Genomic DNA, 57289 nt, shown 5'->3' with positions numbered 1-57289 from the left:
GGTCGATATGCGCCAGCACCCGGCGCAACCGCGCGGTATATCGTTCGACCGGGTCCGTCATCGCCGCCGCTCCTCCGCCATGCCGGAACAGCCTATGCGTCACCCGTCGGCGCGATGCGCGACCGATCTTGCGCTTGTGCGGCCAAGGCACGCAAAAAAGGGCGGCCCGGCCATGCCGAACCGCCCCTCATCGCCCGCGCATGGCGGGAGTGGGGATTACTTCGAATCCTTCGCCGCGCCGGCAACCGCATCGCCCGCCGACGACACGTCGCGACCGACGCCTTCGACGGTGTTGCAGGCGCTGATGGCCAATGCGCCGGCCACGACGGCCAGGCTGATGATCTTGCGCATAGATGTCTCCGTTGATTGCGGTACTTTTGCTGTGCGCAAGGAATGTCCGGCCTGCGGTTTCGTTCCGGCTGCGTGTCGCATCGCCGCATCAAAAAATCGAGCCCGCCAGTTGGGGGAACTGACGGGCTCGAAAGGATGGAAACCAGAATGCGGGTCCGGTGGCGCTACCGGGGGGGGGAGGGGATCACGCCGACCGGACCCTTTGTCTTGGATAGCGAGAGCGGGGGGCTTGAATTCGCTATCCACAGAGCACAACGGCAGGTCGGTCGGATGGTTCCCGGGAAAATCGCATATTTCTTGGAAAACGTGCGACTCGCTATCGCTGGATGCCATTGGGAAACGCGCTTCGGCGCGTTTTCAAACAGCCGTTCAGGACGGGAAGGCACCGCAGCGCTTCACCTGCCACAGGCCCTTGCGCCAGCACTTGGGGTTGCCGAACTCGTACAGCCGCACCGGGCGCATCCAGTTGACGTTGCGGCCGAACTGCTGCTCGCCGTACGCCACCAGCGAATTGCGCAGCTTGCGCATCCGCATCTCGGCAAACTCACCCAGATACCCGCGCGGCACGAAGATCGCTTCCTGGCCGATCTCGCCCGCCGCCTGACAGAAGCCGAGCTGCGCCGATACCGTCGAGAAGCCCGAATAGACCCGCGTCCCGAACTGGTCGAGCGCGGTCTGCCCGGCCTTCGCCGACCCGGCGGTGCGGACGAAATATTTGCCGAGCGTGTCATAGCCCTTCTTCAATTCATCGGCATGGTTGAAGAGCAGCGCGTTGTAATTGCCGAGCGTCAGCAGCGACGGTTCGAACTGACACTGGAGCGCGGCGACGTTCAGCCCGGCGCGCAGGTTCCACATCAGCGCGGCGCGCAATTCCTCGGGCGTGGCGCCGGGCAGGGCCTGGGTCGCGATGCCGGGTTCGGCGCCCGTCACCCGTTCGCCGCTGGTATCATAGGGCTTGAGAAAGAACTGGGCCGACGCCGGGGTCGCCGCGACGGCAACGGCTGTGGCAACGGCCACGGCCAGGGTACGCACTACGCTCATCATGTCCTCTCGTGGGCGCGGGCCGGCGCCTTCATGGCGTTGAGGGGTACGGAATTTTCCGCCGTGGCCCAAGCCGAATTTTACATTGCGGTAACGTTTTGCCGCATGGACCCGAAACGATCGGCGGGGGAGCGGAGCGACATCCCCCAAAAGAAAAAAGGGGCCGCCCGGTCGCCCGGACGGCCCCTTTCCCATCAACCTCGAAAGGTTGATTACATGGCGTTGGTCATGCCCATGTCGTTCGACATCATCATGTCGTTCGACATCATGGTGTCGTTCGACATCATCATGGTGTCGTTGCCCATGGCGCCGTCGACGGCGGTCATGTTGTCGGTCATCGTGCCGTCCATCATGTCGGTCGAGTTCAGGTCGGTGATGGTGGTGTTGTCGGCAGCGGTTTCGGTGGTGCCGCCGCAAGCCGACAGGGCCAGCGCGGCGCCGGCGACGATCGAACCCGTCAGAATCTTCGAGAATGCACGCATGTTAAGCTCCCTAAGCTATGGATAGGCGGCTATCTTCTACCGTTATTACCCAATCCGCGCCGGACATTAGTCGAACGACCGTCCGCCCTCAAGCCTCGTTTTTGGCGACCGTAGACAGCCGGTCGAGGAAGTCCGCAAACCCTTGCGCCAGCGCGGCATCGAACGCCCCGGGCGTGATCGGTTTGCCCAGTGCGGCCGCACTCGTCACCGGAAATTCGGCGATGCCGCAGGGCACGATTCCGCCGAAGTGACTGAGATCGGGCGATAGATTGACCGAGAAGCCGTGCAGCGTGGCCCAGCGCCGCACCCGCACGCCGATCGCGCCGATCTTGGCTTCGGTGCCACCGTCGGCGGTCCAGATGCCGATGCGATCGGGCACGGCATAGGCATGGATGTCGAAGGTCCGAAGCGCACCGATCACCCAGTCCTCGACCGCGTGGACGAAGCGCCGCACGTCGCGCCCGTGCCGGGTCAGGTCGAGCATCAGATAGCCGATGCGTTGCCCCGGCCCGTGATAGGTATAGCGCCCGCCACGCCCGGCGGCATGGACCGGAAACCGCGGATCGAGCAGTTCGGCGGGATCGGCGCTGGTCCCGGCGGTATAGAGTGCGGGATGTTCGAGCAGCCAGATCAGCTCGCCCGCCTGGCCGTCGGCGATCGCCGTGGCGCGCGCCTCCATCGTCGCCAGCGCGTCGGGATATTCGACCGGGCGGGGCGCGACCCGCCACTCGATGGCGGCGGCAGGCGATTGGGGCGGGGGGGAAGGGGGATCGGTAGCCATTTTCATTCGGGTTCGACGCGGGTAGAGCACTCCAATCGGACAAACGGGGAGCGAGCGCAACGATGGTGAATATCGGCACGGTCTGGGACAGGACGGTGGATTTCGTTCGCGACCATCTGGGCTCGGTGACGGCGGTGGTGCTCGCGACGCAATTCGCGCCCTCGGTCGTCAGCGGCAGCCTCGAACGGCTGCGTGGCGAGGCGACCGGCGGTATGGCGGCGGTGTACGGGATCGTCACCTTGGCCGCGACGCTGATCGCGCTGTGGGGTGCGCTCTACCTGATTGGCTATGCCGCGCAGACCACCGGCCGCGAACAGGCGGCGGAGGCGCGGCGGATCGCGACGGGCCGGTTCCTGCCGCTGATCGGCGTGTCGCTGATCCTGCTCGTCGGCTTCTTCATCCTCGCGCTGCCGGGCATCGTGCTGGGCGCGACCAGCGGGTTCGATTTCGTCGCGGCGATGAACGGTACGACGCTCACGCCCGAGCAATATGGCGCGCTGGGTCCGGCGATCCTCTATTTCGCGCTGCTCACGCTGGTCGCGATCTGGGTGTTCGCGCGGTTGCTGACCGTCAATGCGGTGGTCGCGATGGAACGGCGCGGGCTGGGTGCGATCGCACGCGGCTTCGCGATGACGAAGGGCATGGCGCTGAAACTGATCGGCCTGCTGATCCTCTATGGCATCATCACCGGCGTCGCGGTGTCGGCGGCGCGCTTCGTCACCGGCGCGATCTTCGCCATCTTCACCACGCCGGGCAGCGGGATCGGCATCGGCGATGTCGCCGTCGCCGTCGCCACGGCGGCGGTCAGCGCGGTGCTGGCGCTGTATCAGGCGGTGTTCATCGGCAAGCTGTACCGCGCCATCGTCGGTGAGAAGGATGATGCGGACGTCTTTGCATGAAAATTGATATTGGGGCCGCGTGCCGCGAGGCGCTCGGCATCTGGCGGCGGGACCGCGACATGATCGTCGCGGTGTCGGGCGTCTTTTTCTTCCTGCCCAATTTCGCGCTCGCGCTGTTCCTGTCGCGCGGCGACGATCTGGCCGCCGCGCAGCCGGGCGACCAGCAGGCGATGGTTGATGCGTTGCAGGCCTATCTGGTCGGCAACGCCCATTGGCTGGTGTTGCAGGCGGTGGCCGAACTGGTCGGCATCGCGACGCTGCTGGCGCTGGTGCTCGATCCCGCCCGCCCGAGCGTGCGCGAGGCGCTGCTGGCCGCGTTTCGCCGCCTGCCGCTGCTGATCGTCGCGATGCTGCTGATCTACGCGGCCAAGCTCGCCGGGCTGCTGCTGTTCGTCCTGCCGCTGCTCTACGTGATCGGGCGGGTGTTCGTGGTGCTGCCGGTGCTGATCGCCGAGCCGCAGCGCCGCTTCGGCGATGCGATGCAGCATGCGATCACGCTGACGGCGGGACAGGTCGTGCCGCTGCTCGCGCTGTCGGGGCTGTTGTATTTCGGTGCGCAACTGGTCGTGCTGCTGCTCAGCGGCACGGCGGGGGCGATCTCGTCGGGCGGGGGCAATCCGGTGACGCTGGCGATGCTGTCGGCGGCGGTCGCGGCGGTCGGCGCGGCGATGTCGGTCGCCTTCACCCTCGTCCGCGCGACCGTCTACCGGCGCTTGTCCAGCAAGGGGTAATGCGGCGCCGCGTCGGCCGGCAGGATGCCGGTCGCGCGCGGATCGGCGAAGGTCTCGATCGTCCGCTGATAGGCCACAAACCCCGACCGCCGATAGACGCCCAGCGCACGCGGGTGGTCGAGCGTGCAGGTATGTACCCACACCCGCGTCACCCCCGGCCCCCACGCGAGCGCCAGCGCGTGCGCCATCAGCCAGCGGCCATGGCCCTGCCCGGCCAGCTCGGGGATCAGCCCGACATAGGACAGCTCGCACGCGCCCGCGCTGCGATCGTCGAGTTCGAGCATCCCGACCTCGAGTCCCGCCCGGTCGACCACCGCCCAGACGCGCACCCTCGCATCGTTCAGGATCGCCGTCAGCGCGTCATCGGCCATCACCAGCCGCGAGAACCACAGCCACGGCCCGCCCACCCGGCGGAACAACGCGCGGTAGCGATCGACCCCCGGCCGCTCCCACCGCACCAGCCTGAGCGGCGATTCCGGCATCGGCGCGGGGCGCGGCCGCCGCGTCATCTCCAGCGAGGTGACGATCGTCGCCACCTCGCCCGGTTCGACCGGGATCAGGCCCACCGCGTCAACTCCATGTGGCGAGCGGCGGCAGGCTCATCAGGATCGCGTCGATATTGCCGCCGGTCTTGAGCCCGAACAACGTGCCGCGATCATAGACGAGGTTGAACTCGGCATAGCGCCCGCGCCATTCCAGTTGCCGCGCGCGATCGGCATCGTCGAACGCCTGCCCCATCCGCCGCCGCACCAGCGCCGGATAGATGCGCAGGAACGCCTCGCCCACATCGCGGGTGAACGCGAAGTCGCGCGCCCAGTCGTCCGACAGATGATCGTAGAAGATGCCGCCGACGCCGCGATGCACCTGCCGATGCGGAATGTAGAAATAGTCATCGGCCCATTGCTTGAACCGGGGGTAATGCGCCGGGTCATGCGCGTCGCACGCCGCCTGCATCGTGGCATGAAAGTCGGCGGTATCGGCGTCATAGGGAATCGGCGGATTGAGGTCCGCGCCCCCGCCGAACCAGCGCTTGGTGGTACACAGGAACCGCGTGTTCATATGCACGGCGGGCACATGCGGGTTGGCCATGTGCGCGACCAGACTGATGCCGGTCGCGAAGAACCGCGGATCGTCGCCCGCGCCATGGATCGACTTGGCGAACTCGCCCTCGAAGGTGCCGCCGACCGTCGAGACGTTGACCCCGACCTTCTCGAACACCTTGCCCTTCATCACCCCGCGCACGCCGCCACCGCCCGCCTCGCCCGACGGATCGACCCTGTCCCACGGGGTATAGACGAACCCCGCGTCCGATCCCGCCTCGCGCTCGATACCCTCGAACGCGGCACAGATCCGGTCGCGCAAGTGTTCGAACCAGCTACGGGCGGCGGCTTGCTGTTCGTCGAGCGGCTTCATGGCCAGCGCTGTGGCGGCTGGGGGCAGGGGGGTCAATGGGGCGGATCGTCCCGCACCCCCACCGGCACGATCATCGGTCCCTCCGCACTCTCCCCGAACCACGCGCGGATGCCGAACACCCCCGCCAGATTGGCCGGCGTCAGCACCGCGGCGGGCGGTCCGTCCGCCACCAGCCGGCCTTCATCCAGCAACAGCAACCGGTCGCACATCCGCGCCGCCAGCCCCAGATCGTGCAGCACCGCCACCACCAGCGTGCCCGCGTCCGCCTCGGCACGCAGCAGCGCCGCGACCTCGAGCCCGTGGCGCGGATCGAGCGCGGCGAGCGGCTCGTCGACCACCAGCGCCGTGCCCCCTTGCGCCAGCGCCCGCGCCAGCAGCACCCGCGCGCGCTCGCCCCCCGACAATGTCGTCGCATCGCGCTCGCGGAGTGCGGAAACATCGACCCGCGCCATCGCCGCCTCGACCGCCGCCCGATCCGCCGCGCCCATCCGCGACATCGGCGCCAGATGCGGCAACCGCCCCAGCGCCACCACCCGCTCGACCGACAGTGGCCAGTGCAGCACCTGCCCCTGCGGCAGATACGCCACCCGCCGCGCGATCTCCGCCGGGCGGAGGTCCGCCCGCCCGTCGATCGTCACCCGCCCGTCGACACGCACCAGCCCCAGCAGCGCGCGCGCCAGCGTCGATTTGCCCGCCCCGTTCGGCCCCAATACCCCGACGAGGCTGCCCGGCGCGAGTGTCACCGAGACGTCGTGCAACACCCGCCGCCCGCCCAGCGTCACCGACAGCCTGTCGGTCGCGATCGTCACCATTGCCGCCGCTCCCGCAACAGGTGGACGAGGAACACCGGCACCCCCATCAGCGCGGTGACGACGCCGAGCTTCAGTTCGGTCGGCGTCGGGATCAGCCGCACCGCGCTATCCGCCAGCGTCAGCAACACCGCGCCCGCCAGTGCGGAGGGCACCAATGTCGCCGAGGGCGAGCGGTCGGTGAACGGCCGCACGAAATGCGGCACGATCAGCCCGATGAAGCCGATCGCGCCCGACACCGCCACCGCGCCACCCACGCCGATCGCGATGCCGCCCAGCAATCGCAGCCGCACCCGCCCCAGATCGACTCCCAGCGCCCGCGCGCCATCCTCGCCCAGCGTCAACGCATCGAGCGCGCGCGCATCGACCAGCAGCAACCCCGCCCCGATCGCGACACAGGGCAGCGCGATCCACACATGCTGCATCGAGCGATCCTCGATAGACCCCAACAGCCATGTCGCGATCTCCATCGCCGCGAACGGATTGGGCGACAGGTTGAGCGCAAGGCTGATCCCCGCACCCGCCAGCATCGACACCGCGATCCCGCCGAGGATTAGCGTCAGCGCACTCTCGCCGCACCCGGCGAGCAGGAACAACAGCACCAGCGCCGCCAGCGCCCCGACGATCGCCATCCCCGGCAACGCCAGCGGCCAGACCGCCGCCCACCCGAAATACAGCGCGACGACTGCCCCCAGCGCCGCGCCGTTCGACGCGCCCAGCACCGCCGGCTCGGCCAGCGGATTGCGCAGATAGCCCTGCAGCGCCGCCCCGCCGATCCCGAGCATCGCCCCCACCAGCAGCGCGACCAGCGTGCGCGGCAGGCGCAACTGGAACAGGATCGTCGCGGCGGTCGCATCCTGCCCCGCTACCGCCGCCGCGACACGATCGACGCCCAGCGCCACCGGCCCGACGCACAGCGAGAGCAGGGCCGCGGCGATTACCGCCAGCATGAGGACTACCCGCATCACCACATCCGACGGCCCCCGCCCTTGCCGAGGTTCCGTACCCTCAAGCCCTCACCGTATCCCCGCGCAGGCGGGGACCCAGAGCCACAACCACGGGCCGTAGTTTCCTGCGGCCCTGGACCCCCGCCTTCGCGGGGGTACGGCAGGCAGCGACGCACACCCCTCCCTCGCCCCCGGCAGAGGGAGAGGGATGCGCAGACTTGGTCCTTGCATAGCAAGGGCCTAGTCGAAGCTGGGAGAGGGGCCTGCGCTCGTACCAGCGAGCGCGCGAGCCTTCGGCTCGCCCAACCGCAGCTAGCCAGCAAGCTGGCAAGCTGCGGTATCCCTCTCCCCTTGTCAGGAGAGAGGGCAAAGCCGACGCACCTGGACGCCAGCCAACACCTACCGCTTGCCTCGAAGCCGTATTCCCCGCCAATGGCGCGATGCGTCTCGCGATCCTGCCCCTGTTGCTCACCGCCTGCACCGCCGCCCCAGCACCGCCGCGCCACGACCCGCCACGCCGCATCGTCTCGCTCAACCTGTGCGCCGACCAGCAACTCCTGGCACTCGCCGACGACGATCAGATCGCCGGTCTCACACGCCTGTCGCGCGACCCCGCCATGTCCGCCGGCGCGAAGCGCGCCGCGCACCTGCCGGTCATCGACGCCACCGCCGAGGACCTGCTCCAAATCCGCCCCGACCTCGTGCTCAGCGACGCCGGCTTCCCCGCCCCCGCATTGGCAGCATTGCCGGACACGCAATTCCGCACCGTCCCCCTGAACTGGGTATCGCGCTACGACGACATCGTCGCGCAACTGCGGCAGGTCGGCGATGCGGTCGGCCACCGCGACCGCGCCGACCGGCTCGTCGCCCGCATGGACGCCGCCCTCGCCCGGATCGACAAGGCGGCGGGCAGGGGACAGGTCGCCGCCGACTATCAACGACGCGGGTTCCTCACCGGCAGCGGGACGTTGGTCGACGAACTGATGGGCCGCGTCGGCCTCGTCAATCTCGCCACCCGCCTCGGCAAGCCGGCCCTGTCGCAACTCTCGCTCGAGGAAATGGTCGCGGCGCATCCCGACCTTCTCCTGCGCAGCGAATCGCCCAAGGTGATCGATCGCGGGACCGAGCTGCTCGCCCATCCCGCGATTGCCGACCTCGCCCGCGTCGATCTGCCGCAGGCGTGGACCGTGTGCGGCGGTCCCGCCTATGTCCTCGCCGCCGAACGGTTGGCCGATGCGGTGCGTTCGGCGGCGAGCCATCGTCAGAAGCCGGCGCGGATGCCGGCATAGGCCGCGCGGCCCGGCGTGCGATAGGTGAACACGTCCTCGTACTTGGCGGCGAAGAGGTTCTCGACCCGCGCGAAGGCGCGCAGCGCCCCCATGATCCGTGCATCGGCGGCGAAGTTCACCAGCGTATAATCGTCCAGTCGCACGCGCGGCCCCAGCGGCAGGTTGGTGAAGTTCGAATCGAAGCTCTTGCCGTTATAGCGCGCGGTCAGCGTCGCGCCGAACGCATCGCCCGCCGCTGCCCAGGTCAGGTTCGCCGATCCGATATGCGGCGGCCGGCGCACTTCCTCGCGCCCCGCCTCGATCGCGTCGAGATAGGTATAGGCGAGGTCGGCAACGAAGCCGTAGCCCAGCGGCGCATGCGCGAACAGCTCGACCCCGCGCTGGCGCGAGCGCGTCGTCCGGTTGGCGGGCGACACGACGAAGCTCGGCGAAAAGGTCGAATAGATCTCGTCGCGCAGCACCGAACGGAACAGCGTCGCGCCCACGCGCACGCCGGCGGCCGGGGTCAGGTCGACGCCGCCCTCGATGCCTTGCGACGTTTCGGGCTTCAGGTTCGGATTGCCGATGAAGCTGCGCGGATCGAAGCCGAACAGTTCATAATTGGTCGGGTTCTTGATGCCCGATCCAGCGGCGGCGCGGACGCGCACCAGCGGCGACAGCGCATAGCTGCCACGCACCCGCCACGTCGTCGCATCCTCGAACCGGTTGTTCAGGTCGCGGCGGATCGACGCGCCGAAGCCCGCCTTGTCGCCGACGCGCAGGTCATATTCGCCGACGATGCCGGTGTTGTCGGTGCTGCGGCCGAGGTTGGCGGGCGAGGGCGCGAACACCGCGACCGACCGGAACCGCTCACGCTCGAAATCGGCGGCGACGGTAAAGGCGTGGGTCAACGTGCCCGCGACCAGTCGATAGGTCGAATCATACGCCGCCTTGAACCGCTCGCCGCGATTGTCGGAGGTCAGGTTTCCATCGGTGCGGCTGTTGCGATGGGTGTCGTTCAACTGGACGGTCGCCGCCTGCGTCCACGCCTCGTCCATCAGATCGAGTTCGGCGCGGGCCAGCCCCAGGAAGCTGCGCGAGGTCGTGCTGTCGCTGCCGTCGACCACGAAGCCATAGGTGGGCGAGGTGAAGTCGAAATCCTGCGGGTTGGTATCGGCCTGCAACCGCGCATAACGGCCCGTCGCGAACAGGCGCAGATTGGGGGCGAGCTCATAGGCGAGCTTGCCCGCGAGCTGGCGGTTGCCGGCGCTCAGGTCACGGTCGCCGATGCCACGCCGCGCCGATGGCGTGCCGTCGGTGTCGAGGAACGCGCCCGACAGGACATAGTCGAGGCCGCTCGCCACGCCGCCGATCCGCGCCGCGCCGCTGACGGTGCCGAACGACCCGCCCTCGATCCGCCCGCGCACGCCCGGCGCGTCGGCACCATTGGCGGTGATGTAATGGATCACGCCGCCGATCGCGTCCGAGCCATAGGTCGCCGACTGCTGGCCGCGCAGCACCTCGATCCGGGCGACGTCGTCGGCGATCAGTGTCGAGAAATCGAACTCGCCGAGGAACGGGTCGGACGCCTCGATCCCGTCGATCAGGACCAACGTGTGGTTCGCCTCGGTCCCGCGCAGCCGCACCTGGGTGAAGCCGCCGACCCCGCCCGACCGGCTGACCGCCACGCCCGGCACGTCGCGCAGGATGTCGCTGACGACACGGGTCTGGCGGTTCTCCAGATCCTCTGCGCCCAGCAGCGTGTAGCTCGACCCAAGCAGGTCGGCGGGCGTGCCATCCAATGCGCGGGTGCCGGTGACGATGATCGGGTCGGCCTCGTCGACCGGCGTATCGCCCGGCAACGCCTGGGCAAAGGCGGACGCGCTGGCGAGCAGCGCGGTCAGGGTCAGCGTGGTCTTCAACATCTGGTCTTCCCCGGGGATGCGCAGGAGCGACACGGCGGGGCGGGCCGCATCGCTGCGGCCATGGGTGGCGCGGCCGACGGCACCCCCCTGGCGCGCGGACCCACGACCAACCCCGGTGCGGCCCCCGCCGCGCATGGGTTCGTCGCTCCACACGGAGAACCGGCCCCGGCCTCCACTGGGCCAAAGGCAGAAGCGACCACGCGCCGGCAGGTCTCCTGGCTCGCGGGTCGTCGCGCGGGTCTGACGCCTTCCCGGGAAACCCCAGTGGCTGTCGATCCCTGTTCGGGGACCAACGTGCAGTCGCGCTCACCGCTCACAGTTGCAGGGACAGCCGCGGTCTTGGGGACAGGTCCCCGCACCGCATTCCCGTTTTAAGCTCCCGAAGGAACACCGGCGTGCATCGGCCCCGGATTTTGCCGGAACCGGCGCGGCCTCTACGCGGCCGGCCCGGCCATGGCAAGCAACCGGCCGGGGGCAGTTTGGGGAAACCGGTGTCAGAATCGCGAAGTTGAACACGCGCATTTCACCGGTTTTGGAATTTTCTGTTCGCATTGTGGAAGCGGAGTTCATCCATCGGAATTTACGCCGTGGAATGCCACAAATCGCGGATTTCCAACGATCTCCCGAACGACGGCCGGACGCTCCGCAAAAACCGGTCGACGCGGGCGGCAGGCGGCATTAGGACAGGGTTTATCGAGTTCAACGCACAGCGCCGGCAGCGGGGAACACCCCGATTGATACCGGTTTCCCACGTCAGGAGAGAGCCATGTTCGACCGCACCTATTACGCCACCCATCCCGACATGATGGAATGCGTCTCGAACGAGGAATTGCGCGACCGCTATCTGATCGAAGGCCTGTTCCGTGAGGGCGAATGCGTCCTGAACTACACCCACGCCGACCGTTTCGTGATCGGCGGCGTCGCGGTGGGCGATGCTCCGGTCAAGCTCCCGACCCAGACCGAACCGAAGTCGGCGGAGGGGCATCCGTTTCTCGAACGCCGCGAAATGGCGGTGGTCAACGTCGGCGACGCCGAGGGCACGCTGACCGTCGACGGCGAGAGCTTCACGCTCGGCAACAAGGACTGCGTCTACGTCACCATGGGTGCGACCGACGTCGAATTCGGCGGGCAGGGCGCGCGCTTCTACATCGCATCGTGCCCGGCGCACAGAGGCTTCACCACCCGCAAGCTCGGCATCGCCGATGCCAATGCGCTGGAGCGCGGCAGCCTGGAGGAATCGAACGAGCGGACGATCTTCCAGCTCGTCATCCCCGGCGTGTGTGATTCGGCGCAGCTCGTCATGGGCCTGACCGTGCTCAAGCCCGGCAGCGTGTGGAACACCATGCCCCCGCACATCCACGAGCGCCGCAGCGAAATCTATTTCTACTTCGAACTGCCGACCGAGAACGACAAGGTGTTCCACTACATGGGCGAAGGCGAAGCGATGCGCCACATCGTCATGGGCAACGAGGAAGCCGTCATCAGCCCGCCATGGTCGGTCCACATGGGGTCGGGCACCCGCGCCTATGCCTTCATCTGGGCGATGGCCGGCGAGAACCAGGACTATACCGACATGAAGGTCCTCGACATCTGCCAGCTCGCGTAAAGGGTTGAGAACGATGGTAAACCCCTTCGACCTCACCGGCCGCGTCGCGGCGATCACCGGAGCCAACACCGGCATCGGCCAGGCAATCGCGCTGGCGCTCGCCGCCGCCGGGGCCGATGTCGCGCTGATCGGTCGCACGCCCGCGACCGACACGGCGAACAAGGCGCGTGCGCTCGGGCGCAAGGCGGAAATCGTCTCCGCCGACCTGTCGACCATCGCGCCCGTACAGGGTGTCGTCGAGCAGACGCTCGACACGCTCGGCGGGCTCGACATCCTCGTCAACAACGCCGGCATCATCCGCCGCAACGACAGCCTCGACTTCACCGAAGAGGACTGGGACGCGGTCATCGACACCAACCTCAAATCGGTTTTCTTCCTCAGCCAAGCCGCCGGCCGCCATATGGTGGCGCAGGGGCGGGGCAAGGTCATCAACATCGCCTCGATGCTGACCTTTCAGGGCGGGGTGCGCGTGCCGAGCTACACCGCGTCCAAATCGGGCATCGGCGGCCTCACCAAGCTGCTGGCGAACGAATGGGCGGCCAAGGGCGTCAACGTGAACGCCATCGCGCCCGGCTATATCGCCACCAACAACACCGCCGCGTTGCAGGCGGACGAGACGCGCAACCGCCAGATCCTTGAACGCATCCCGGCGGCGCGCTGGGGCGATGCCGGCGATCTGGGCGGGGCGGCGGTATTCCTTGCCTCGGCTGCCTCCGACTATGTAAACGGCCATGTCCTGGCGGTCGATGGGGGGTGGCTCGCGCGATGATCCTGTGTTTCGGGGAACTGTTGCTGCGGCTGACCGCGCCGGGCCGTGAACTGCTGATGCAGAGCGGCCGCTTCGACGTGAACGTCGGTGGGGCGGAGGCGAATGTCGCGGTCGGTCTGGCCAATCTCGGCCATGCCACCGCCTGCGCCAGCGCAGTTCCCGACAGCCCGCTCGGGCGCGGTGCCGTCTCGGCGATGCGTGCGCAGGGGGTCGATTGTTCGCGGGTGCTGACCCGCGACGGCCGGATGGGGCTGTATTTCCTGAGCGTCGGCGCGGGGCTGCGTGCCTCCGACATCGTCTATGACCGCGCCGGATCGAGCTTCGCGACGACCCCGGCCTCGGCATGGGACTGGGACAAGCTGCTCGACGGCTGCACCCGGTTGCACCTGTCGGGGATCACCCCGGCGCTTGGCCATGAAACCGCCAACGCCGCCATCGCCGCCGCCGAGGCCGCGCGCGCCAAGGGGCTGACCGTCTCGTTCGACGGTAACTACCGCGCCCGGCTGTGGGACGCATGGGACAGTGATCCGCGCGCGGTACTGACCCGGCTGGTGGGCCTCGCCGACCTGTTGTTCGGCAACCACCGTGACGTATCGCTACTGCTCGGCGAGCAATTTTCGGGCGATGGCGAGGATCGCCGGCGCGAGGCGGCGCAGGCCGCCTTTGCCGCCTTCCCGAACCTCAAGCACATTGCCTCGACGGCGCGGCACGTCGACGACGCCGACCACCACCGGCTGTCGGCGCGGATCGACACGCCGACCCATGCCGTCCAGACCGCGGAAGTCGCGATTTCGGGCATCGTCGACCGCATCGGCGGCGGCGACGCCTTTGCCAGCGGCGTGCTCCACGCGCTGATCTCAGGGCAGGACGAGGCGACCGCCGCGAGCTGGGGCCTTGCCGTCGCCGCGCTCAAACACTCGCTACCCGGCGACGCCAGCCTGTTCCGGCAGGCGGACATCGATGCCTTCCTCGAAGGCGGCCTCGACGTCCGGCGCTAAACCGGTTTCCGGGTAAAAGCCCATCCCGAACCGACGCTTGTGCCGGGACAGGCGAACCGGCAAGGAACGGGCGGGGGAAACCCGCGTTTCTGGACCGATGCGAGGTGACGTGAGCGATAGCGAGGGCGCGACCGGACCGGCCGCACGCGAGGACCGGCGCATCGCCCGTGAGATCGCCGGACTGGCGGGGGGCACCGACCCGTTCGTCGCGGCAGTGCGCGCCACGCGCATGCCGATGATTATCACCGACCCGCGCCTGCCCGACAATCCGGTGGTGTTCGCCAACGACGCCTTTTGTCGCCTGACGCAATATACCCGCGACGAGATTATCGGCCGCAACTGCCGCTTCCTGCAAGGCCCCGACACCGATCCGACGAGTGTCGCGCGCATCCGCGACGCCGTCGCGAACCGGACCTCGATCGAGATCGACATCCTGAACTATCGCAAGAACCGCGATCCGTTCTGGAACCGCCTGCTGCTGGCCCCGGTCGACGATGCGAACGGCGACCTTGCCTATTTCTTCGCCAGCCAGGTCGACGTGACGATCGAGCGTGAGCGACTGGAAGGACTGGAGACGAGCAACGCCGCGCTGATGGCCGAACTCGCCGGGCGGTTCCGCGAGCAGGAGGAGCGCGAGCGCGAGATGCACTTCGCGCTGGAGGCGGGGCGGTTCGGCACTTGGGCGCTGGAGCGCGGGACCTGCCAGCTCACCATGTCGGACATCTGCCGGGCGAACTGCGGTTTTCCGACGGACTATCCGCCGTCGCATGCCGAGGTGCTGGCGATCGTCCATGACGACGACCGCGCCGCCCTGCTCGCCGCGATCGAGCGCAGCTTTGCCGGCGAAGCGTTCGAGAATGAGGCGCGTATCCGCACGCCCGACGGCGAGCGTCGCTGGATCGCCAGCCGGGGGCAGCCGACGATCGGTGCCGACGGCGGCGTCACCCGCCTGACCGGCGTGTCGATCGACGTCACCGCCTACAAGCGGCTGGAGACGATGCGCGCGGCGATGGCCGAGCTGAACGACACGTTGCGCCCGCTCGACGATCCGGTCGAGATGACCGTTGCCGCAGCGCGTATCATCGCTGGGGCATTGGCGGTCGACCGCGTGGGATATGGCGTGGTCGACCGCCAAGCGGAGACGATCACGATCGAGCGCGACTGGAACGCGCCCGGCGTCACCACTATCGCCGGGACGCTGCACTTTCGCGATTATGGCAGCTATATCGACGATCTGAAGCGCGGCGAGACGGCGGTGGTCGAGGATGCCCGGCTCGATCCGCGCACCGCCGCCACCGCGGCGCAGCTCGAGTCGATCAACGCGCGCGCGTTCATCAACATGCCGCTGACCGAACAGGGCGGGCTGGTGGCGCTGATCTATGCCAATCATGGCGAGGCGCGGGTGTGGCGCGACGACGAGGTCGCCTTTGTCCGCGAGGTGGCCGAGCGGACCCGCGCCGCCAGCGAACGCCGCCGGGCGGAACGCGATCTGGCGGCGCTGGCCGTCTCGCTCGAACAACAGGTCGCCGATCGTACCCACGCGCTGGTCACGGCGCAGGATGCACTGCGCCAGAGCCAGAAGATGGAGGCGATCGGCCAGTTGACCGGCGGCGTCGCGCATGATTTCAACAATCTGCTGACGATCGTGCGCTCCTCGGTCGATCTGCTGCGCCAGCCGACGCTGACCGAGGCGCGGCGCGAACGCTATCTCTCGGCGATCAGCGACACTGTCGATCGCGCCGCCAGCCTGACCGGGCAGTTGCTCGCCTTCGCCCGCCGATCGGCGCTGCAACCCAGCGTGTTCGACGTGAACGCCGCCATCGCCGCGCTCGGCGACATCGTCCGCACGCTGGCCGGATCGCGGATCGAGGTTGTCGTCTGCCCCAGCGGCGATCCGGCGTTCGTCGATGTCGATCCCAACCAGTTCGATACCGCGATTGTCAACATGGCCGCCAACGCGCGCGACGCGATGCAGGGCGAGGGGCGGCTGACGATCCGGGTGACGTGCGTCGATGCGGTCCCCGGCATGTCCGGACCCGCCGGCGCCCATGTCGCCGTCGCGATCGAGGATAGCGGCGGCGGGATCGACGACGAGGTGCTGGCGCGCATCTTCGAGCCGTTCTTCACCACCAAGGGGCTGGGCAAGGGCACCGGGCTGGGGCTGAGCCAGGTGTTCGGTTTCGCCAAACAGTCGGGCGGCGAAATCCGTGCCGACGGCACGCCGGGCGCGACGGTGTTCACCCTGTATCTGCCGCAGGTCGATGCGCCGGCCCCGACCGGGCAAACGGTGCGCGACGATCCGGGCGACACCAGCGGGCAGGGCTTGCGCGTCCTGGTGGTCGAGGACAATCCGGTCGTCGGCACCACCACCGCGCAGGCGCTGGAAGAACATGGCTTCGTCCCGGTCCATGTCCCCGACGGGCAGGCCGCGCTCGACCGGCTGGCGGCGGAGCCGGGGGCGTTCGACATCATCTTTTCCGACGTGGTGATGCCGCGGGTCGACGGACTGGAACTGGCGCGGCGGGTGCGCGAGCGCTGGCCGGCGCTGCCGGTGCTGTTGACCAGTGGGTATAGCGACGTGATCGCGCGGCAGGGCACCAACGGGTTCGAACTGCTCCAGAAACCCTATACCATCGCGCAGGTCGCCGCCGCGCTGCGCCGCGTCGCCGGACGTTGAGCTTCGCCGCGCCGGGCCGGGGCTTCGTCGCGCTCTATACGCTGGCCTATTGCGGGCTGTTCGTTGCGTTCATGCCGTTCGTCACCATCCTGTTGCAGGTGAAGGTGGCGGCGATCGACCCGGCCGGGCGGGTCGCGCTCCTGGGATGGGTGGTGCTGGGCGGGGCGGTGGTCGCCAGTATCGCCAACGTCGCCGCCGGCTGGATCAGCGACATCGGCTGGCGGCGCAGCGGAACCCGTCGTCCGACGATCGCGATCGGGCTGGTAACGATCGTCATCGCCTTTGCCGCGATCCATGGCGCGACCACGGCGGTGACGCTGCTGGCGGCGGTCGCCTTCTGGCAGGTGGCGCTGAACCTGATGTTCGCGCCGATGGTCGCGGTGCTGGCCGACGAAGTGCCCAACCGCGCCAAGGGGCAGGTGAGCGGGCTGCTTGGCATCTCGCACCCGGTCGGCGTGCTGTCGGCATCGGTGGTGACGTTGCCGCTCTTCGCCGATGCCGCCGCGCGCTACACCGCCAATGTCGTGCTGATGGTGGCGATGATCGTGCCGTTCCTATGGGCCGCGCGCGAACGGGGAATGGGGAGCGACGCCGGGCCGGACACGATGATTTCCACCCCGCCGGTCGGCCGGGCCGATCTGATCCGCGCATGGGTCGCCCGCCTGGCAATGCAGGCGGCGGGCAACGGCCTGACCGCCTATGCCTTCTTCCACTTCGCCGATCGCTGGCAGGGCGGCGGCGATGCGGCGGGGCCGGTCGCGCGGGCGATGGCGGTCGTCACCGGGGTCGCGGTGGTCGCGACGATCCTTGCCGGGCGCTGGTCGGACCGCATGGGGCTGCGGCGGCCGTTCCTGGGGCTCGCGACGTTGCTGGTCGCAGGCGGGCTGATCGGCATGGCACTGTCGCAGGGGTTCGTCGGGGTTAGCGTCGCCTATGGCGTCTGCACCATCGGCCTGTCAGTGTTCCTCGCGCTCCACTCCGCGCTGGCAATGCAGTTGCTGCCGTCGCCCGCCACGCGCGGACGCGATCTGGGCGTGCTGAACCTCACCAACACGCTGCCCGCCTGTGTTCCCCCGCTGCTCGCCGCGATCGTCCCGCCGGGAAGCGGGCTGGGGCCGGTGTTCGTCGCGCTGGCCGGGGTCGCGGCGGTCGGCGGTGTGCTGGCATTGTCGATCCGCAGTCGGAATTGAGCGACGGATAAACTTCCCGCCGCCCGGTGCGTTACTGCGCGATCGACCATGGTGGGGGTGCCCGATGATCCGTCTGTTCCACGTCAGCGACGTCCATTTCGGCGCGGAGGACAGCCAGGCGATCGCGTGGTTCGATGAGGCGGTGCGCCGCGAACAGCCCGACGCGATCATCATGACCGGCGACCTGACGATGCGCGCCCGCGCCGCCGAGTTCGAGGCGGCGGCCGAATGGCTGGAAGGGCTGGGCCGTCCGGTGACGGTCGAGGTCGGCAACCATGACCTGCCGCTCTACAATCTGTTCGCCCGCTTCGTCCGGCCGTACAAACGCTACAAGCGGCTGGAGCGGATGATCGAGCGTCCGCTGGAGATCAAGGGCGTGGCGATCGTGCCGCTCAAGACCACGGCGCGGTTCCAGTTCCGCTGGGACTGGTCGAAGGGCTATGTCGGGCCCAAAGCGCTGGCCCGGACGCTGAAGCTGATCGAGCGGGTGCCCAAGGGCGATCTGGTGTTCATCGCCGCGCATCACCCGTTGGTCGATGTCGGCACGCGATCGAGCGGCGAGACGCGCGGTGGGCCGGCGGCGCTGGCGGCGGTGGCGGCAGCCGGCGCGCATGCCGTGCTGTCGGGCCATGTCCATGACCCGTTCGACGTGCCCTATCGCAGCGGCAAGGGGCTGTTGCGCATGGTCGGGGCGGGAACCCTGTCCTGCCGGACGCGCCAAGACCCGCCCTCGTTCAACGAGATCCGTATCGAGGGCAGAAGCTTCGAGACGATCGCGCGCAAGATGGGCGTGCCCGACGAGCCGGTGACGCAGTGATTGCTCCCCTCCCTGACAAGGGAGGGGCTGGGGGTGGGTCGGTTCGTGGCGGGCGCTACATTCCCTCGCGGGCCCACCCACCCCCGACCCCTCCCTTGTCAGGGAGGGGAGGAAATCAGGAAAGCCGCTCGCCGATCAGCGTGCCCTTGGTGCCGCGGTTGACCAGTTCGAAGCGGAAATTGGGCCAGCGACGCCGCCAGCGCTGCGCCACCACGCGCTCGCCGGGGCGGGCGCCGTCGTCGAGCATCACCACGCCGCCGACCGGCAACCGGTCGAACAGCGTTTCGGCGGCACCGCGCACATAGGGGTGGATGGTCCACGGCGGGCCGTCGATCAGCAGCATGTCGACGCGGTCGGGCAGCGCGCCGATGTCGTACCACACGCCCGGCCAGTCGCCGGGTGATTCGACCAAAGGTGCCGCGCGCAGATCGGCGGCGATGCCGTGTTCGGCCAGCCATTCGCGCGTCGCATCGACGAAGCCGGCATGCTGGTCGAAGCTGATGAGCTGTCCGCCGCCATGCTTGGCGAGCGCCGCGCCGGTCACGAGGCTCGACGCACCGGTGCCGAGTTCGACGACGGTGCGCGGGCGATCGGCGGCGATGCGGTCGACGATCAGCGAGAGATAGCCGGTATCCGCCTTCCAGCTCCCCAGATTGGGCAGCGCATCGGGGGCGAGACCCAGATCGGCGATCAGCTTCGCCTTCACCGACCGCTTGCCGCCCGACAGGCTGCGCAACAGCCACGGCCACTGGATCGCGCCGAAGGCGATGGTGAACAGCTTGTCGGAGAGCGAGCGACGCAGCTCCTCGGGCCACAGGTCGCCATCGGCAAGGGGGAGCAGCGAGGTTTTGGCACGCGAGGTCATGGCAGCTCTTTGTTTCGGTACCGCCAGCGTGCGGACGCGACTGTCGCTATACGGTTACGGATCAAACGAAAAGGGCGGCCCGATACCGGACCGCCCCAATTCGTTCGCGACTGGCCGCAAAGGAGGAACTTTTCGTGCTCCCCTGCGTGCGAAAGTCTTCGCCCGAAAGCGGTACCGGCCCGCTCCCCCTCCCGGCCACCCAATCAGGATACGCTGTGGGTGGCCGGGAGGGGGAGCGGGCCGGTACCGCGAAACGCGCCCAATTCGGGCGCGTTTCCAAACAGACGCTTAGCGCTTCGAGAACTGGAAGCTGCGGCGGGCCTTCGCCTTGCCGTACTTCTTGCGCTCGACCGCGCGGCTGTCGCGGGTCAGGAACCCGGCGGCCTTGACCGGCGCACGCAGGACCGGCTCGTAGCGGGTCAGCGCCTGGCTGATGCCGTGCTTGACCGCGCCGGCTTGACCCGACAGGCCGCCGCCCTTGACGGTGCAGATCACGTCATACTGACCATTGCGGTCGGCGACGCCGAACGGCTGGTTGATGACGAGACGCAGCGTCGGGCGCGCGAAATAGACTTCCTGATCGCGACCGTTGATCGTGATCTTGCCCGAACCCGGCTTGATCCACACGCGGGCGACGGCGTCCTTGCGGCGGCCGGTCGCATAGGCGCGGCCATAGGCGTCGATTTCCTGCGGGCGCAGCGGCATCGTCGGGCGCGGCGGCTCGACCGGGGCGGTGGGGGCATCACCCTCGAGCGCGGCGGTCTGCGGCGCCGAACCCTGCGGTGCGTCTGCCGGGGCCGGCTGACCGGTCAGACCGGCGAGGTCGGAAAGGGACTGGCGGTTGTCGGACATTATGCGCCCACCTTGTTCTTGCGGTTCATGCCCGCGATGTCGAGAACCTGCGGGTTCTGCGCTTCGTGCGGATGCTCGGTGCCCTTGAAGATGCGCAGGTTGCGCATCTGGTCACGACCCAGCGGGCCGCGCGGGATCATCCGCTCGACGGCCTTTTCCAGAACGCGCTCGGGGAAACGACCCTCGAGGACCTTCTCGGCGGTGACGGCCTTGATGCCGCCGGCATAGCCGGTGTGCTTGTAATAGGTCTTCGTCTTCGCCTTGTTCGAGGTGAAGCGAATCTTGTCGGCATTGATGACGACGACGTTGTCACCGCAATCGACATGCGGGGTGAACGACGTCTTGTGCTTGCCGCGCAGGACGTTGGCGATGATCGACGCAGCGCGACCGACCACCAGGCCTTCGGCATCGACGATATGCCATTTCTTCTCCACCTCGTGCGGCTTGGCCGACTTGGTGGTCTTCATGAGCGCCTTCATGGGCGTTGGACCTTTCGGATATATCACGCAGCCGCACCGTGATGGCGCGCTGCGAACGTCGGCCAATTGCCCGCGCGGACGCGATAAGTCAAGCAAACCGCGCCTTTGCTGACGGGTATTGGGATACCCTATGCCCTGCGGCGGCCGATCGCGTGCAGGTTCCAGGTGACGACGACGACCAGCAGCGCGCCCACTAACTGGTGCAGCGCCGCGACTTCGATGCGAACGCCGGTCACGACGGTCGCGATGCCGAGCAGGATCTGCGTGCCGAACGCGATGTGGAGCGCGCGGGCGACCTTCGGGTGGCCAGCGCGTTTGGCGGCGCGGGCCAGCAGGACGAGGCACACGACCGCAACCCACGCCCACCAGCGATGGACGAAGTGGACGACATACGGATCGTTGACCAGCGCGTCGAGTGGCGCGCGCAGCGACCATTCCTCCGCCGGAAAGAAGCGCCCGTTCATCAGCGGCCATTGATCGGTGACGAGGCCGGCGTTCAGCCCGGCGACCCATGCGCCATAGAGCAACTGCACGAACAGCGCCGCGCCGGCGAGCACGCCGACCGTCCGCAACCGCGCAGGACGCGCGGTCGGTTCCTGCACCAGTTCGCGCAGGTCGAGCGCGGTCCACACCGTGCCGGCAAGGATGAACAACGCGGTCAGCAGATGCGCGGCGAGCCGCAGGTGCGACACGTCGGTCCGCTCGACCAGCCCCGAGGCGACCATCCACCAGCCGATCGCCCCCTGCAATCCGCCCAGCGCCAGCAGCGCCAGCAACCGGCCCTTGTACCCCGCAGGAATCGCCCGGCGGACCCAGAACCACAGGAGCGGCAGGGCGAAGGCCATGCCGATCACCCGGCCCAGCAGCCGGTGGACATATTCCCAGAAGAAGATGCCCTTGAACTGCGCGAGCGTCATGCCCTGGTTCAGCAACTGATATTCGGGGATGCGGCGATAGGCGGCGAATTCGGCGTCCCATGCGGCGGCGGTGAGCGGGGGCAGGGTGCCGCTGACCGGTTTCCACTCGGTGATCGAAAGCCCCGATTCGGTCAGCCGGGTGATGCCGCCGACGACGACCATCAGGACGATGAGCGCGGCGACGCTCCACAGCCAGCGGACGAGCGCGGCGGGGCGGGCGGAGGGGGCGAGAATGGCCATGGCGTCGCTGTACGCCGGTGCAGGGCGTGGCGGAAGGGCTGGCACTGGACCAAGGCGGGCGAAAGCCGCAAGGTGCGGCGATGCGGATACCCCTGTCTTGACGATCGAAGCGCTGGTCGCGCGCTATGGCCTGATCGCGCTGTTCTTCGGCGCGGGGATCGAGGGGGAGACGGTGGTCGTGCTCGGCGGGATCATGGTCCATCGCGGCGCGCTGCCCTATGCCGGGGCGATCGCGGTGGCGGCGATCGGGTCGTTCGTCGCCGACCAGTTGTTCTTCGCCGCCGGCCGGCGCTTCCGCGATCATCCGCGCGTACGGCGGCTGGCGGCGCGGCCGGCGTTCGCCAAGGCATTGGCCGCGTTCGAGCGGCGGCCGACGCTGTTCGTCTTCGCCTTCCGCTTTCTCTACGGCCTGCGCACCGTCAGCCCGGTCGCGATCGGGACGACGCAACTGCCGACAGGGCGGTTCATGGTGCTGAATGGCGCGGCGGCGGCGGTGTGGGCGACGATCTTCGTGTCGATCGGCTACTGGTTCGGCCATGGCCTGAGCGAACTCGTCGTCCCCTGGCTGCCGTCGTGGCAGGTGCTGGCGGCGGGCGGCGGCGCGATCGTATTGCTGGGCGGGGTCGGCTGGCTGGTTCGTCGGTCGCGTCGGGGTGATCGACAACCGTCCTCCCCTCCTTGACAAGGGAGGGACCGGGGGTGGGGCGGCCGGTTCTGGCGCGCTTACCCTCCCTCGCAGGCCAACCCACCCCCAAACCCCTCCCTTTTCAGGGAGGGGGAGGCGCCCAGCCTTCAGGCGTCGCCTTTGCGGCCCAGCTTCTCGACGCGCGCTGCCACTTCGTCGCGGACGGTGCGGGACACGAAGCGGTCGATCGCCCCGCCGTACATCGCGATTTCCTTCACCAGCCGCGACGCGATCGGTTGCAGCGAGACGTCGGCCATCAGGAAGACCGTTTCGATCCGGTCGTTCAACTGCTGGTTCATGCCCGCCATCTGATATTCATACTCGAAATCGGCGACGGCGCGCAGGCCCCGCACGATCACGCTCGCCCCCTGCCGTTCGGCGAAGGTCATCAACAGCGCGTCGAACGCCACGACCGCGATGTCGCCGCCGACATCCGCTACCTCGCGCTCGACCATCGTCAGGCGTTCGGGCAGGGTGAACATCGGCGATTTGGAAGGATTGGTCGTCACGCCGATCACCAGTCGGTCGACAAGCTTCGCCCCGCGCCGGATGATGTCCATATGCCCGCGGGTGATCGGATCGAAGGTGCCGGGATAGACGCCGATCCTCACCGGTCGCGCTCCAGCACGTAGCGGGCGATGGCGCGCAGCAGATCGGCCTCATGGCCATAGTCGCGCAGATGTTCGATCGATTGTTCGACCAGCCGCCGCGCCTGTTCGCGCGCGCGGGGCAGGCCGAGCAGCGAGAGGAAGGTTTCCTTGCCCGCCTCGCCATCCTTGCGCAGCGCCTTGCCGACCGAATGTTCGTCCCCTTCGACGTCGAGGATATCGTCGGCGATCTGGAAGGCGAGGCCGATGTCGCGGGCATAGCCGCGCAGGCCGGTACGCTGGTCGGCGGGCAGGCGGCCGAGGATCGCACCTGCCTCGACGGAACAGGCGATCAGCGCGCCGGTCTTCATCGCCTGCAACCGGGTAACGGTGTTCAGGTCGAAATTGGTGTCCTCCGCCTTCAGGTCCATCGCCTGACCGCCCGCCATCCCCGACGGGCCGGAGGCGCAGGCGAGGTCGGCGATCAGCTCGACGCGGACGCGCGGATCGGGATGGGTCGCTTCCTCCGCCAGAATCTCGAACGCCAGCGCATGGAGGCAGTCGCCGGCGAGGATCGCGGTCGCCTCGTCGAATGCCTTATGGACCGTCGGCTTGCCGCGCCGCATGTCGTCGTCGTCCATCGCCGGCAGGTCGTCGTGGACGAGGCTGTAGACATGGATGCACTCGATCGCGAGCGCGGCGCGGGCGGCACGCGCCCGTTCGACGCCGAACAGCCGGGCGGTGGCGAACACAAGCAGCGGGCGCAGCCGCTTGCCGCCGCCGATCGCGGCGTGGCGCATCGCGCGGTACAGATCGGCGCGCGGGTCCTGCGGCACGGGGAGCAGCGCGTCGAACTGGCGGTCCATCTCCGCCGACACTTCGCGGAGCGCGGCGGCGAGCGACACCGGTGGGGCGATCGTCGCCATTATTGCGCGTCGAACGGCTGGGTGGTGGCGCGTCCTTCGGCATCGACGCGGATCGCCTCGATCCGGGCCTGCGCCGCATCGAGCCGCGCGGCGCATTGCGCGCGCAGCAGGTCGCCGCGCGCGTAAAGATCGATCGCGGTCTGGAGGTCTTCCTGACCCGTCTCCAGCCGGCTGACGATCCCTTCGAGTTCGCGCAGCGCATCTTCAAAGGACAGGGCGGAGACTTCGGCTTCTTCGGACATGCGCGATGCTATGGGCTAAGCGGCGGGGCGATTGCAACCGGGGAGGTTGGGCAAATCCGCAGCCGGCGCCGACCGACCCTTATGACCCGGTCGGACCACCGCCGCGCCGCTTCCGCTCGGCGGCGGCCTGATGCAGTTGATCGACGATCGCGCGGTTCGTCGCCGCGCCCGCGAGATCCTGCGCCAGCGTGCCATATCCCTCGCGGCGCAGCGCCTGACGGATATGGTTCACCGAGATGAAATCGCCCGACGCGGCGAGTTCGAGCGCGCGCGTCAGCGCCGGGGTGTCGCGGGTCATGGCTGTCGCTCGCGGTCGCGGTTCAGCCGTTTCGGACCCAGGGGGTGCGGACGACCTTGCCGGTCAACAGCTTCTTGCCGAATGCCTTGCGCATCGTGTCCGCGCCCTCGCCGTTCAGCATCACGACATGGGTTCCACCGGTATGCAGCGTTTCGATCGCGCTGATCGCGGCACCATGTTTGCCGCACAGCGCAACCACATCGGCCTGCGCGATGCTGACGTTCATCGCCCGCGACGCCGATGTTCCGGCGGCGGAACCATATCGCCAATTGTCCTGCATGTATTTCCTGACGCATCGTTCGAGGTTGGCGGACCATTCCGGGCCACGCGAAAGGAAAAGACCGGCCGGTGCCGGCAGTAGCACCGCCCTTTAGCAAGGGCGGGATGTAGATCGTATATAGGTACGCCGCCGTTACAAACCAGACGGACGCGAAATTATTGGATGCGTCAGCGGAGGTGGCCGATGATCCGTAATCCTTCCGGTGTTCGCACAATCGGCAATTGCCTGCCCAGTGCCGCCAGCGCGGTATCGACGGCGTCAATATCCTGGGACTGACGCACAGCAGCGACGCCGTCGACACGCGGGAAAATCGCAACAGCCGGGACCTCGATCCATTCGATCGCGATCAGCGGAAACGGACCGAACTCGAAGCTGTCGACGAAGCCATGCGGCGCGTGAAGCCACGGCAGGCCCATCGATCGAATATCGTCGCTATCGGTAAATTTGATCTGGATTTGTTGTAACGCGGGACGAGCCTCATCAAGCACCGTCAAAACTGCGCGCCATTTGCTGTTCGACATCAACGATGCCGCATAATCGCGCCGCGCCAGCAGGCGATCTCGCCGCAGATCGTCGGACAGGTCCGGTGCCATAGGCGGTCGTGCGATATAGGCAGATCGATTGCAATCGAGGATGGAACGTCAACGGTTTATACGGGGCAGTCGCAAATCAAAGATGGGCAGCGATCGCATCCCACGCTGCCTGCTTCGCCGCCACCCCCACGGTATGCAGCGGGCTGCTCGACGGCAGTTGCAGTGTCGCGATGTCACCCACCAGCGCGCGGCCGTGCTTCCACGCGGTTCCGCCGTTGAACGCGACCAGTCGCAGGTCGGGCAGCGTCGCCACCAGCGCCGCGACGTCGTTCGCCGCCGCGTCGCGGATCGCCGCATCGCTGCTGCCGGGGCGGGTGGCGCTGGCGACCACGTCCCAAAGGCCGATGCCCGCGTGAAGCAGCGCCACCAGCCGTGCGTCATAGGGCAAGGTGGTCAGGTCGACGCCGACTACCGGTGACAGCAGTCGCCAGAACTGGTTCTGCGGGTGGGCATAATAGCGTGCCGCCGCGAGTGACGCATCGCCGGGCAGGCTGCCGAGAATCAGCACGCGCGTGGTCGGTGCGACCACCGGCGGGAACGATGCCTTGCGGCTCACACCGCCTGTCCCGCCACCCAGCCGCTCGACCATGCCCATTGGAAATTATAGCCCCCTAACCAGCCGGTCACGTCGACCGCTTCGCCGATCGCGTACAGGCCGGGCAGATGCTTCGCCGCCATCGTCTTCTGGTTCAGCGCGTCGGTGGCGATGCCGCCGACCGTGACTTCGGCCTTGGCGAACCCTTCGGTGCCGTTGGGGAGGAACTGCCACGCCGACAGGCGGCGCTCGATCTCGCTGAGCGTCGCATCGCGCAGGTTGGCCATTTCGGACGGCGCATCGATCCGCGCCGCCAGCGCTTCGGCCAGCCGGTCGGGAAGCGCCGCGCCCAGCACCGAGCGCAGCCCGGCGCGGGGCCGCGCGCGCTTGGCGGCGAGGAGCCAGCCCGGCGACTGATCGGGCACGAAGTCGATCGTCACCGGCTGGCGATGCCGCCAGTAGGACGAGGCTTGCAGGATCGCAGGGCCGGACAGGCCGCGATGGGTAAACAGCGCCGCCTCGCGAAAGCCGGGACCGTCGCCACGCGCCACGACCGTTGCCGCTACCCCGGACAGTTCGCGGAACAGCGCTTCCTCGCCGGGCAGGGTCAGCGGCACCAGTGCCGGGCGCGGCTCGACGATCTTCAGGCCGAAGCGGCGGCCGAGGTCATAGGCGAAGCTGGTCGCGCCGAGCTTGGGGATCGATGGCCCGCCGGTGGCGATCACCAGCGACGGCGCGGTGGCGTGGCGATCGCCGAATACTACGGTGAACTGCCCGTCGGCATGGGTCACGTCGCGGATCGCGCTGCCCAGCGCGATCTCGGCACCCGCCGCTTCGTGCAGCAGCATCGCCACGATCTGTCGCGCCGATCCGTCGCAGAACAACTGGCCGAGCGTCTTTTCATGCCACGCGATGCCATGCGCGTCGACCAGCGCGATGAAATCCTGCGCGGTGTAGCGGCCGAGCGCCGATCGGGCGAAGCGCGGATTGGCCGAGACATAGCGGTCCCAGCTCGTATCGACATTGGTGAAGTTGCAGCGCCCGCCGCCCGAAATGACGATCTTGCGCCCGGGTTCGGGGGCATGGTCGATCACCAGCACGCGCCGTCCGCGCCGTGCCGCGATACCGGCGCAGAACAGCCCCGCGCCGCCTGCGCCGAGGATGATGACATCATGGGTTTGCGCCATCGCGCGCCCATCGCACGATCCGCGCCGAAAAGCGAACGCCGCCGGCAGGGGGGGCCGGCGGCGTCGCAGAATGTTCTACACGGAGGCAGCCTTTAGGCCGGATCGATACTCGGCATTCTCTTGCGTCACCCCGGACCTGTTCCGGGGTCCACCGCTCGGCAATCGGCATAGCTTGAGCTTCGATCGATAGCATTCGCGGCCAAGTGGACCCCGGAACAAGTCCGGGGCGACGACGCGCGACTGAATGCCGATCGGCCTCAGAAGTTCATGCGCGCGACGATCGAATAGCGACGGTCGTTGACGTACCACTGGCGCGGCACGCGGCGGATCGCCTGGTTCTGGTCGACCACCGCCGCTTCGGTGACGGTCATCGAGTTGGTGAGGTTCACCCCCTGGACACCGATGCGGAACTGCGGCGTCACCTGGACGAAGGCCGATGCGTCCATCTGGCCATAGGCGCGCTGGAAGATCGGATCGAACGGGGTGATGACGTCGCGCAGCGTCAGCAGATAATCCGAGCGCCAGTTGTACGACGCACGCAGCGACAGCGGGCCCACGTCGATGAACGGCGTGACGTTGAACTGGTGCTTCGAGAGCCCCTGTAGCGGGAAATTGTTGCCGGTGATCGTCGGCTGCTGCCCCGCCGCGACGGCGGGGTCGGTCGCCGAGAGCGTCGCCTGCGGCACGCCCGAGCTGCTGATGAACGTATAGTTCGCCTGAAGCCCCAGACCCTTCAGGAAGCCCGGCAGGAAGTCATAGGTCTGCTGATAGCCGACCTCGACCCCGCGAATATGACCGACGTCGTCCGAATTGACCGGGGTGGTCACGATCGCCTCGAACGTCTGGCCGTTGTTCGTGAACGACGTGCGCTGGGTATCGTTGGTCAGCACGTTGGTCAGCCGCTTGTAGAAGCCCGACACGGTGATCGATCCGACGCGCGAGAAATACCATTCGCCGGTCAGGTCGAAGCTGTCGGCCTCGGTCGGGAGCAGATACGGGTTGCCGGCGTTGAACTGGCCGAGCACCTGCACCTGATTGGCCGGGATCGACCCGTCGGCGTTGACGACGATCGGGATCTGTTGCCCCGCGCCGTTGACCCGCGCCTGGGTGGTGAGCGCCACGACATAATAGTTGCGCACCAGACCCGGCGAGGGCGGGGCGACCCCCTTGGTATAGGCGCCGCGGAACTGGATGCCGTTACCCACTTCCAGCTTCACGTTCAGGCTGGGCAGCCAATAGTCATAGGTGATGTCGACGTTGTTGGCGACGGTCGCGCCGTTCAGGAAGCTGCGATAGCTCGTCTGTTGCGCGCCGGTGAGCGCGCAGAACGGCGACAGCGATGCCCCGGCCACGCCGGTCACGACCTGCTGGACCTGCGTCGCGCACTGGGCGGTCGTCGGCAGCGAGGTCACGGTCGGGAACGACTGGAACCCCTGGCTGATGCGCTGGGTGTTGGTGTAGCGGACGCCGACGTTGCCGTTCAGCTTCCACCCGTTGCCGAATTCGGTGTCGAAGCGCGCCATGACATAGCCGGCCCGGTTGCGTTCGGTCTGCGGGTTGATTTCGCCGGGCAGATAGGTCGATCCCGGGATCACGTCGCAGCGTTCGGACAGCGGGTTCCAGCCGCCGTTGACGGTGCGGCCGTTGCCGTTGGCGCAGGTGATCCGTGCCTGCCATTCCTGGTTGATGCGCGACGCATAGGCGCGATACTCGGCCACATTGGCGGCGGTCATGCCCGAATAGAACAGCCGGCCCGGCCCGAACGGGCTGGCGGTGCGGCCCTGCAGGAAATTGTCGAACAACACGGGCTGATAGCCCTGCGGCGGGGTGCCGCCGTTGGTCGTCGGGCTGCCGTCGACATTGTCGCTCAGCCATACCGGACCGCCGTTGCCCCATTGTTCGGACAACACGCCCCAGTTGTAGGCCGAGAAGCGCGCCTCGGTTTCGCGCTGCGCGAAGCGGCCGCCGGCGCGGATCGCGCGCAGGAACCCGGTTTCGGGGAAGCTGTATTCAAGGTCGAGGCGGACCGCATCCGAATTGCCGGTCGATTCCTCGCGGTGGTCCATCGCCGAGCGATAGAAGCTGTTGTACGGATCGAGATAGCTCTGCCGGCCGGGACCGAAATAGCCCGAATAGGTGCTGGCGGCGCCCGGCGTACCGGTGCAGATGCCGTTGCAGTTCTGCGGCGACAGGAACTGCACGTCGGGGATCTTGCTCCCGTTCATGCGGATCTGCGCGTCCTGATAGGTCGAGGTCCACAGGCCGTTGTCATCGATCTTGCTCGATGAATCGACGTGCTGATAATCGAGGTTCAGGCCCAGCCGGCTGGTGACGTCCCACTTGAAGTTGAACGAATAGTCGCTGGTGACGATCTTCGAGACCTGCTGGCGCGAGATGTTGTTCGACTGGAGGCCATATTCGGGGGTGCGGCGGTCGCCCGCCGTGTTCTGGTCGGCGCGCCAGCCGGTCGGGCCGGTGATGATGCCGTTTTCAAACAGGCCGCTGTCGTCGAAGTTCAGCGTGGTGCCGGTGCGTGCGCGCGAATCGCCGTTGGCGGTGACGTTGTCGGTCGCGATCTCGACGGTGCGCTCATCCCATGTCTGGCGCGCGTCGGAGCGCAGGAACTGCGCGGTAGCCTCCATCGATCCGTCGTTCGAGCGCCACTGGGCGGCCGCCGAATAGCCATAGCGTTCGCGGTTGAAGTCCTGGCTGCCGGCGACGGCGCCGCGCGGGAACAGGCCGCTGCCCTGCCGCGTCGCGCCGGTGAAGGGCACCACATCGGTGCGCGTGCCGTTGCTGTAGAGCGGACGCACGCGGAACGACGAGATGCCGAGACGGTCGGCGCGGGTGTAGAGCTGCGAATAGCTGATCGAGCCGAGCAGGCCGAATTCGCCGATCCCGGTTTCCCAGCGGTTGCTGACCAGCGCCGAGAGCGACGGTGCGCCCTTCTTGGCGAACTCGCCATAGTTCATCTCGGCATTGGCCGAGAGGAGCAGACCCTTCTGGTCGAACGGCTTGCGCGTGCGCAGGTTGACCACGCCGGCGATGCCGCCTTCGATGCGGTCGGCCGAGGGCGACTTGAACACGTCGACGCCGCCCAGCAGTTCCGAGGGCACGTCGGAGAAGCTGAGGCCGCCCGAATTGCCCGCCGAAAAGGCGTCGCGGCCGTTGAATTCGGAGCGGACATAGGTGAGACCGCGCACGACCACGCCCGATCCCTCGACCGAGAAGTGATCGGGATCGACGCCGGCGGCGAAACGGTTGATCGACACGCCGGGAATACGCTGGAGCGTTTCGGTGACCGAGCGGTCGGGCAGCGCGCCGATGTCCTCGGCGGTGACCGAATCGACGATCACGTCCGAATTGCGCTTGATCCCCTGCGCGCTCGACAGCGACTGGCGAAAGCCGGTGACGACGATGTCGGGACCGGCCGCCGGGTCGGTTTCTTCCTGAACATTGTCGGTGTTGCTGGGGCCGGGCTTGGTGCCGGGCGTGTTGATGGATTGTTCGACGTCTCCGGCGGCGGTCTGCGCCAGCGCGGGAAGCGCGGTGCCGGCAAGGCACAAGGCGGCGAGCGATGCGCCCGCCTTCAACGAAATGGCAATCGACCGGCCGAACGCGGCCGACGTGGAATTGCGGTAGAGCATCCCCCGAAACCTCCCCTGTTGTTAGCGCTATCATGTCGACGCGCCATCTGGTTGACCGGGATGTACTGTCGATTGCCCCATGAAATCAATGGCGGAATTCGGGGGCTTTGCGACTCAAGCGACTGCCATAGACCAAAGTATGATAGGCCGTGCTTCCGATGAACGGGCAAGATAGGGCCGAAAATGTTGCGAGCGCTAACATCGCACGGTGGAGAGGATATGCAGGTCCCGCTCATTCGGCGGATCGTGATCGTCGGCGGTGGCACCGCCGGCTGGATGACCGCTGCCGCGCTGTCGGCGAAACTGGGAAGCGGTGTCGCGATCACCCTGATCGAATCCGAGGCGATCGGAACGGTCGGGGTGGGCGAGGCGACCGTGCCGCACATCCGCCATTTCAACGCGGCACTCGGCATCGACGAAGCCGATTTTCTCAGCCGCACCAACGCGACCTTCAAACTCGGCATCGAGTTTCGCGACTGGGGCCGGATCGGCGACAGCTATATCCATCCCTTCGGCGCCTATGGCGCGCCGATCGACGGGGTCGATTTCCACCAGCATTGGGTGCGGTTGCACAAGGCGGGGCAGGCGGCCCCGTTCGAGGCGTTCTCGCTGCCGATCCGGGCGGCGCGTGCCGATCGTTTCGCCCATCCCGACCCCGATCCGCATTCGCTGCTATCGACCTATTCCTATGCCTATCAGTTCGATGCCGGGCTGTACGGCCGCTATCTGCGCGCGTTCGCCGAGGCGCGCGGCGTGATGCGTCAGGAAGGGCGGGTGGTCGATGTCGCGTTGCGGAACGACGGTTTCGTCGAATCGGTCCGGCTGGATGACGGCCGGACGGTCGGCGGCGACCTGTTCGTCGACTGTTCGGGATTTCGCGGGCTGCTGATCGAACAGGCGCTGCACGCCGGCTATGACGAATGGACCCGGTGGCTGCCGTGCGACCGGGCGATCGCCATGCCCTGCGCCACGACCGGGCCGATTTCCCCCTATACCCGCGCCACCGCGCTGTCGGCAGGCTGGGCATGGCGCATTCCACTCCAGCACCGCGTCGGCAACGGCCATGTCTATTCGAGCGGGTTCATCGATGATGATGCCGCGCTGGCGGCGTTGCTGGCGGGGCTGGACGGACCGCCGATCGCCGAGCCCAACCGGTTGCGCTTCACCACCGGGCGCAGGCGGCGGCAATGGATCGGCAATACCGTCGCGATCGGGCTGTCCGCCGGCTTCCTCGAACCGCTCGAATCGACCTCGATCCATCTGATCCAGTTGGCGATCGGCCGGCTGCTCGACCTGTTGCCGCAAGGGGACTGGGACCCGCGCGACGCCGCCGAGTTCGACCGGCTGATGGCGCGCGAATATGACCGGGTGCGCGACTTCCTGATCCTGCATTACCACGCGACCGAGCGCGACGATTCGCCCTTCTGGAATCATTGCAGGACGATGGACGTGCCCGACAGTCTGGCGACGCAACTGGCACTTTTCCGGGAACGTGGCGTCGTTGCCCCCTATGCCGACGGCATGTTTCTCGAACCGAGCTGGCTGGCGGTCTATCTCGGGCAGCGGGTGGTGCCGCATCGCGTCGATCCGCGCGTGCTGACGACCGGGGAGGGGGAGGCCGCCGCGCTGCTGGCCGCGATGGCGTCGCGCTATGGCGCAGCGGCCGACGGGTTGCCGGGTCATGCGGCGGCACTGGGGCTGGCGGCATGAGCGGTCCGCGATCGATCGTGATCGTCGGCAACGGTCTGGGCGCGGCGCTCGCGGCGGCGATGCTCGCGCTGCGGACGAAGGACAGCGCGCGCATCATGGTCTTGCCCGGCGGGGACGACGCCCATGGGCTGGGACCGGTCGGCGCGACGATCGCGACGCGGCCGGCGTTCCGCGCGGTGTTGGCCGAACTGGGGCTGGCGGAGGACGCGGTGCTGGCCGCGACCGGCGGCGCCTTCTCGCTGGGGCAGGCGTTCAGCGGGTGGCGCGGTGCCGCCCATGGCTGGATGTTGCCGCACGGTGATATTGGCGCGCCGATCGGATCGGTGGCGTTCCATCATCTACTGCACCGCTGGCGCAGCGAGGGGCACCGCGCCACCCCGGCCGACTTCGCCATCGCCGCCGTTGCCGCCCAGTCCGATCGCTTCGCCCGGCCCGGCGACGACCCCGCGTCGCCGCTGTCGGCGCTCGACCATGGGCTGACGTTCGACAGCGACCGGCTGGCGACGCTGTTCCGGCGACAGGCGATGGCGCTGGGCGTGCGGTTCGATACCGTCCCGGTCGCCCAGGTCGAACGACAGGAGCGGACCCGCCTGCGGCTGAACGACGGACGGATCGTGACCGGCGACCTGTTCGTCGACCTGACCGGCGCGCAGGCGTTGCTTGCCGCCGGCCATGGCTGGCACGACTGGCGGCGCTGGTTCCCCTGCGACCGGGCGCTGGTCGGCGTCGCGCGCGATCCGCAACCGCCGATGCCCTTCACCCATGGCGGGGCCACCGCCACCGGCTGGCGATCGAGCGTCGCGATCGATGGCGCGCGGGGCGACGTGCTGTTCGTGGCGAGCGGATTTGGTCCACGCGATGCCGCCGCGCGCGACCTTGCGCTGCCGGTGCTCGACGAGATGCCGGTGCGCGCCGGGCGGTGCGAGCGTTTCTGGGACGGCAACGTCGTCGCGATGGGTGCGGCGGCGGCGGGGATCGATCCGCTTCACCCGGTCGCGCTCGACCTGCTGGCGGCCGGTGTCGAACGGCTGCTGGCGCTGTTTCCCGAACGGGCGCACGAACCGCTGCTCGCCGCCGAATATGACCGCCGGATGGGAGCGATGGTCGAGCGGACCCGCGATTTCGCGCTGCTGCACTATGCGCTGGCCGATCGCCCCGAACCGATGTGGCGGGCGGTAGCCGATGCGCCGTTGCCCGATGGCGCGGCATGGAAGCTCGACCAGTATCGCAGTCGCGGACGGATCAGCCGGCTCGACGACGAAATGTTCGCCGATGGCGAATGGGCGATGTTGTTCGACGCGAACGGCGTGGTCGCCGAGCGGCGCGACGCGCTGACCGATCATCTGCCGCCCGAACGGCTGGAGCGACATTTCGCGCGACTGCGCGAGGCGATCGTGCATAGCGTCCGTGCCATGCCGACGCATGGCACGGCGCTGCGCGCGATCCATGACCGGAGACAGGCTTCGTGAACGACCAGGCGATCCGCCGCATCGTCATCGTCGGCGGCGGCACCGCCGGCTGGATGGCGGCTTCCACCTTCGCGCGGCTGCTGGGGCCGAACTATTGCGAGATCCACCTCGTCGAATCCGACGCGATCGGCACGGTCGGGGTGGGGGAGGCGACCATCCCGCAGATGGCGACGTTCAACCGGATGCTGGGCATCGACGAGAACGAGTTCCTGCGCGAGACGAAAGGCACCTTCAAGCTCGGCATCGAATTCGTCGACTGGACGCGGATCGGCCACCGCTATTTCCATCCGTTCGGCAGCTACGGCGTCAACATGAACGGCATCTCGTTCCACGCCTATTGGCTGCGGCTCCATGCATTGGGTGAGGCGCCGGCGATCGAGCCATGGTCGTTGCAGGCGGTGGCGAGTGCCGACGCCAAGTTCATGCGCGCGATCGATGCGGGCAATTCGCCGCTCAGCGACATTCCCTATGCCTTCCATTTCGATGCCGGCCTCTATGCGCGCTACCTGCGTCGCTATGCCGAGGCGCGCGGCGTGGTGCGCCACGAAGGGAAGATCGAGCGGGTCGAGCTGCGCCCCGAGAACGGCTTCATCGACGCGGTCGTGCTGGACGACGATCGCCGGATCGAGGGCGACCTGTTCATCGACTGCTCGGGGTTTCGCGGGCTGTTGATCGACCAGACGCTGGGGGCGGGGTTCGTCGACTGGTCGCACTGGCTGCCGTGCGACCGGGCGGTCGCGGTGCCGTGCGCGGGGGGCGAGAGGCTCGATCCGTTCACCCGGTCGACCGCGCGGGCAGCGGGGTGGCAATGGCGCATTCCGCTGCAACACCGCATCGGCAACGGCCATGTGTTCAGCAGCACGCATATGAGCGACGACGAGGCGACGGCGATCCTGCTCGCCAACCTCGACGGCGAACCGCTGGCCGATCCGCGCTTCGTGCCGTTCCGCACCGGCCACCGCGATCGGGTGTGGATCAAAAACTGCGTCGCGATCGGGCTGTCGTCGGGGTTCCTCGAACCGCTCGAATCGACCAGCATCTGGCTGATCCAGTCGGGGCTGTCGCGGCTGATGGCGATGTTCCCCGACCGCCGCTGCGATCCGGCCGAGGTGGCGCGCTACAACCGCATCCTCGCCACCGAATATGCCGAGATCCGCGACTTCCTGATCCTGCATTATCACGCGACCGAGCGCGACGATTCGGCGTTCTGGAACCACTGCCGGACGATGGATATTCCCGAGCGGCTGGCCGAAAAGATGCGCGTGTTCCAGAGCCGCGGCCGCACGTTCCGCGAGAATGAGGAACTGTTCAACGACACAAGCTGGTTCGCGGTAATGCAGGGCCAAGGGCTGCGGACGAACGGCCATGACCCGATCGCCGACACGCTGACGCTCGACGAGACGCGCGAACGGCTGCGCCATATCCGCGAGGCGATCGCGGCATCGGCGGCGTATATGCCGACGCACCGGGAGTTCATTCGCGCGAACTGCCAAGCGGGATAGCTGCTCCCCTCCCTGACAAGGGAGGGGCTGGGGGTGGGTCGGCCTGCGAGGGAATGGATCGCCCGCCACCAACCGACCCACCCCCGACCCCTCCCTTGTCAGGGAGGGGAGTGGCACTCAGCGGACGGTCAGCGTCGTCGCTTTGAGGCTGGTCGAGCTGTTGCCCGCGCTGATGGTGAAGGTGCCGGGTTCGATCACGCGCTGCATCGCGACGTTCCACAGCGACAGGTCGGCCGGCTTGATGTCGAACGTCACCGTCCGCCGTTCGCCGGGTTTCAGCGTCACCCGCTGGAAATGCTTCAACTCCAGCACCGGCCGCGTCACGCTCGCCTCGTCGTCGTGGATATAGAGCTGGACCACCTCGTCGCCCACGCGCGCGCCGGTGTTGGTGACGTCGACCGCCACCTGCACGCTTTCGTTCAACCCGATCGTCGCCTTGGCGAGGCGCGGTGCGCCGACGTCGAACCGGGTGTAGGACAGGCCGTAACCGAACGGGTAGAGCGGGGCGGTGCTGTCGAACAGATAGCCGCGCCGCGACGTCGGCTTGTGGTTGTAGAAGATCGGCAACTGCCCCTCGCTGCGCGGGACCGATACCGGCAGCTTGCCGCCGGGATTGGCGCGGCCGAGCACCACGTCTGCCACGGCGTTGCCGGTCTCCTGCCCCAGATACCAGCCTTCGAGGATCGCCGGCGCGGTCGCGTCGATGTAGGTCGCCGCCAGCGGCCCGCCGTTCAGCAGCACGACCACCACCGGCTTGCCGGTAGCGAACAGCCGCCGGGCGAGTTCGTTCTGCGATCCGATCAGGTCGAGTTTCTGCCGGTCGCCCAGATGCGCGTCGGCCCATGCCTCGCGGCTCAGTTGCTCGTTCTGGCCCAGCACCAGCAGGATCGTGTCGGCCTGCGCCGCCTTGGCCACGGCTTCCTCGATCAGCGGCGCGTTCTCGGCTTCGGGGACCAGTTCGACCTTGTCGGCGGCCCATTGCCGGCTGCGGGTCAGGCGGACCCCCTCGGCATAGTCGACGGCGAAGCGGCCGGCGGCGGCTTTCTGCATGCCCTCCAGCACGCTGACGACATGGCGCGGCACGTCCGAATAGCCGCCGATCGGGGTGTCGCGGGCATGGGTGCCGACGACCAGCATCTTGCCCACCTTCGCCGGATCGAGCGGCAACAGGTTGTTCCGGTTCTTCAGCAGTACCAGCGAGCGTACCGCCGCCTCGCGCGCCAGTGCGATCGCGTCCGGCGTCGCGGTCTTCGCATCGGCGGTGCGCGCGTCGACATAGGGATTTTCGAACAACCCCATCTGGAACTTCATCGTCAGGATACGGCGGACGGCGGTGTCGACCTGCGCCTGCGGGACCTGCCCCGACTTCACCATCGCCGCCAGCGTCGACCAGCCATCGGCATCGGGCAGTTCCATGTCGACCCCGGCGTCGAGCGCGCGGCGGCCGGCGGCGGCCATGTCGGTGCCGTACAGCTTGTGCCGGGTGTTCAGCTCCTTGATCGCGAAATAGTCGCTGACCACCGACCCCTTATAGCCCCATTCGCCGCGCAGCACGTCGCCCAGCAGCCATTTGTTCGCATGGCTGGGGATGCCGTCGATCTCGTTGTACGACGCCATCACCGCCTGCACCGGCAGTTCCTTCACCGCGCGTTCGAACGGCGGGAAGAAATTCTCGCGCAGCGTGCGTTCCGAGATGTTCGCCGGGCCGACGTTGGTGCCGTTCTCGGGCTGGCCGTGGCCGGTCATGTGCTTCAATGTCACCATGACCTTGGTCGGCGCGAGCGGGAGGGTGGTGCCCTGGAATCCCTTGATCGCCGCCAGCCCCATTTCGGACACGAGATGCGGGTCCTCGCCGTACGTTTCCTCGATCCGGCCCCAGCGCGGATCGCGCGCGACATCGACGACCGGGGCGAGCGCGAGATTGGCGCCGCGCGCGCGCATCTCGCGCGCGGCCACGCCGAACACCCGTTCGACCAGCGCCGGGTCCCACGACGAGGCGAGCGCGATCGACTGCGGAAAGCTGGTCGCGTCGCGCGCGACATAGCCGTGCAGCGCCTCTTCGTGCAGGATGAGCGGGATGCCGAGCCGGGTCCGCTCGACTGCCCAGCGCTGCGCGGCGTTGGTGTAGTCGGCGGTTTCGCGCGCCGTGCGGTTCACCTGATTGGCGGCGACACCGGCGGCGTTGTTGCCGGCGGTGACGCCGCGCTTGTCGGAGGGGCGGGTGATCTGGCCGACGCTGTCGGGGAAAACCCGGCTCGCCTTGGCGGGATCGAAATCGCCCGCCGCGTTCTGGATGTCGCCCTTCTTTTCCCAGATGCCGATCATCTGCGCGACCTTTTCCTCCAGCGTCATCCGCGCCAGCAGGTCCTCGACCCGGACGTCGACCGGCTGCGAGGCGTCCTTGTAGCGTGGCCGTTCACCCTGCGTCGCGCGTGGCTGGGCGACGAGTGGTACGGCGGCGGTGGTGGCGAGCAGGCAGGCGAGCGCCAGAGCGACAGGCGCGGTGCGAAGGGGCATCAACTCTCTCCCGGATCATTTCGGCGCGCGGCGTTGGTGCCGCGTCTATTGGTAGCGCTATCAACTATCTGCGCCACAACAGGGCGTCAACCGATGCCGCGATTGCAATCGGCGGCGGCAAGTCATACGCCTGACTGGGAAGGAGCCACAGCCGACCATGGACAAGCCGAGCCGCCGCAGTCGTGGGAGCGTTACCGTACAGGATGTGGCACGGGCGGCGGGCGTGTCGGCGATGACCGTGTCGCGCGTGGTCAACGGCGGCGTGAACGTCCGCGAATCGACCCGCGAGGCGGTCAACGAAGCGATCGAGCGGCTGAACTATTGGCCGAACAGCGCGGCGCGCAGCCTGGCGGCGGGCGATGCGACGCAGATCGGGCTGCTCTATGCCAACCCGTCGCTCGCCTATCTGTCGAACTTCCTGATCGGCGCGCTGGAAGGCGCGCGCAAGGTCGGCTGTCACCTCGTCCTCGAACCCTGCGAGGGCGAGAGCGCCGAGGCGCAGGCGGAGGCGACGCGGCGTTTCGCCTCGACGGCGGTGCAGGGGGTCATCCTGCCGCCGCCGCTGTCCGATTCGGCGCCAGTGCAGGCCGAACTCGACGCGGCGGGCATCCCGTCGGTCGCGGTGGCGATCGGCGTGGCGCAGCCGGGGCGGCTGGCGGTGCGGATCGACGATTTCGCGGCGGCCAAGGCGATGACGCGGCACCTGCTCGATCAGGGGCATCGCCGGATCGGCTTCATTCGCGGCAATCCCAACAACGGCGCCAGCGGCGAACGCTGGCGCGGCTTCGTCGCGGCGATCGAGGCGGCGGGGCTCGACCTTGCCGACATGCCGGTCGAGCAGGGCTATTTCACCTTCCGTTCGGGGATGGTCGCGGGCGAACGGCTGATCGACCGGCCGGATCGTCCGCAGGCGATCTTCGCCAGCAACGACGACATGGCGGCGGCGGTCATCAGCGTCGCGCACCGGCGCGGACTGCACGTTCCCGATGATCTCAGCATCGTCGGGTTCGACGACACCTCGCTCGCGACGACGACATGGCCGGAGATCACGACGGTGCGTCAGCCGATCGCGGCGATGGCCGAGGCGGCGGTCGAACTGCTGCTCGCCCGCATCCGCGACCAGCGCGCCGGCCAGTCGCGCGTCGCCGAGGAACGCATCCTCGACCATGAACTGATCGTGCGCGAGTCCGCCGGCCCCGCGCCGGTCCCGCAGGCCGACGCCGTGCCGCCCAAACGGCGGGTCGTCGCAAAGCGGATCGCCGCTGCGCGCTGACGCTTGCATTTGTCGGAATAATTCGCCACCGTTACCGCTAACACGCTGTCTTGAGCAGCGGTGATGCAGGGAGTGGATGGGGATGGTGCAGGCGAGCGGGGAGCGCGTGAATATCGCGCTCGTCATCGCGATCGTCGCGGTGGCGACGATCGGGGGGCTGTTGTTCGGCTATGACAGCGGTGCGGTCAACGGGACGCAGGAAGGGCTGAAATCGGCGTTCAACCTGACCGAGAACGGCCTTGGCCTGACCGTCGGGTCGCTATTGGTCGGGTGTTTCGTCGGCGCGTTCCTTGCGGGCAAGCTGGCCGACACGATGGGCCGCCGCAAGGTCATGATGCTCTCGGCGATCCTGTTCCTGATCGGCGCGATCATCCAGGGGTTCAGCCACGTCCAGATGGTGTTCATCGTCGCCCGCTTCATGGGCGGCATGGCGGTCGGCGCGGCATCGGTGCTCTCACCCGCCTATATCTCCGAAGTCGCCCCCGCGAACATCCGCGGGCGGATGACGACGATCCAGCAGATCATGATTATCACCGGCCTCACCGCCGCGTTCGTCGTGAACTATTATCTGGCGCAGGCCGCCGGATCGTCGACCGGCATCTGGTGGGGCGGCTATGAAGCATGGCGCTGGATGTACTGGATGCAGGCGATCCCGGCGGCCGTGTTCCTCGTCGCGCTGACCTTCATTCCCGAAAGCCCGCGCTTCCTGGTGCAGAAGGGGCGGCTGGACGAGGCACGGATCGTGCTGACCCGCCTGTTCGGCCCGGCATCGGCGCAGCACAAGCTGGGCGAGATCGCGGCGAGCTTCGACAAGGATCACCGTCCGCGTCTGTCGGACATCAAGGACGCGAAGGGCGGCATCCGCCCGATCGTGTGGGCCGGGCTGTTGCTGGCGGTGTTCCAGCAGTTGGTCGGCATCAACGTGATCTTCTATTACGGCGCGACGCTGTGGCAGCTCGCCGGCTTCACCGAGGACCAGTCGCTCCAGATCAACATCGTGTCGGGCCTCGTCTCGATCGCGGCGTGCTTCGTCACGGTCGGGCTGGTCGACAGGATCGGGCGCAAGCCGCTGCTGCTGATCGGGTCGGCGGGCATGGCGGTGACGCTGTTCGCGCTCGTCTATTGCTTCCACAACGGCACGCTGGACGCGGCGGGCAAGCTGCAATTGTCGGCGGGCCTCGGCACCACCGCGCTGATCGCCGCCAACCTGTATGTCGTGTTCTTCAACGTGAGCTGGGGCCCGATCATGTGGGTGATGCTCGGCGAGATGTTCCCGAACCAGATCCGCGGATCGGCGCTGGCGGTGTGCGGTTTCGCGCAGTGGTTCGCGAACTTCGTCATCACCTGGACCTTCCCGGTCATGGCGGCGGGGCTGGGCCTCACCATCACCTATGGCTTCTACGCCACCTTCGCCGCGATCAGCTTCTTCCTCGTCCTGCGCTTCATTCAGGAGACGAACGGCAAGGAACTGGAGGAAATGCGCGGCTGACGGCTCGGACCCGACCCCGTCGCTAGTGTAAACTTTGTAAACTTTGGCCCCGCTGCGGCGGGGCCACCTTCTGATGCGAGTAGCCCACATGACCCGCACTCCCGCCCGTCCGTTCCGATCGCGCGAATGGTTCGCCGCACCCGGTCGGCTCGACATGGCCGCGCTCTATCTCGAACGGTTCATGAACTATGGCATCACGCCCAAGGAACTGACGAGCGGGCGGCCGATCATCGGCATCGCCCAGTCGGGATCGGACCTGACGCCGTGCAACCGCATCCACCTGGAGACGGTCAAGCGGGTGAAGGCGGGGATCGAGGCGGCGGGCGGCATTCCGATGGAATTCCCGACGCACCCGATCTTCGAGAACTGCCGCCGGCCGACCGCCGCGATCGATCGCAACCTCGCCTATCTGGGGCTGGTTGAAATCCTCAACGGCTATCCGATCGACGCGGTCGTGCTGACCACCGGGTGCGACAAAACCACGCCGTCGGCGATCATGGCCGCCTCGACGGTCGATATTCCGGCGATCGTGCTGTCGGGCGGGCCGATGCTCGATGGGTGGCACGACGGCGAACTGGTCGGATCGGGCACGGTCATCTGGCGGTCGCGGCGCAAGATGGCGGCGGGCGAGATGACCGAGGAGGAATTCCTCGAAGCCGCCACCGCGTCGGCACCGTCAGCGGGGCATTGCAACACCATGGGCACCGCATCGACGATGAACGCCATCGCCGAGGGGCTGGGCATGTCGTTGCCGGGGTGCGCCGCCATCCCCGCGCCGTATCGCGAACGCGGGCAGATCGCCTATGAAACCGGCCGCCGCATCGTCGAGATGGCGTATGACGACCTGCGCCCGTCGAAAATCCTGACGCGCCAGTCGTTCCTGAACGCCATCGCGCTCATCACCGCGATCGGTGGATCGTCGAATGCCCACCCGCACCTGCACGCGATGGCGCGCCATGCCGACATTGAGCTGAACCCGTCCGACTGGATGGACTATGGCTATGATCTGCCGCTGCTGGTCGACGTGCAGCCTGCCGGGCGCTTCCTCGGCGAACGGTTCCACCGTGCCGGCGGCGTGTCGGCGGTGCTGTCCGAACTGATCGCGGCGGGGAAGGTCGACGGCAGCGTCGCGACCGTGACCGGCCGGACGCTGGGAGAGAACGTCGCGCACCGACCCGTCACCGACCGCGAAGTCATCCGCCCCTATGACCAGCCACTCAAGGAACAGGCAGGGTTCCTCGTCCTGTCGGGCAATCTGTTCGACGTGGCGATCATGAAGACGAGCGTGATCGGCCCCGATTTCCGCGAACGCTATCTGTCGCGTCCCGGCCACGAAGGCTGTTTCGAGGGCCGCGCGATCGTGTTCGACGGGTCGGACGATTATCACCACCGGATCGACGATCCGGCGCTCGACATCGACGAGAACTGCATCCTCGTTATTCGCGGCGCGGGCGTGATCGGCTGGCCCGGCTCTGCCGAAGTCACCAACATGCAGCCGCCCGCAGCCCTCCTGCAACGCGGAATCCAGAGCCTGCCGACGATCGGCGACGGGCGGCAATCGGGCACGTCGGACAGTCCGTCGATCCTCAACGCCTCGCCCGAAAGCGCGGTCGGCGGGGGCCTCGCGTGGCTGCGCACCGGGGATACGATCCGCATCGATTTGAACCACGGCCGCTGCGACATGCTGGTCGAGGCGGACGAGATCGAACGCCGCAAGGCCGACGGCATTCCGCCGGTTCCGCCGAGCCAGACGCCGTGGGAGGAAATCTACCGCGAGAAGGTCGGCCAACTGGGCGAAGGCGGCGTGTTCGACCTCGCGCTCAACTATCGCCGGACGTCGGAAACGACACCGCGCCACAACCACTGAGGAAGCACGACCATGAAGACCGAACATGCCGCGCGGATGCTGCCGGCCGATCATGACCAGGCGCTGCTCGTCGGGCGGATGCAACTGGCCGACGGACCGACCCCGGTCGTCGTGAAGCAGGGTAAGGTGATCGACGTGTCGGCGCACGCCGCGACCGTCGCCGACCTGCTGGAGCGCAGCGACGTCGCTGCGCTCGACGGTCCGGTGGTGTGCGACACGGCGGCGCTGGCCGACCCGGCGGGCGAGCATCCGCCGATCCTGTCGCCGATCGACCTGCAGTGCGTGAAGGCGGCGGGCGTCACCTTCGCCGTCTCCGCGCTGGAGCGGGTGATCGAGGAACGCGCGCGCGGCGATGCCGATGCCGCGCAGGGCATCCGTGGCGAGCTGGAAGCGCGCATCGGCGGCGGCATCCGTTCGGTGAAGCCGGGATCGGCCGAGGCGGCCGAACTGAAGGCCGCGCTGATCGAGGCGGGCATGTGGTCGCAATATCTGGAGGTCGCGATCGGCCCCGATGCGGAGGTGTTCACCAAGGCACCGGTGCTCTCGACGATCGGCTGGGGCGGGGACGTCGGCATCCGTTCGGATTCGTCGTGGAACAACCCCGAGCCGGAAATCGTGATCGTCGCCACCAGCGACGGCAGGTCGGTCGGCGCGACGCTGGGCAACGACGTCAACCTGCGCGATTTCGAGGGGCGCTCGGCGCTGCTGCTCGGCAAGGCGAAGGACAACAACGCCTCGACCGGCATCGGTCCGTTCATCCGCCTGTTCGATGGCGACTTCACGATGGACACGGTGCGCGACGCCGTCGTCGACCTGCGCATCGACGGTCCCGAGGGCTATGTGCTGACCGGCACCAGCACGATGCGCGAGATCAGCCGCGATCCCGAGGATCTGGTGCGCCAGGCGCTGTCCGAGCATCAATATCCCGACGGTTTCGTCCTGTTCCTCGGCACGTTGTTCGCGCCAGTGCAGGACCGCGACGAGCCGGGCCGCGGCTTCACCCACAAGCCCGGCGACGTGGTGCGGATTTCCACGCCGTCGCTCGGCGAACTGGTCAACACCGTTACCACGTCGAAGGCGGCCGCGCCGTGGGGCTTCGGCATCCGCGACCTGATGCGCAATCTTGCGCGCCGTGGCCTGATCGCCGCCTGACCCCCTCTTTGCTGGAAACTTCCATGTCGCCTGACGATTTCGCCTACCCGATCGCGCCCGAAGCCCGCGCGTCCTTTCCCTCGCTTGGCGGCAAGCGCGTGCTCATCACCGGCGGCGGATCGGGGATCGGGGCAGGCGTGGTCGAAGGCTTCGTGCGGCAAGGCGCGCATGTCACCTTCTTCGACATCGCCGAGGAGGATTCGCGCGCGCTGATCGCGGAACTGGCCGGGGCCGGGCCGACTCCGGCGTTCAAGCGGGTCGACCTGACCGATCTTGCCGCGCTCAAGACCGCGATCGCCGATGCCATCGCCGAGGGCGGCGAGTTCGACGTGCTGGTCAACAACGCCGCCAGCGACGATCGCCACACGATCGAACAGGTCGACGAGGCCTATTGGGACAACCGGATGGGCGTGAACCTGCGCCACCTGTTCTTCGCCGCGCAGGCGGTGATCCCCGGCATGAAGGCCAAGGGTGCGGGTGTGATCGTCAACATGGGGTCGATCAGTTGGCACCTCGCGCTGGAGGAACTGACGCTGTACCAGACCGCGAAGGCGGCGATCGAGGGGCTGACCCGGTCGTTCGCGCGCGAGTTGGGCGGCGACGGCATCCGTTCGGTCTGCGTCATTCCCGGCAACGTCCGCACGCCGCGCCAGCTCAAATGGTACACGCCCGAGGGTGAAGCGGAGATCGTCAAGGCGCAATGCCTGAACGGTCGGCTGGTCGCCGGGGACATTGCGGCGATGATCCTGTTCCTTGCGTCGGACGATGCCCGGCTGATAACCGGGCACAGTTTCTTCGTGGATGCAGGATGGCGATAGGATGAGCAAGGTACAGCGCAGCGAACCGGTCAGCGTTTGGGATCTGCATGCCCCGCTGCTCGAAGGGCCGATCTGGGTCAATCGTGACGCGGCGCTGTGGTTCGGCTGCATCAAGACGCCGCGCGTCCACCGGTTCGATCCGGCAAGCGGCGAACGGCGGAGCTGGGCCGCGCCGGCGCAGTGCGGCTTCGTGCTGCCGTCGGCCGACGGCAAGTTCATCGCCGGGTTGCAGACCGGGCTGCACCGCTTCGATCCGGTGACGGGCGGGTTCGAGCTGCTGGTCGATCCCGAACCGTCGCTGCCGACCAACCGGCTGAACGACGCGACGGTCGACCGGTTCGGCCGGCTATGGTTCGGCACGATGGACGATGGCGAGAGCGCCGCGACCGGGGCGATCTATCGCCTCGGCGCCGATGGCAAGGCGGTCGCATCGACGCCGAAGGTTTCTATCACCAACGGCCCGGCGGTGTGCCCCGATGGCCGGACGCTGTATCACGTCGATACGCTGGGCGGCATCGTCTATGCCTGCACCATCGCCGACGACGGGTCGCTGACCGATCGCCGGGTGTTCGTGACGATCCCGAACGAGGAAGGCTATCCCGACGGTCCCTGCGTCGATGCGGAGGGTTGCGTGTGGATCGGTCTTTACGCCGGGTGGGGCATCCGCCGCTATTCGCCCAAGGGCGAGTTGCTCGAGACGATCGCCATGCCGGTCGACGCGATCACCAAGGTCGCGTTTGGCGGGCCGGACCGCAAGACCGTGTTCGCGACGACCGCCAACAAGCATCACGATGCCGATCAGGCGGCGGCGCAACCGCTGGCCGGCAATCTGTTCAGCTTCACGGTCGACGTGCCGGGCGTGCGCGGGACCGAGATTTCGGTCGGTATCTGACCGCCTCAGGCGGTCCGCAGCCCGCGCCAGTTGCCGACATGCGCCATCGCCAGCGCGAGGCTGCCGGCGACGGTGCAGGCGGTTTCGATCGCCGGCGTGCTGGCGAGCGCCACGCCGCCGGCCAGTGCCGCCAGCCCGACCGTGCCGAGTGCTACGGGCACGATCCGGCCATGCGCACGGTAGCCGCCGACCAGCGCGACGCCGCTGACGGGCAGGGCGGTGAGCAGCAGCACGACATGCACCCCCTCACCGACCGGCAGGACGCTGGCGAGCGCGGGCAGCAGCGCGATCAGGATCGGCAGGCCGATGCAGTGGAGGAGGCACAGCAACGAGGTGCCGACCGCGACACGGTCGAGAAACGGGCGATGGTTCATGTCGGCGTAAATGATACTTTGTATCATTGTGCGCAAGGGGCCTGAGCGGGATCGACGTTCACGCTCCATCGTCACCCCGGAACAAGTCCGGGGTGACGATGCGGATGGCCTTTTCGGTCAAGAACAAAACCAGGAATAGCTGACGATCGATCGACTCTAGCTCGATTTGCGGACGACCAGATCAGGGCGCAGCAGTACCGGCTCTGTCTCGCGCCGGGCGACGCGACGGATGAGCATGTCGACCAGCAGTTCGCCCGCGCGCGCATAATCCTGGCGGATGGTGGTCAGCGGCGGCTGGGCAAGGCTGGCGGCGGGGATGTCGTCGAAGCCGACGATCGCGACGTCGCCCGGCACGGTGCGCCCCGCTTCGCCCAGCGCGCGGACCGCGCCCAGCGCGATCATGTCCGATGCGGCGAAGATCGCATCGAAGGCGATGTCGCGTGCGATCAGCCGCCGGGCCGCGTCATAGCCCGACGCCTCGCTCGACAGTGCATCCACCTGAAGCCCCGGATCGACCGCCAGTCCCGCCTCGCGCAGCGCCGAGGCCAGTCCCCGGTAGCGGTCGCGCGATTCGGGATACTGGCTCGACGCATCGCCGAGGAAGGCGATCCGCCGGCGGCCCCGCGCCAGCAGATGTGCGCCGGCATCGCGCCCGCCGGCGATATTGTCGCAGCCGACCACGCTGCCCGGATGCGCCGGATCGGGCGATCCCCAGCGGACGAAATGCGTTCCCTGCGCCACCAACTGGTCGAGCCGTCGCGAATAATCGTCGAAGTCGCCATAGCCGAGCAGGATCAGCCCGTCGGCCTTGCGGCTGTCCTCGTAATCGACATGCCAGTCGGCGGACAATTGCTGGAACGAGGTTAGCAGATCATAGCCGCGCGCGCCGCAGGTATGCAGGATCGACCCCAGCATCGACAGGAAGAACGGGTTGATCCGCGATCCGTCCGGCGCCGGATCGTCGAAGAACAGCAGCGCCAGCGTCGAGGTGCTGCCGCGCCGCAGCGCCGAGGCGTTCTTGTCGACCTTGTAGTTCAACTGGCGCGCGATCGCCTCGATCCGCAGGCGGGTGGCGGCGCTGACCGACCGGTCGCCGCGCAGCGCCCGGCTGACCGTCGGTTGCGACACCCCGGCCAGCGCGGCGATGTCGAACGAGGTCGGCTTGTCGCCCACCGCCATGAAGCATCCTCTCCCGTATCCCGGCCCCGTCTACCCCCGGTTCGCCCCGAGCGGAAGCGTGGATTGAATACGTATGTCATCCGCTTCCCTTTGATGGCCTGAGGTTTCAAAGGACGGGTACGGACGAACCGGACGAAAGAGCCGGGGAATCAGGCGATCATGGAGGGGAAGTAAAGATGCGGTATTCGTCGCAAGCGCCGGCGTACGCCAGGCTGGCACGCAACGTCAGCCGGGGCGCGTTGATCGCCGGTGCATGGTTCGGCGCGACGGCTGCCTTCGCGCAGACCGCGACGACCACCCCCAACCCCGATACGACGCAGACCGACGCGACCGACGAAGGCGCCGACATCGTCGTCACCGGCTTCCGCGCCAGCCTCGAGAATGCCGTCGCCGAAAAGAAGAACCGCGACATCGTCGTCGAATCGATCTCGGCGGAGGACATCGGCAAGCTGCCCGATGCATCGATCGCCGAATCGATCGCCCGCCTGCCGGGTTTGACCTCGCAGCGCGTCTCGGGCCGCTCGAACGCGATCTCGATCCGCGGTTTCGCGCCCGACTTTTCGACCACACTGCTCAACGGCCGCGAACAGACCTCGACCGGGGACAATCGCGCGGTCGAATACGACCAGTATCCCGCCGAAATCATGAGCCAGGTGCTGGTCTACAAGACCGGTCAGGCGAACCTCGTCGGGCAGGGGCTGTCGGGCACGGTCGACCTGCGCACCGTCCGGCCGCTGGAATATGGCCGCCGCGCGATCTCGATCGGCGGGCGCGGCACCTATGCCGATATGGGCGCGCTGAACGAAGGATCGCGCGACAAGGGCTACCGCGTCTCGGGCACCTATATCGACCAGTTCGCCGACGAGACGATCGGCATCGCGCTGTCGGGCAATTATCTCGACGAGCCGTACCAGATCCAGGAATTCAACGCCTGGGGCTATGCCGGTTTCAACGGGCAGGGCGTGATCGGCGGATCGAAGTCGTACGTCACCTCGACCCGGCTCAAGCGCCTCGGCCTGTCGGGCACGCTCCAGTACAAGCCGGTGCCGAACCTGACCGTAACGCTCGACGGCTTCTTTTCGGATTTCAACGACGACCAGTTGAAGCGCGGCATCGAACTGCCGCTGGGCTATGGTCAGGACTTCAACCAGGCCGACAAGCCCAACGGCGTGAAGCTGACCAACACGACCGCCAACAGCGACGGGTTCGTCACCGCCGGCACGTTCGGCAACGTCGAGGGCGTGGTGCGCAACGATGCGTTCGAGCGCAAGGCCAAGCTCTATTCGTTCGGCTACAACATGGCGTGGCGCGGCGACGACGGCTGGAACGCGACGCTCGACGCCAGCTATTCCAAGACCGACCGCGAGGAGATCATCCTCGAAAGCTATGCCGGCACCGGCTATGGCCAGAATGTCGGCGCGAAGGACACGATCCGCTTCACCAGCGGCGAAACCGGCACCCGGTTCCAGCCGACGCTGAACTATTCCGATCCCAACCTGATCCTGCTCACCGATCCGCTCGGCTGGGGCGGCAGCAATCTGCAGGCGGGCTATTTCAACGACCGCGTGGTCAAGGATCGCATCGCCCAGTACCGTTTCGAGGTTGAAAAGGAACTTGACGGCTTCTTCGGCGCGGTGAAGGCCGGCCTCAACTACACCGATCGCGACAAGTCGCTGAGCCCGAACGAATCGCTGCTGGTGTTGGCTGGCGGGCAACGCCAGTTGCGCCTGCCCGACCAGTATCGCAAGGAATCGACCAGTCTCGATTATCTGGGGCTGGGGCCGATGCTCAGCTATGATCCGCGCGACCTGCTGGGTGGCGGCATCTATTCGCTCAGCCGCAACATCAGCCCCGACGTCGCCGCCAAGGCGTTTCGCATCGCCGAGGACCTGATGACGATGTACGCCCAGGCGGACATCGATCAGGAGATCGGCGCGTCGCAACTGACCGGCAATCTCGGCGTGCAGGCGGTAGCGACCGAACAAAAATCCTCGGGCCTCGTCGCGGCCAACGGCGCGCTGCTGCCGACCATTCGCGGGACCGATTACTGGGACGTGCTGCCGAGCATCAACCTGTCGCTGCGGACGCCGGGCGACTGGGTGTTCCGCGCCGGTGCCGCGCGGCAGGTGCAGCGCCCCCGGCTCGACGACATGCGCGTGTCGCAGGGCTATGGCTATAACGTGGCCGAACGGATCATCACCGGCGGTGGCGGCAACCCCTATCTCCGCCCGATCCGGTCGAACTCGTTCGATCTGACGGTCGAGAAATATTTCGGCCGCGCGGGCTACATCGCGGTGCAGGGCTTTTACAAGGACCTGAAGTCATTCGTCTATAACCAGACGATCCCGTTCGACTTCGGCGGGTTCCCGACGCCGACCGGCACGCCCGCCGGAACGCCGACGCTCGGCCGGTCGGACGTGCCGATCAACGGCGAGGGCGGCAGCATCTATGGCGTCGAACTGGCGACCACCCTGCCGCTCGGCACCATCATCGGCGCGCTCGACGGCTTTGGCGTCACCGGTGGCGGATCGTGGACCAAGACGCAGATCCGCCCGACCCCGACCAGCGCGGCGGAGGACATTCCCGGCTATTCGAAATGGGTCATCAACGGCACCGCCTATTTCGAGAAATGGGGGTTCAGCGCGCGCGGATCGGCGCGGTATCGCTCGACCTTCGTCGGCGAACTGTCAGGCTTCGGTGGCAACCGCCAGCGTCGCCGCGCATTGGACGAAACGATCCTCGACGCGCAGATCGGCTATGACTTCCAGAAGGGCACCGCGCTCGAAGGATTGTCGGTGTTCGTGCAGGGCCAGAACCTGACCAACGAACGCTTCGCCACCGCCGATCCGTCCTACGATCTCGCGATCATCGACTATCAGACCTATGGCAGGCGCTTCCTTGCCGGGGCATCCTTCCGGTTCTGATCGATCGCCCCGCGCGTTGGCGGGCGGGCGGGGCAATCACCAAGGGAGGCGGCGATGACGATCGGGCAACAGTCGATAGCAACGGTCGCGATCGTCGGCGGCGGATCGGCCGGCTGGATGACGGCGGCGGCGCTCGCCCGCTTCCTGCCCCCGGAGGTCGAGGTGACGCTGATCGAATCCGACGCGATCGGCACGGTCGGGGTGGGTGAGGCGACGATCCCGCAACTGCGGCTGTTCAACCAGCATCTTGGGATCGACGAGGATGATTTCGTCGCCAAAACCGGCGGCAGCTTCAAGCTGGGGATCGAATTCGCCGGATGGAACGGGGAGGGCAGCCGCTATCTCCATGCGTTCGGTACGATCGGACGGTCGCTAGGGCTGGTGCCGTTCCATCATTACTGGCTGGCCGCCGGCGGCGCGAGCGATCCGGCGTCGCTGTGGCGGCACAGCGCCTGCGCCGCCGCTGCGCAGGCCGGTCGCTTTGGGCGTGATCCCGGCAGCGCGCAGGCACCAAGCGGGTTGGCGTGGGCCTATCATTTCGATGCGGCGCGCTATGCCGCCTATCTGCGCGCGCTGGCCGAACGGGGCGGCGTCACCCGGGTCGAGGGGCGCGTCGTCGATGTCGCGCCGTCGGGCGGCGATACGATCGCCGCCGTCATGCTGGCCGACGGACGGCGGATCGCCGCCGATTTCTTTATCGACTGTTCGGGCTTCGCCGCGCTGCTGATCGAGCGGATGCCGGGCAGCGCGTGGGACGACTGGTCGTCGCTGCTGCCGTGCGACCGCGCGCTGGCGGTGCCATGCGCCGCGACCGCGCCGATCACCCCCTATACCCGTGCCACCGCGCGTGCGGCGGGATGGCAATGGCGCATTCCGCTCCAGGGCAGGACCGGCAACGGGCTGGTCTATGCCAGTGAGTATCTGTCCGACGACGCGGCGCTGGCGACGCTGCTCGGCAACCTCGACGGTGCGGCGTCGGGCGATCCCCGGCCGTTGCGCTTCACGACGGGGCGCAGGCGGTCGCCGTGGATCGGCAACTGTGTCGCGCTGGGGCTGGCGGCGGGGTTTCTCGAACCGCTCGAGTCGACCTCGATCCATCTCGTCCAGTCGGGCATCGCCCGGTTGCTGGCGCTGTGGCCGAGCGCGCCGCCACGCGCCGCCGACATCGCCGCATTCAATCGCCAGTCGGAGCGCGAATGGCTGGCGGTGCGCGACTTCCTGATCGCCCATTACGTGCTGAACGGCCGCGACGAGCCGTTCTGGCGCGACCGGCGGGCGACGCCGCTGCCCGACAGCCTTGCCGAGCGGATCGAGCTGTTCCGCGGATCGGGCCGCATCCTGCGCGACGAGCATGAATTGTTCGCCGAGGTCGCGTGGCTGCAACTGCTGATCGGGCAGGGGGTGATGCCGCAGGGCCATCATCCGCTGGTCCGTTCGCTGCCGACGGCACGACTGCCCGAATTCCTGTCGCTGTCCGCCACCCATGTCGAGTCGATCGTCGCCCGCATGGCGACGCATGACGAGTTCCTCCGCGCCCATTGCCCGGCGCCGCAAACGAAGGTTGCCGCGTGATCCGAACCCTGTTCCTGTCCCTGCTGGCTGGTGTGGCCGCGCTTCCCGCCACCGCGCAGGACGTGCGCCAGCGACTCCCCGAAGACGAGGTGATCTATTTCGTCCTGCCCGACCGGTTCGAGAACGGCGACCGCGCCAATGATCGTGGCGGGCTAACCGGAGACCGGCTGGTCACGGGCTATGATCCGACGGCGAAGGGTTTCTATCACGGCGGCGACCTGAAAGGGCTGACCGCGCGCCTGCCCTATATCAAGGCGCTGGGCGCGACCGCGATCTGGGTCGGCCCCATTTTCAGGAACAAGCCGGTGCAGGGCGGCCCCGGACAGGAGTCGGCGGGCTATCACGGCTATTGGGTGACGGACTTCACCCGCGTCGACCCGCATCTCGGCACCGATGCCGACTTCAAGACGCTGGTCGATACCGCGCATGCGATGGGCATGAAGGTTTATATGGACATCATCGCCAACCACACCGCCGACGTGATCCAGTATCGCGAATGCGTGGGCAAGACCGAATGCGTCTATCGCAGCCGAGCCGACTATCCCTATGCTGCCAGCGGCAAAAATCGCGGCTTTGCGGGCGACGGCGTCCAGACGACGGAGAATTTCGCGAAGCTGACCGATCCGTCGTTCGCCTATACCCCGTTCGTCCCGGTGGGCGAACGGTCGGTCAAGGTGCCGGCGTGGCTGAACGACGTGATGCTGTATCATAATCGCGGCGACACGACCTATCGCAACGAAAGCTCGACCATGGGCGATTTCGTCGGGCTGGACGATCTGATGACCGAAAATCCGCGCGTGGTGGCGGGGATGATCGACATCTTCGGCGGATGGATCGACCGGTTCGGCATCGACGGTTTCCGCATCGATACCGCGCGGCACGTCAACCCCGAATTCTGGCAGGCGTTCGTGCCCGCGATCCAGGCCCGCGCGGCGGCGCGCGGCATTCCGAACTTCCACATCTTTGGCGAAGTATCGCGCCATTCGGTCGATTCGGGGTCGCTGGCACAGCATACGGTGGTCGACCGGTTCCCGGCGGTCCTCGACTTCGCGTTCCGGGAAGCGGTGGTGCAAACCGTTGCGGGCACCATGGGCACCGATGCGTTCGAGACGCTGTTCGCCGGTGATCCGCTTTATGCGAAAGGGTTCGACACCGCGCGCCAGTTGCCGACCTTCACCGGCAACCATGACGACGGCCGGTTCGCCATGGTGGTTCGCAAGGCGTTTCCGCAGGCGAGTGATGCCGAAATCCTGTCGCGCGTGATGCTGTCCAACGCGATGCTGCTGAGCTTGCGTGGCGTGCCGACCATCTATTCGGGCGACGAACAGGGGTTCGTCGGCGACGGCAACGATCAGGACGCGCGCGAGGACATGTTCGCGTCGCAGGTCGCGTCGTACAATGACAACAAGCTGGTCGGGACCACCGCGACCACCGCCAAGACGAACTTCACGCCCGGTCATCCGCTGTATCGCCAGATCGCCGCACTCGCGAAGCTGCGGACGTCGACCCCGGCGCTGACGCGCGGACGGCAGTTGCTGCGCGCGCGCGAGGAAAAGGCGGGGCTGCTCGCGATCTCGCGGTTCGATCCGACGAGCGGCGGCGAAGTGCTGCTGGCGTTCAACACGTCGGACGCGCCGATCACCCGCAACGTACAGATCGATACCGCTTCCATCCGGTTTCGGGCATTGGCGGGCGAATGCGGCAGCGTGACCGAGACCGGCGCGATCCGCCTGACCCTTCCCGCCTTTGGCTATGCGGTATGTGCCGCGGAGACTGACAAATGACCGACGCCGCCCGATCGATCCTGCCCGAACCGGCCGCCGCCCGCCCATGGTGGCATGGCGCAACCATCTACCAGGTATATCCACGCAGTTTCGCCGACAGCAATGGCGACGGGATCGGCGATCTCGCCGGGATCACCGCGCATCTGGAGCATGTCGCATCGCTCGGCGTCGATGCGATCTGGCTGTCGCCGTTCTTTACCTCGCCGATGAAGGACTTCGGCTATGACGTTGCGAATTATTGCGATGTCGATCCGATCTTCGGCACGCTGGCCGATTTCGACGCACTGATCGCACGTGCCCATGCGCTCGGCCTGCGGATCATCATCGATCAGGTCTGGTCGCACACCAGCGAAGAACATCCGTGGTTCGTCGAGAGCCGGTCGAGCCGGACCAATTCCAAGGCCGACTGGTATGTCTGGGCCGATGCAAAGCCCGACGGTTCGCCACCGAGCAACTGGCAATCGGTATTCGGCGGCCCGGCATGGACATGGGATGCCCGGCGCGGGCAGTATTATCTTCACAATTTCCTGAAAGAACAGCCGCAACTCCATGGCCATAATGGAGATTTGCAGGAGGCGCTGCTCGACATCGCGCGCTTCTGGCTGGATCGCGGGGTCGACGGTTTCCGGCTCGATGCGATCAACTTCGCGATGCACGACCCGGAATTGCGCGACAATCCGCCGATGCCCAGCAACGGCAAGACCCGCACCCGCCCGTTCGATTTCCAGCGCAAGCTCTACAACCAAAGCCACCCCGATATTCCGGCGTTCCTGCAACGGGTGCGCGCGGTGCTCGACGGCTATGACGGCGACCGTTTCACCGTGGCCGAGATCGGCGGCGACGATGCCGAGCGCGAGATGAAGCTGTTCTGCGGCGGCGGCGACAAGCTCAACACCGCCTATGGTTTCGACTTCCTCTATGCGCCGGGCTTCACCCCGCGCGTGATGCGCGACGCGCTCGATAGCTGGGGCGAGGGCGATCCGTGGCCGAGCTGGGCATTCGAGAACCACGACGCGCCGCGCGCCGTCTCGCGCTGGATGCCGCAGGGCGCCGATCCGGCGGCGTTCGGGCGGTTGAAGATGCTGCTGCTCGCGTGCCTGCGCGGCAATATCTTCCTTTATAACGGTGAGGAACTGGGGCTGCCGCAGGTCGACATCGCGTTCGAGGATCTGCAGGATCCCGAGGCGATCGCCAACTGGCCGCTCACCCTGTCGCGTGACGGCGCGCGCACGCCGATGCCGTGGGCCGCCGATGCCGAGAATTTGGGCTTCGGTGCGGGCAAGCCATGGCTGCCGACCGGCGAGGCGCATCGTCCGCTGGCGGTCGACGCGCAGGAGGGCGATCCGCAGTCGCTGCTGAACTTCACCCGCCGGGTGATCGCGCTGCGCAACGCTCATCCGGCGCTGCGATCGGGGGCAATGACGATCATCGAGGCGTCGGACGCCATCCTCACCTTCGAGCGCGCGCTCGAAGGCGAACGGGTCCGGTGCAGCTTCAACCTTACCAATGCGGTGCAGGCGTTCGCCCCCGAACCGGCGGCGCGCATCCTCGAAACGCTGGGCGAGGTCGGCGACGACGCGCTTGGCCCCTATGCGGCGCGTGTCGCGCTGCTGTCCTGACATACGGAGCGATTTGGTCATGCGGATGATGAAACTGGCGCTGGGGCTGATGGGCATGACCGCCTTCGCCTCGCCCGCCTTTGCCGAAGTGGTGGCGCGCGCCGCCTCGCCCGACGGGTCGCTGACGGTGGCGATCAGCCTCGATAATGAGGGGCGGCCAAGCTATGCGGTCGCCAAGGGCGGCAAGCCGGTGCTGAACGACAGCCGGCTGGGTTTCCTGTTCACCGACGCGCCGAAGATCGAGCGCGGGCTGGTGGTGGCGAATACCAAGCGCGACCGGTCGGATGCGACATGGACCCAGCCGTTCGGCGAGTGGAAGACGATCCGCGACAACCACACCGAACTGACGGTGACGTTCCGCGAGGCGAAGAACCTGAAGCGCGAGATGGCGGTGACGTTCCGCCTGTTCGATGACGGCGTCGGCTTCCGCTACACCCTGCCCAAACAGGCGAACCTCACTACCGCCAACATCGCCGACGAGCTGACGCAGTTCGCCTTCGCCGAGCCGGGCACCGCATGGTGGAAGCCGGCGTTCGAGTGGAACCGCGAGGAATATCTCTACAACAAGACGCCGCTCGACGCGGTCGGCACCGCGCAGACGGTGATGACGGTGAAGCTCGCCAGCGGTCGCCATGTCGCGATCCATGAAGCGGCCCTGACCGACTATTCGGCGATGAACCTCGCCCGGGCCGAGGGCACGACGTTCCGCGCGGTGCTGACCCCCGGATCGACCGGGCCCAAAGTCACGCGCGCTGCCGGCTTCTCGACGCCGTGGCGCACGATCGCGATCGCCGACGATGCCGCCGGCCTCTATGCCGCCAGCCGGATCGGTCTGAACCTGAACGAACCGAACAGGCTGGGCGAAACCGCAAGCTGGATTCAGCCGGGCAAGTTCGTCGGCGTGTGGTGGAATATGATAAAGGGCGACTGGAGCTGGGCGCGGGGGCCGAAGCACGGTGCGACCACCGCCAACGTCCGCCGCTATATCGACTTCGCCGCTGCCAACGGCATTGCCGGCGTGCTGGTCGAAGGGTGGAATATCGGCTGGGACGGCGACTGGCTGGGCAACGGCAACGACATGAACTTCAGCCAGCCGACCGAGGATTTCGACGCGGCGACGCTGGCCGCTTATGCGAAGTCGAAGGGCGTGCGGCTGATCGGTCATCATGAAACCGGCGGATCGGTCAGCCATTACGACGCACAGCTCGACAGCGCGTTCAAATGGGCGGCCGATCATGGCGAGCGGGTGGTCAAGACCGGCTATGTCACCGACGCCGGCCAGATCGAGCGGGTCGACGCCGATGGATCGAAGCATCGCGAATGGCACGAGGGCCAGTGGATGGTGAACCACCACCAGCGCGTCCTTGACGCCGCCGCGCGCTACCGCGTGTCGATCGACAGCCACGAGCCGGTCAAGGACACGGGGCTGCGTCGTACCTATCCCAATTGGATGAGCCGCGAGGGCGGGCGCGGCATGGAATATAACGCATGGGAAGGCGGCAAGAACCCGCCCGAGCATGAGGCGAACATGGTGTTCACCCAGTTTCTGGGCGGCCCGATGGACTTCACGCCGGGCGTGCTGAGCCTGACCGGCAGCAACGGCAGCGCGATCAAGTCGACGATCGCCAAGCAACTGGCGCTCTATGTCGTACTCTATTCGCCGGTCGTCATGGCCGCCGATACGCCGGAGAATTACGCGCGCTACCCGGCAGCGTTCAAGTTCATCCGCGACGTGCCGACCGACTGGTCCGACACCCGCGTGCTGAACGGCGAGGTCGGCGATTATGCGACGATCGCGCGCAAGGCGGCGGGCAGCAACGACTGGTATCTTGGTGCGGTCGGTGACGAGGAAGCGCGCAGCTCGACGGTGACGCTCGACTTCCTCGACGCGGGCAAGACCTATACCGCCGAAATCTATCGCGACGGACCCGGCGCCGATTACCGTACCGACGCCCGCCATTCGATCACGATCGAACAGCGGCAGGTGAAGAAGGGCGACACGCTGACGATCGCGCTGGCCCCCGGCGGCGGCGAGGCGATCCGCTTCGTCGCGCCGGGCAAGCGCAGGTAAGGCAATGCACACCCGCCCCACGCTCGGCTTCGCCAAGCTC

Annotated in this window: 51 protein-coding genes and 1 riboswitch (2 of these 52 only partly in view); of the genes, 25 read left to right on the top strand and 26 right to left on the bottom strand. The window is 67.5% G+C overall.

Going from position 1 to position 57289, the window contains the following annotated elements:
* The 5 genes from LRA89_RS17145 to lipB form a co-directional block, all read right to left on the bottom strand.
* Positions 1 to 61 carry the start of an AraC family transcriptional regulator gene (locus tag LRA89_RS17145; RefSeq protein ID WP_230772167.1) on the bottom strand. Its footprint begins 818 nt before the window's first position, so the window shows 61 of its 879 coding nt (coding positions 1-61); it begins with the start codon at positions 59 to 61; the stop codon falls past the left edge of the window.
* 155 nt (positions 62 to 216) lie between these two features.
* Positions 217 to 351, bottom strand: coding sequence for an entericidin A/B family lipoprotein (locus tag LRA89_RS17140; protein WP_055756772.1), 135 nt, complete (start codon positions 349 to 351; stop codon positions 217 to 219).
* 369 nt (positions 352 to 720) lie between these two features.
* On the bottom strand, positions 721 to 1392 hold the full coding sequence (locus LRA89_RS17135; protein ID WP_055757376.1) for a hypothetical protein: 672 nt from the start codon (positions 1390 to 1392) through the stop codon (positions 721 to 723).
* Between the two features lie 212 nt (positions 1393 to 1604).
* Positions 1605 to 1874 (bottom strand): hypothetical protein, encoded by a 270-nt coding sequence (locus LRA89_RS17130; RefSeq protein WP_055756771.1) that lies wholly within the window; start codon positions 1872 to 1874, stop codon positions 1605 to 1607.
* An 88-nt stretch (positions 1875 to 1962) separates the two neighbouring features.
* On the bottom strand, positions 1963 to 2655 hold the full coding sequence (gene lipB, locus LRA89_RS17125; protein ID WP_230772166.1) for a lipoyl(octanoyl) transferase LipB: 693 nt from the start codon (positions 2653 to 2655) through the stop codon (positions 1963 to 1965).
* Between the two features lie 62 nt (positions 2656 to 2717).
* Here lipB and LRA89_RS17120 point away from each other — a divergent pair, with 62 nt between their 5' ends.
* Positions 2718 to 3554 (top strand): hypothetical protein, encoded by an 837-nt coding sequence (locus tag LRA89_RS17120; RefSeq protein WP_230772165.1) that lies wholly within the window; start codon positions 2718 to 2720, stop codon positions 3552 to 3554.
* Positions 3551 to 4285 carry a hypothetical protein gene (locus LRA89_RS17115; RefSeq protein WP_055756767.1) on the top strand — a complete coding sequence of 245 codons (735 nt, stop codon included), beginning with the start codon at positions 3551 to 3553 and terminating at the stop codon, positions 4283 to 4285. Before LRA89_RS17120 ends, LRA89_RS17115 begins: the two co-directional genes overlap by 4 nt.
* Here the strand turns inward: LRA89_RS17115 and LRA89_RS17110 are convergent.
* The 4 genes from LRA89_RS17110 to LRA89_RS17095 are packed head-to-tail and all read right to left on the bottom strand — an operon-like array spanning position 4258 to position 7472.
* A complete protein-coding gene (locus tag LRA89_RS17110) occupies positions 4258 to 4851 on the bottom strand; it encodes a GNAT family N-acetyltransferase (RefSeq protein ID WP_230772164.1) in 594 nt (197 codons plus the stop codon). The two genes, LRA89_RS17115 and LRA89_RS17110, sit on opposite strands and share 28 nt — an antisense overlap.
* A 4-nt stretch (positions 4852 to 4855) precedes the next feature.
* Positions 4856 to 5698, bottom strand: coding sequence for an oxygen-dependent coproporphyrinogen oxidase (gene hemF, locus LRA89_RS17105; RefSeq protein WP_230772163.1), 843 nt, complete (start codon positions 5696 to 5698; stop codon positions 4856 to 4858).
* A gap of 32 nt (positions 5699 to 5730) precedes the next feature.
* Positions 5731 to 6510 carry an ABC transporter ATP-binding protein gene (locus tag LRA89_RS17100; RefSeq protein WP_230772162.1) on the bottom strand — a complete coding sequence of 260 codons (780 nt, stop codon included), beginning with the start codon at positions 6508 to 6510 and terminating at the stop codon, positions 5731 to 5733.
* Positions 6504 to 7472, bottom strand: coding sequence for a FecCD family ABC transporter permease (locus LRA89_RS17095; protein ID WP_230772161.1), 969 nt, complete (start codon positions 7470 to 7472; stop codon positions 6504 to 6506). Before LRA89_RS17095 ends, LRA89_RS17100 begins: the two co-directional genes overlap by 7 nt.
* Before the next feature lie 422 nt (positions 7473 to 7894).
* Between LRA89_RS17095 and LRA89_RS17090 the strand changes: the two genes are divergently transcribed.
* Positions 7895 to 8743: an ABC transporter substrate-binding protein gene (locus LRA89_RS17090; protein WP_230772160.1), complete on the top strand. Its 849-nt coding sequence runs from the start codon at positions 7895 to 7897 to the stop codon at positions 8741 to 8743.
* On the opposite strand, the gene LRA89_RS17085 is transcribed toward LRA89_RS17090, so the two are convergent.
* A complete protein-coding gene (locus tag LRA89_RS17085; protein WP_230772158.1) occupies positions 8716 to 10647 on the bottom strand; it encodes a TonB-dependent receptor plug domain-containing protein in 1932 nt (643 codons plus the stop codon). The genes LRA89_RS17090 and LRA89_RS17085 overlap by 28 nt on opposite strands.
* Positions 10648 to 10835: 188 nt before the next feature.
* A riboswitch (cobalamin riboswitch) is annotated at positions 10836 to 11057 on the bottom strand.
* Positions 11058 to 11413: 356 nt separating this feature from the next.
* Here LRA89_RS17085 and kduI point away from each other — a divergent pair.
* The 6 genes from kduI to LRA89_RS17050 all read left to right on the top strand — a co-directional run bounded on the left by kduI (position 11414) and on the right by LRA89_RS17050 (position 18704).
* Complete coding sequence (gene kduI, locus LRA89_RS17080) at positions 11414 to 12253, top strand: 5-dehydro-4-deoxy-D-glucuronate isomerase (protein ID WP_230772157.1); 840 nt, start codon at positions 11414 to 11416, stop codon at positions 12251 to 12253.
* A gap of 13 nt (positions 12254 to 12266) precedes the next feature.
* Positions 12267 to 13022, top strand: coding sequence for a 2-dehydro-3-deoxy-D-gluconate 5-dehydrogenase KduD (gene kduD / locus LRA89_RS17075; RefSeq protein ID WP_230772155.1), 756 nt, complete (start codon positions 12267 to 12269; stop codon positions 13020 to 13022).
* Positions 13019 to 14020, top strand: coding sequence for a sugar kinase (locus LRA89_RS17070; RefSeq protein ID WP_230772153.1), 1002 nt, complete (start codon positions 13019 to 13021; stop codon positions 14018 to 14020). Before kduD ends, LRA89_RS17070 begins: the two co-directional genes overlap by 4 nt.
* Before the next feature lie 109 nt (positions 14021 to 14129).
* A complete protein-coding gene (locus LRA89_RS17060) occupies positions 14130 to 16697 on the top strand; it encodes a PAS domain-containing protein (protein WP_329958523.1) in 2568 nt (855 codons plus the stop codon).
* Positions 16694 to 17887: a hypothetical protein gene (locus tag LRA89_RS17055; RefSeq protein ID WP_230772151.1), complete on the top strand. Its 1194-nt coding sequence runs from the start codon at positions 16694 to 16696 to the stop codon at positions 17885 to 17887. The genes LRA89_RS17060 and LRA89_RS17055 overlap by 4 nt, the downstream gene beginning before the upstream one ends.
* Positions 17888 to 17951: 64 nt before the next feature.
* Positions 17952 to 18704 carry a metallophosphoesterase family protein gene (locus LRA89_RS17050; RefSeq protein WP_230772150.1) on the top strand — a complete coding sequence of 251 codons (753 nt, stop codon included), beginning with the start codon at positions 17952 to 17954 and terminating at the stop codon, positions 18702 to 18704.
* 115 nt (positions 18705 to 18819) lie between these two features.
* On the opposite strand, the gene LRA89_RS17045 is transcribed toward LRA89_RS17050, so the two are convergent.
* The 4 genes from LRA89_RS17045 to LRA89_RS17030 all read right to left on the bottom strand — a co-directional run bounded on the left by LRA89_RS17045 (position 18820) and on the right by LRA89_RS17030 (position 22057).
* Positions 18820 to 19569: a class I SAM-dependent methyltransferase gene (locus LRA89_RS17045; protein ID WP_055756742.1), complete on the bottom strand. Its 750-nt coding sequence runs from the start codon at positions 19567 to 19569 to the stop codon at positions 18820 to 18822.
* Between the two features lie 288 nt (positions 19570 to 19857).
* Positions 19858 to 20421 carry a 30S ribosomal protein S9 gene (rpsI, locus tag LRA89_RS17040; protein ID WP_082466948.1) on the bottom strand — a complete coding sequence of 188 codons (564 nt, stop codon included), beginning with the start codon at positions 20419 to 20421 and terminating at the stop codon, positions 19858 to 19860.
* Positions 20421 to 20900: a 50S ribosomal protein L13 gene (gene rplM / locus LRA89_RS17035; protein ID WP_082448378.1), complete on the bottom strand. Its 480-nt coding sequence runs from the start codon at positions 20898 to 20900 to the stop codon at positions 20421 to 20423. Before rplM ends, rpsI begins: the two co-directional genes overlap by 1 nt.
* Positions 20901 to 21028: 128 nt before the next feature.
* On the bottom strand, positions 21029 to 22057 hold the full coding sequence (locus LRA89_RS17030; protein ID WP_230772148.1) for a COX15/CtaA family protein: 1029 nt from the start codon (positions 22055 to 22057) through the stop codon (positions 21029 to 21031).
* Between the two features lie 97 nt (positions 22058 to 22154).
* Between LRA89_RS17030 and LRA89_RS17025 the strand changes: the two genes are divergently transcribed.
* Positions 22155 to 22739: a DedA family protein gene (locus tag LRA89_RS17025; protein ID WP_230772147.1), complete on the top strand. Its 585-nt coding sequence runs from the start codon at positions 22155 to 22157 to the stop codon at positions 22737 to 22739.
* Positions 22740 to 22849: 110 nt separating this feature from the next.
* Here LRA89_RS17025 and coaD read toward each other — a convergent pair whose 3' ends face one another.
* The 9 genes from coaD to LRA89_RS16980 all read right to left on the bottom strand — a co-directional run bounded on the left by coaD (position 22850) and on the right by LRA89_RS16980 (position 31037).
* Positions 22850 to 23353, bottom strand: coding sequence for a pantetheine-phosphate adenylyltransferase (gene coaD / locus LRA89_RS17020; protein ID WP_230772146.1), 504 nt, complete (start codon positions 23351 to 23353; stop codon positions 22850 to 22852).
* A complete protein-coding gene (locus LRA89_RS17015; protein WP_056492542.1) occupies positions 23350 to 24255 on the bottom strand; it encodes a polyprenyl synthetase family protein in 906 nt (301 codons plus the stop codon). The genes coaD and LRA89_RS17015 overlap by 4 nt, the downstream gene beginning before the upstream one ends.
* On the bottom strand, positions 24255 to 24497 hold the full coding sequence (locus LRA89_RS17010) for an exodeoxyribonuclease VII small subunit (RefSeq protein WP_055756734.1): 243 nt from the start codon (positions 24495 to 24497) through the stop codon (positions 24255 to 24257). Before LRA89_RS17010 ends, LRA89_RS17015 begins: the two co-directional genes overlap by 1 nt.
* A gap of 79 nt (positions 24498 to 24576) precedes the next feature.
* Entirely contained in the window at positions 24577 to 24795 is a 219-nt protein-coding gene (locus tag LRA89_RS17005; protein ID WP_230772145.1) for a hypothetical protein, read from the bottom strand.
* A 22-nt stretch (positions 24796 to 24817) separates the two neighbouring features.
* Entirely contained in the window at positions 24818 to 25021 is a 204-nt protein-coding gene (locus LRA89_RS17000) for a hypothetical protein (protein WP_230772144.1), read from the bottom strand.
* 221 nt (positions 25022 to 25242) lie between these two features.
* Entirely contained in the window at positions 25243 to 25668 is a 426-nt protein-coding gene (locus tag LRA89_RS16995; RefSeq protein WP_230772143.1) for a hypothetical protein, read from the bottom strand.
* Positions 25669 to 25744: 76 nt separating this feature from the next.
* Positions 25745 to 26224 (bottom strand): DNA-deoxyinosine glycosylase, encoded by a 480-nt coding sequence (locus LRA89_RS16990; RefSeq protein ID WP_230772141.1) that lies wholly within the window; start codon positions 26222 to 26224, stop codon positions 25745 to 25747.
* Positions 26221 to 27390: an NAD(P)/FAD-dependent oxidoreductase gene (locus tag LRA89_RS16985; protein ID WP_230772139.1), complete on the bottom strand. Its 1170-nt coding sequence runs from the start codon at positions 27388 to 27390 to the stop codon at positions 26221 to 26223. Before LRA89_RS16985 ends, LRA89_RS16990 begins: the two co-directional genes overlap by 4 nt.
* 257 nt (positions 27391 to 27647) lie before the next feature.
* Positions 27648 to 31037: a TonB-dependent receptor gene (locus LRA89_RS16980; protein WP_230772137.1), complete on the bottom strand. Its 3390-nt coding sequence runs from the start codon at positions 31035 to 31037 to the stop codon at positions 27648 to 27650.
* Between the two features lie 219 nt (positions 31038 to 31256).
* On the opposite strand from LRA89_RS16980, the gene LRA89_RS16975 reads away from it, so the two are divergent.
* The 3 genes from LRA89_RS16975 to LRA89_RS16965 are packed head-to-tail and all read left to right on the top strand — an operon-like array spanning position 31257 to position 35718.
* Positions 31257 to 32747 carry a tryptophan halogenase family protein gene (locus LRA89_RS16975; protein WP_230772136.1) on the top strand — a complete coding sequence of 497 codons (1491 nt, stop codon included), beginning with the start codon at positions 31257 to 31259 and terminating at the stop codon, positions 32745 to 32747.
* On the top strand, positions 32744 to 34216 hold the full coding sequence (locus LRA89_RS16970) for a tryptophan 7-halogenase (protein ID WP_230772135.1): 1473 nt from the start codon (positions 32744 to 32746) through the stop codon (positions 34214 to 34216). Before LRA89_RS16975 ends, LRA89_RS16970 begins: the two co-directional genes overlap by 4 nt.
* Positions 34213 to 35718, top strand: coding sequence for a tryptophan halogenase family protein (locus LRA89_RS16965; protein WP_268934937.1), 1506 nt, complete (start codon positions 34213 to 34215; stop codon positions 35716 to 35718). Before LRA89_RS16970 ends, LRA89_RS16965 begins: the two co-directional genes overlap by 4 nt.
* Before the next feature lie 117 nt (positions 35719 to 35835).
* Here LRA89_RS16965 and LRA89_RS16960 read toward each other — a convergent pair whose 3' ends face one another.
* Positions 35836 to 38235: a glycoside hydrolase family 3 N-terminal domain-containing protein gene (locus LRA89_RS16960; RefSeq protein WP_230772134.1), complete on the bottom strand. Its 2400-nt coding sequence runs from the start codon at positions 38233 to 38235 to the stop codon at positions 35836 to 35838.
* Between the two features lie 157 nt (positions 38236 to 38392).
* Between LRA89_RS16960 and LRA89_RS16955 the strand changes: the two genes are divergently transcribed.
* The 6 genes from LRA89_RS16955 (at position 38393) to LRA89_RS16930 (ending at position 45726) form a co-directional block, all read left to right on the top strand.
* A complete protein-coding gene (locus LRA89_RS16955; protein WP_055756712.1) occupies positions 38393 to 39508 on the top strand; it encodes a LacI family DNA-binding transcriptional regulator in 1116 nt (371 codons plus the stop codon).
* Positions 39509 to 39590: 82 nt separating this feature from the next.
* The gene (locus LRA89_RS16950; protein ID WP_055757365.1) at positions 39591 to 40997 is read left to right on the top strand and encodes a sugar porter family MFS transporter; all 1407 of its coding nucleotides are present in this window, start codon (positions 39591 to 39593) and stop codon (positions 40995 to 40997) included.
* A gap of 73 nt (positions 40998 to 41070) precedes the next feature.
* On the top strand, positions 41071 to 42864 hold the full coding sequence (locus LRA89_RS16945) for an IlvD/Edd family dehydratase (protein WP_443025003.1): 1794 nt from the start codon (positions 41071 to 41073) through the stop codon (positions 42862 to 42864).
* 12 nt (positions 42865 to 42876) lie between these two features.
* On the top strand, positions 42877 to 44016 hold the full coding sequence (locus LRA89_RS16940) for a fumarylacetoacetate hydrolase family protein (protein WP_230772132.1): 1140 nt from the start codon (positions 42877 to 42879) through the stop codon (positions 44014 to 44016).
* Between the two features lie 23 nt (positions 44017 to 44039).
* A complete protein-coding gene (locus LRA89_RS16935) occupies positions 44040 to 44834 on the top strand; it encodes an SDR family NAD(P)-dependent oxidoreductase (protein ID WP_055756707.1) in 795 nt (264 codons plus the stop codon).
* Position 44835: 1 nt separating this feature from the next.
* Positions 44836 to 45726, top strand: coding sequence for an SMP-30/gluconolactonase/LRE family protein (locus LRA89_RS16930; protein WP_230772131.1), 891 nt, complete (start codon positions 44836 to 44838; stop codon positions 45724 to 45726).
* A 5-nt stretch (positions 45727 to 45731) separates the two neighbouring features.
* On the opposite strand, the gene LRA89_RS16925 is transcribed toward LRA89_RS16930, so the two are convergent.
* Together LRA89_RS16925 and LRA89_RS16920 are read right to left on the bottom strand one after the other, a co-directional pair.
* Entirely contained in the window at positions 45732 to 46100 is a 369-nt protein-coding gene (locus LRA89_RS16925; protein ID WP_056492503.1) for a MerC domain-containing protein, read from the bottom strand.
* A 156-nt stretch (positions 46101 to 46256) separates the two neighbouring features.
* Positions 46257 to 47279 (bottom strand): LacI family DNA-binding transcriptional regulator, encoded by a 1023-nt coding sequence (locus LRA89_RS16920; protein WP_230772130.1) that lies wholly within the window; start codon positions 47277 to 47279, stop codon positions 46257 to 46259.
* A gap of 176 nt (positions 47280 to 47455) precedes the next feature.
* On the opposite strand from LRA89_RS16920, the gene LRA89_RS16915 reads away from it, so the two are divergent.
* The 6 genes in view from LRA89_RS16915 to LRA89_RS16890 are tightly spaced (at most 54 nt apart) and all read left to right on the top strand, a layout consistent with a single transcriptional unit that may run on beyond the window.
* On the top strand, positions 47456 to 50203 hold the full coding sequence (locus LRA89_RS16915) for a TonB-dependent receptor (protein WP_230772129.1): 2748 nt from the start codon (positions 47456 to 47458) through the stop codon (positions 50201 to 50203).
* Between the two features lie 54 nt (positions 50204 to 50257).
* The gene (locus tag LRA89_RS16910; RefSeq protein WP_230772128.1) at positions 50258 to 51775 is read left to right on the top strand and encodes a tryptophan halogenase family protein; all 1518 of its coding nucleotides are present in this window, start codon (positions 50258 to 50260) and stop codon (positions 51773 to 51775) included.
* Entirely contained in the window at positions 51772 to 53559 is a 1788-nt protein-coding gene (locus LRA89_RS16905) for an alpha-amylase family glycosyl hydrolase (RefSeq protein ID WP_230772127.1), read from the top strand. The genes LRA89_RS16910 and LRA89_RS16905 overlap by 4 nt, the downstream gene beginning before the upstream one ends.
* A complete protein-coding gene (locus LRA89_RS16900) occupies positions 53556 to 55178 on the top strand; it encodes an alpha-glucosidase (RefSeq protein ID WP_230772126.1) in 1623 nt (540 codons plus the stop codon). The genes LRA89_RS16905 and LRA89_RS16900 overlap by 4 nt, the downstream gene beginning before the upstream one ends.
* A gap of 25 nt (positions 55179 to 55203) precedes the next feature.
* Positions 55204 to 57249 carry a glycoside hydrolase family 97 protein gene (locus LRA89_RS16895; protein ID WP_443025006.1) on the top strand — a complete coding sequence of 682 codons (2046 nt, stop codon included), beginning with the start codon at positions 55204 to 55206 and terminating at the stop codon, positions 57247 to 57249.
* 4 nt (positions 57250 to 57253) lie between these two features.
* Positions 57254 to 57289: the 5' end (the start) of an MFS transporter gene (locus tag LRA89_RS16890; RefSeq protein ID WP_230772125.1), read on the top strand. It continues 1461 nt past the right edge of the window; only the first 36 of its 1497 coding nucleotides appear in the window; the start codon lies at positions 57254 to 57256; its stop codon lies beyond the right edge, outside the window.

Origin of the sequence: Sphingomonas sp. Leaf4, from assembly GCF_920939515.1 — a bacterium.
Lineage (GTDB): Bacteria > Pseudomonadota > Alphaproteobacteria > Sphingomonadales > Sphingomonadaceae > Sphingomonas.
The sequence above is the reverse complement of the archived record's forward strand: the minus strand, read 5'-3'. Positions and strand labels throughout refer to the sequence as shown.

What these genes read in the sequence shown, in the direction of transcription:
- LRA89_RS16925 (WP_056492503.1), bottom strand. Translation starts at nt 46,100, where the DNA reads ATGAACCATCGCCCGTTTCTCGACCGTGTCGCGGTCGGCACCTCGTTG.
- LRA89_RS17090 (WP_230772160.1), top strand. Translation starts at nt 7,895, where the DNA reads ATGCGTCTCGCGATCCTGCCCCTGTTGCTCACCGCCTGCACCGCCGCC.
- LRA89_RS16930 (WP_230772131.1), top strand. Translation starts at nt 44,836, where the DNA reads ATGAGCAAGGTACAGCGCAGCGAACCGGTCAGCGTTTGGGATCTGCAT.
- LRA89_RS16980 (WP_230772137.1), bottom strand. Translation starts at nt 31,037, where the DNA reads ATGCTCTACCGCAATTCCACGTCGGCCGCGTTCGGCCGGTCGATTGCC.
- LRA89_RS16985 (WP_230772139.1), bottom strand. Translation starts at nt 27,390, where the DNA reads ATGGCGCAAACCCATGATGTCATCATCCTCGGCGCAGGCGGCGCGGGG.
- kduI (WP_230772157.1), top strand. Translation starts at nt 11,414, where the DNA reads ATGTTCGACCGCACCTATTACGCCACCCATCCCGACATGATGGAATGC.
- kduD (WP_230772155.1), top strand. Translation starts at nt 12,267, where the DNA reads ATGGTAAACCCCTTCGACCTCACCGGCCGCGTCGCGGCGATCACCGGA.
- LRA89_RS16935 (WP_055756707.1), top strand. Translation starts at nt 44,040, where the DNA reads ATGTCGCCTGACGATTTCGCCTACCCGATCGCGCCCGAAGCCCGCGCG.
- LRA89_RS17085 (WP_230772158.1), bottom strand. Translation starts at nt 10,647, where the DNA reads ATGTTGAAGACCACGCTGACCCTGACCGCGCTGCTCGCCAGCGCGTCC.
- LRA89_RS17100 (WP_230772162.1), bottom strand. Translation starts at nt 6,510, where the DNA reads ATGGTGACGATCGCGACCGACAGGCTGTCGGTGACGCTGGGCGGGCGG.
- LRA89_RS17095 (WP_230772161.1), bottom strand. Translation starts at nt 7,472, where the DNA reads ATGCGGGTAGTCCTCATGCTGGCGGTAATCGCCGCGGCCCTGCTCTCG.
- LRA89_RS17015 (WP_056492542.1), bottom strand. Translation starts at nt 24,255, where the DNA reads ATGGCGACGATCGCCCCACCGGTGTCGCTCGCCGCCGCGCTCCGCGAA.
- LRA89_RS16955 (WP_055756712.1), top strand. Translation starts at nt 38,393, where the DNA reads ATGGACAAGCCGAGCCGCCGCAGTCGTGGGAGCGTTACCGTACAGGAT.
- LRA89_RS16995 (WP_230772143.1), bottom strand. Translation starts at nt 25,668, where the DNA reads ATGGCACCGGACCTGTCCGACGATCTGCGGCGAGATCGCCTGCTGGCG.
- lipB (WP_230772166.1), bottom strand. Translation starts at nt 2,655, where the DNA reads ATGGCTACCGATCCCCCTTCCCCCCCGCCCCAATCGCCTGCCGCCGCC.
- LRA89_RS17135 (WP_055757376.1), bottom strand. Translation starts at nt 1,392, where the DNA reads ATGAGCGTAGTGCGTACCCTGGCCGTGGCCGTTGCCACAGCCGTTGCC.
- LRA89_RS16975 (WP_230772136.1), top strand. Translation starts at nt 31,257, where the DNA reads ATGCAGGTCCCGCTCATTCGGCGGATCGTGATCGTCGGCGGTGGCACC.
- rplM (WP_082448378.1), bottom strand. Translation starts at nt 20,900, where the DNA reads ATGAAGGCGCTCATGAAGACCACCAAGTCGGCCAAGCCGCACGAGGTG.
- LRA89_RS17000 (WP_230772144.1), bottom strand. Translation starts at nt 25,021, where the DNA reads ATGAACGTCAGCATCGCGCAGGCCGATGTGGTTGCGCTGTGCGGCAAA.
- LRA89_RS17140 (WP_055756772.1), bottom strand. Translation starts at nt 351, where the DNA reads ATGCGCAAGATCATCAGCCTGGCCGTCGTGGCCGGCGCATTGGCCATC.
- LRA89_RS16895 (WP_443025006.1), top strand. Translation starts at nt 55,204, where the DNA reads ATGATGAAACTGGCGCTGGGGCTGATGGGCATGACCGCCTTCGCCTCG.
- LRA89_RS16960 (WP_230772134.1), bottom strand. Translation starts at nt 38,235, where the DNA reads ATGCCCCTTCGCACCGCGCCTGTCGCTCTGGCGCTCGCCTGCCTGCTC.
- rpsI (WP_082466948.1), bottom strand. Translation starts at nt 20,421, where the DNA reads ATGTCCGACAACCGCCAGTCCCTTTCCGACCTCGCCGGTCTGACCGGT.
- LRA89_RS16970 (WP_230772135.1), top strand. Translation starts at nt 32,744, where the DNA reads ATGAGCGGTCCGCGATCGATCGTGATCGTCGGCAACGGTCTGGGCGCG.
- LRA89_RS17050 (WP_230772150.1), top strand. Translation starts at nt 17,952, where the DNA reads ATGATCCGTCTGTTCCACGTCAGCGACGTCCATTTCGGCGCGGAGGAC.
- LRA89_RS17045 (WP_055756742.1), bottom strand. Translation starts at nt 19,569, where the DNA reads ATGACCTCGCGTGCCAAAACCTCGCTGCTCCCCCTTGCCGATGGCGAC.
- LRA89_RS16900 (WP_230772126.1), top strand. Translation starts at nt 53,556, where the DNA reads ATGACCGACGCCGCCCGATCGATCCTGCCCGAACCGGCCGCCGCCCGC.
- LRA89_RS16920 (WP_230772130.1), bottom strand. Translation starts at nt 47,279, where the DNA reads ATGGCGGTGGGCGACAAGCCGACCTCGTTCGACATCGCCGCGCTGGCC.
- hemF (WP_230772163.1), bottom strand. Translation starts at nt 5,698, where the DNA reads ATGAAGCCGCTCGACGAACAGCAAGCCGCCGCCCGTAGCTGGTTCGAA.
- LRA89_RS16910 (WP_230772128.1), top strand. Translation starts at nt 50,258, where the DNA reads ATGACGATCGGGCAACAGTCGATAGCAACGGTCGCGATCGTCGGCGGC.
- LRA89_RS17005 (WP_230772145.1), bottom strand. Translation starts at nt 24,795, where the DNA reads ATGACCCGCGACACCCCGGCGCTGACGCGCGCGCTCGAACTCGCCGCG.
- LRA89_RS17115 (WP_055756767.1), top strand. Translation starts at nt 3,551, where the DNA reads ATGAAAATTGATATTGGGGCCGCGTGCCGCGAGGCGCTCGGCATCTGG.
- LRA89_RS16940 (WP_230772132.1), top strand. Translation starts at nt 42,877, where the DNA reads ATGAAGACCGAACATGCCGCGCGGATGCTGCCGGCCGATCATGACCAG.
- LRA89_RS17010 (WP_055756734.1), bottom strand. Translation starts at nt 24,497, where the DNA reads ATGTCCGAAGAAGCCGAAGTCTCCGCCCTGTCCTTTGAAGATGCGCTG.
- LRA89_RS17120 (WP_230772165.1), top strand. Translation starts at nt 2,718, where the DNA reads ATGGTGAATATCGGCACGGTCTGGGACAGGACGGTGGATTTCGTTCGC.
- LRA89_RS17070 (WP_230772153.1), top strand. Translation starts at nt 13,019, where the DNA reads ATGATCCTGTGTTTCGGGGAACTGTTGCTGCGGCTGACCGCGCCGGGC.
- LRA89_RS16915 (WP_230772129.1), top strand. Translation starts at nt 47,456, where the DNA reads ATGCGGTATTCGTCGCAAGCGCCGGCGTACGCCAGGCTGGCACGCAAC.
- LRA89_RS16945 (WP_443025003.1), top strand. Translation starts at nt 41,071, where the DNA reads ATGCGAGTAGCCCACATGACCCGCACTCCCGCCCGTCCGTTCCGATCG.
- LRA89_RS17130 (WP_055756771.1), bottom strand. Translation starts at nt 1,874, where the DNA reads ATGCGTGCATTCTCGAAGATTCTGACGGGTTCGATCGTCGCCGGCGCC.
- LRA89_RS17030 (WP_230772148.1), bottom strand. Translation starts at nt 22,057, where the DNA reads ATGGCCATTCTCGCCCCCTCCGCCCGCCCCGCCGCGCTCGTCCGCTGG.
- LRA89_RS16950 (WP_055757365.1), top strand. Translation starts at nt 39,591, where the DNA reads ATGGTGCAGGCGAGCGGGGAGCGCGTGAATATCGCGCTCGTCATCGCG.